The sequence below is a fragment of the Alteromonas sp. G4i35 genome (assembly GCF_054960375.1).
In genome coordinates, this window is the sequence record NZ_JBHNZD010000001.1 from 57672 (window position 1) to 115342 (window position 57671).

At 45.8% G+C, this 57671-nt stretch carries 48 protein-coding genes (2 of these 48 cut by a window edge); 29 read left to right on the top strand and 19 right to left on the bottom strand.

From position 1 onward, the window contains the following. The 5 genes from ACFI6L_RS00260 to rapA all read right to left on the bottom strand — a co-directional run. A protein-coding gene (locus ACFI6L_RS00260) for an AmpG family muropeptide MFS transporter (RefSeq protein ID WP_202285531.1) crosses the window boundary here: on the bottom strand, positions 1-744 show its 5' portion. Its footprint begins 603 nt before the window's first position; 744 of the gene's 1347 nt are visible here — the first part of the coding sequence; its start codon is at positions 742-744; its stop codon lies beyond the left edge, outside the window. 43 nt (positions 745-787) lie between these two features. Then, positions 788-1111 (bottom strand): hypothetical protein, encoded by a 324-nt coding sequence (locus ACFI6L_RS00265; protein ID WP_014948188.1) that lies wholly within the window; start codon positions 1109-1111, stop codon positions 788-790. Positions 1112-1253: 142 nt separating this feature from the next. Next, positions 1254-2141 (bottom strand): DUF3530 family protein, encoded by an 888-nt coding sequence (locus ACFI6L_RS00270; protein ID WP_462573192.1) that lies wholly within the window; start codon positions 2139-2141, stop codon positions 1254-1256. Positions 2142-2290: 149 nt separating this feature from the next. After that, a complete protein-coding gene (gene rluA / locus ACFI6L_RS00275; protein ID WP_014948190.1) occupies positions 2291-3007 on the bottom strand; it encodes a bifunctional tRNA pseudouridine(32) synthase/23S rRNA pseudouridine(746) synthase RluA in 717 nt (238 codons plus the stop codon). 49 nt (positions 3008-3056) lie between these two features. Further along, positions 3057-5918, bottom strand: a complete 2862-nt coding sequence (rapA, locus tag ACFI6L_RS00280; RefSeq protein ID WP_462573193.1) for an RNA polymerase-associated protein RapA — start codon at positions 5916-5918, stop codon at positions 3057-3059. Positions 5919-6247: 329 nt separating this feature from the next. Between rapA and ACFI6L_RS00285 the strand changes: the two genes are divergently transcribed. Further along, positions 6248-7039: a DUF4019 domain-containing protein gene (locus tag ACFI6L_RS00285; protein WP_283617422.1), complete on the top strand. Its 792-nt coding sequence runs from the start codon at positions 6248-6250 to the stop codon at positions 7037-7039. Between the two features lies 1 nt (position 7040). Here ACFI6L_RS00285 and ACFI6L_RS00290 read toward each other — a convergent pair whose 3' ends face one another. Further along, positions 7041-8438, bottom strand: coding sequence for a gluzincin family metallopeptidase (locus ACFI6L_RS00290; protein ID WP_462573194.1), 1398 nt, complete (start codon positions 8436-8438; stop codon positions 7041-7043). Between the two features lie 521 nt (positions 8439-8959). Here ACFI6L_RS00290 and ACFI6L_RS00295 point away from each other — a divergent pair. From ACFI6L_RS00295 to ccoG, 3 genes are all read left to right on the top strand, one after another. Beyond that, entirely contained in the window at positions 8960-10357 is a 1398-nt protein-coding gene (locus ACFI6L_RS00295) for a PhoH family protein (RefSeq protein WP_462573195.1), read from the top strand. A gap of 93 nt (positions 10358-10450) precedes the next feature. Beyond that, positions 10451-11848, top strand: coding sequence for an aminotransferase-like domain-containing protein (locus ACFI6L_RS00300; protein ID WP_014948195.1), 1398 nt, complete (start codon positions 10451-10453; stop codon positions 11846-11848). Between the two features lie 234 nt (positions 11849-12082). Then, the gene (ccoG, locus tag ACFI6L_RS00305; protein ID WP_462573196.1) at positions 12083-13456 is read left to right on the top strand and encodes a cytochrome c oxidase accessory protein CcoG; all 1374 of its coding nucleotides are present in this window, start codon (positions 12083-12085) and stop codon (positions 13454-13456) included. Positions 13457-13463: 7 nt separating this feature from the next. Here the strand turns inward: ccoG and ACFI6L_RS00310 are convergent, their stop codons facing one another. The 4 genes from ACFI6L_RS00310 to ACFI6L_RS00325 all read right to left on the bottom strand — a co-directional run bounded on the left by ACFI6L_RS00310 (position 13464) and on the right by ACFI6L_RS00325 (position 19814). Next, complete coding sequence (locus tag ACFI6L_RS00310; RefSeq protein ID WP_462573197.1) at positions 13464-14468, bottom strand: hypothetical protein; 1005 nt, start codon at positions 14466-14468, stop codon at positions 13464-13466. Positions 14469-14615: 147 nt separating this feature from the next. Further along, positions 14616-16184: a tryptophan halogenase family protein gene (locus ACFI6L_RS00315; protein WP_462573198.1), complete on the bottom strand. Its 1569-nt coding sequence runs from the start codon at positions 16182-16184 to the stop codon at positions 14616-14618. 318 nt (positions 16185-16502) lie between these two features. Continuing rightward, on the bottom strand, positions 16503-17885 hold the full coding sequence (gene cysG, locus ACFI6L_RS00320) for a siroheme synthase CysG (protein ID WP_014975628.1): 1383 nt from the start codon (positions 17883-17885) through the stop codon (positions 16503-16505). A gap of 129 nt (positions 17886-18014) precedes the next feature. Further along, positions 18015-19814, bottom strand: a complete 1800-nt coding sequence (locus ACFI6L_RS00325; RefSeq protein WP_462573199.1) for a DEAD/DEAH box helicase — start codon at positions 19812-19814, stop codon at positions 18015-18017. Between the two features lie 305 nt (positions 19815-20119). Between ACFI6L_RS00325 and prsT the strand changes: the two genes are divergently transcribed. Continuing rightward, positions 20120-22894 carry an XrtA/PEP-CTERM system TPR-repeat protein PrsT gene (gene prsT / locus ACFI6L_RS00330; RefSeq protein WP_462573200.1) on the top strand — a complete coding sequence of 925 codons (2775 nt, stop codon included), beginning with the start codon at positions 20120-20122 and terminating at the stop codon, positions 22892-22894. Between the two features lie 116 nt (positions 22895-23010). On the opposite strand, the gene ACFI6L_RS00335 is transcribed toward prsT, so the two are convergent. Further along, positions 23011-23865 carry an ion transporter gene (locus tag ACFI6L_RS00335; RefSeq protein ID WP_187447279.1) on the bottom strand — a complete coding sequence of 285 codons (855 nt, stop codon included), beginning with the start codon at positions 23863-23865 and terminating at the stop codon, positions 23011-23013. A gap of 209 nt (positions 23866-24074) precedes the next feature. On the opposite strand from ACFI6L_RS00335, the gene ACFI6L_RS00340 reads away from it, so the two are divergent. Then, a complete protein-coding gene (locus ACFI6L_RS00340; protein WP_014997260.1) occupies positions 24075-24233 on the top strand; it encodes a hypothetical protein in 159 nt (52 codons plus the stop codon). A gap of 139 nt (positions 24234-24372) precedes the next feature. Here ACFI6L_RS00340 and tolC read toward each other — a convergent pair whose 3' ends face one another. Beyond that, complete coding sequence (gene tolC, locus ACFI6L_RS00345) at positions 24373-25746, bottom strand: outer membrane channel protein TolC (protein ID WP_049587315.1); 1374 nt, start codon at positions 25744-25746, stop codon at positions 24373-24375. A 295-nt stretch (positions 25747-26041) separates the two neighbouring features. Here tolC and nudF point away from each other — a divergent pair, with 295 nt between their 5' ends. From nudF to parE, 5 genes are all read left to right on the top strand, one after another. Then, a complete protein-coding gene (gene nudF / locus ACFI6L_RS00350) occupies positions 26042-26668 on the top strand; it encodes an ADP-ribose diphosphatase (RefSeq protein WP_049587314.1) in 627 nt (208 codons plus the stop codon). After that, positions 26665-27105 (top strand): DUF1249 domain-containing protein, encoded by a 441-nt coding sequence (locus ACFI6L_RS00355; RefSeq protein WP_014975631.1) that lies wholly within the window; start codon positions 26665-26667, stop codon positions 27103-27105. The genes nudF and ACFI6L_RS00355 overlap by 4 nt, the downstream gene beginning before the upstream one ends. Beyond that, the gene (locus tag ACFI6L_RS00360) at positions 27102-27905 is read left to right on the top strand and encodes a metallophosphoesterase (protein WP_462573201.1); all 804 of its coding nucleotides are present in this window, start codon (positions 27102-27104) and stop codon (positions 27903-27905) included. Before ACFI6L_RS00355 ends, ACFI6L_RS00360 begins: the two co-directional genes overlap by 4 nt. Positions 27906-28024: 119 nt before the next feature. Further along, positions 28025-28606: a YqiA/YcfP family alpha/beta fold hydrolase gene (locus ACFI6L_RS00365; RefSeq protein ID WP_168477079.1), complete on the top strand. Its 582-nt coding sequence runs from the start codon at positions 28025-28027 to the stop codon at positions 28604-28606. Positions 28607-28732: 126 nt separating this feature from the next. Beyond that, entirely contained in the window at positions 28733-30628 is a 1896-nt protein-coding gene (gene parE, locus ACFI6L_RS00370; RefSeq protein WP_014975634.1) for a DNA topoisomerase IV subunit B, read from the top strand. Between the two features lie 124 nt (positions 30629-30752). Here the strand turns inward: parE and ACFI6L_RS00375 are convergent, their stop codons facing one another. Beyond that, the gene (locus ACFI6L_RS00375; RefSeq protein ID WP_039231969.1) at positions 30753-31427 is read right to left on the bottom strand and encodes a hypothetical protein; all 675 of its coding nucleotides are present in this window, start codon (positions 31425-31427) and stop codon (positions 30753-30755) included. 212 nt (positions 31428-31639) lie between these two features. Here ACFI6L_RS00375 and ACFI6L_RS00380 point away from each other — a divergent pair, with 212 nt between their 5' ends. Both ACFI6L_RS00380 and ACFI6L_RS00385 read left to right on the top strand, forming a co-directional pair. After that, on the top strand, positions 31640-32341 hold the full coding sequence (locus ACFI6L_RS00380) for an HAD family hydrolase (protein WP_462573202.1): 702 nt from the start codon (positions 31640-31642) through the stop codon (positions 32339-32341). Positions 32342-32519: 178 nt separating this feature from the next. Then, positions 32520-33842 carry a hypothetical protein gene (locus ACFI6L_RS00385; RefSeq protein WP_462573203.1) on the top strand — a complete coding sequence of 441 codons (1323 nt, stop codon included), beginning with the start codon at positions 32520-32522 and terminating at the stop codon, positions 33840-33842. A 65-nt stretch (positions 33843-33907) separates the two neighbouring features. On the opposite strand, the gene ACFI6L_RS00390 is transcribed toward ACFI6L_RS00385, so the two are convergent. After that, positions 33908-34240: a hypothetical protein gene (locus ACFI6L_RS00390; RefSeq protein ID WP_083648647.1), complete on the bottom strand. Its 333-nt coding sequence runs from the start codon at positions 34238-34240 to the stop codon at positions 33908-33910. A gap of 260 nt (positions 34241-34500) precedes the next feature. Between ACFI6L_RS00390 and ACFI6L_RS00395 the strand changes: the two genes are divergently transcribed. Continuing rightward, positions 34501-34692 carry a hypothetical protein gene (locus tag ACFI6L_RS00395; RefSeq protein ID WP_044556911.1) on the top strand — a complete coding sequence of 64 codons (192 nt, stop codon included), beginning with the start codon at positions 34501-34503 and terminating at the stop codon, positions 34690-34692. 1 nt (position 34693) lies between these two features. Here the strand turns inward: ACFI6L_RS00395 and epmB are convergent, their stop codons facing one another. Further along, positions 34694-35719, bottom strand: a complete 1026-nt coding sequence (gene epmB, locus ACFI6L_RS00400) for an EF-P beta-lysylation protein EpmB (RefSeq protein ID WP_462573204.1) — start codon at positions 35717-35719, stop codon at positions 34694-34696. A 36-nt stretch (positions 35720-35755) separates the two neighbouring features. Here epmB and efp point away from each other — a divergent pair, with 36 nt between their 5' ends. From efp to ACFI6L_RS00425, 5 genes are all read left to right on the top strand, one after another. Further along, the gene (efp, locus tag ACFI6L_RS00405) at positions 35756-36325 is read left to right on the top strand and encodes an elongation factor P (RefSeq protein WP_014975647.1); all 570 of its coding nucleotides are present in this window, start codon (positions 35756-35758) and stop codon (positions 36323-36325) included. Between the two features lie 85 nt (positions 36326-36410). Next, on the top strand, positions 36411-37379 hold the full coding sequence (epmA, locus tag ACFI6L_RS00410) for an elongation factor P--(R)-beta-lysine ligase (protein ID WP_462573205.1): 969 nt from the start codon (positions 36411-36413) through the stop codon (positions 37377-37379). A gap of 172 nt (positions 37380-37551) precedes the next feature. Next, on the top strand, positions 37552-40062 hold the full coding sequence (locus ACFI6L_RS00415; RefSeq protein ID WP_462573206.1) for a TonB-dependent receptor: 2511 nt from the start codon (positions 37552-37554) through the stop codon (positions 40060-40062). 168 nt (positions 40063-40230) lie between these two features. Beyond that, positions 40231-40848, top strand: coding sequence for a gamma-glutamylcyclotransferase (locus tag ACFI6L_RS00420; RefSeq protein ID WP_075175953.1), 618 nt, complete (start codon positions 40231-40233; stop codon positions 40846-40848). Between the two features lie 99 nt (positions 40849-40947). Next, the gene (locus tag ACFI6L_RS00425; RefSeq protein ID WP_462573207.1) at positions 40948-41466 is read left to right on the top strand and encodes a GNAT family N-acetyltransferase; all 519 of its coding nucleotides are present in this window, start codon (positions 40948-40950) and stop codon (positions 41464-41466) included. A 37-nt stretch (positions 41467-41503) separates the two neighbouring features. Here ACFI6L_RS00425 and ACFI6L_RS00430 read toward each other — a convergent pair whose 3' ends face one another. Both ACFI6L_RS00430 and ACFI6L_RS00435 read right to left on the bottom strand, forming a co-directional pair. Continuing rightward, complete coding sequence (locus tag ACFI6L_RS00430) at positions 41504-42112, bottom strand: peptidylprolyl isomerase (RefSeq protein WP_014975652.1); 609 nt, start codon at positions 42110-42112, stop codon at positions 41504-41506. A gap of 49 nt (positions 42113-42161) precedes the next feature. Next, positions 42162-43394 (bottom strand): methyltransferase, encoded by a 1233-nt coding sequence (locus ACFI6L_RS00435; RefSeq protein ID WP_239260626.1) that lies wholly within the window; start codon positions 43392-43394, stop codon positions 42162-42164. Positions 43395-43711: 317 nt separating this feature from the next. Between ACFI6L_RS00435 and ACFI6L_RS00440 the strand changes: the two genes are divergently transcribed. Genes ACFI6L_RS00440 through ACFI6L_RS00455 form a run of 4 tightly spaced genes read left to right on the top strand, consistent with a single transcriptional unit; the run spans position 43712 to position 46050 of the window. Beyond that, entirely contained in the window at positions 43712-44353 is a 642-nt protein-coding gene (locus tag ACFI6L_RS00440) for an alpha-ketoglutarate-dependent dioxygenase AlkB family protein (RefSeq protein WP_039224473.1), read from the top strand. A 5-nt stretch (positions 44354-44358) separates the two neighbouring features. Beyond that, on the top strand, positions 44359-44679 hold the full coding sequence (locus ACFI6L_RS00445) for a BolA family protein (protein ID WP_462573208.1): 321 nt from the start codon (positions 44359-44361) through the stop codon (positions 44677-44679). A 31-nt stretch (positions 44680-44710) separates the two neighbouring features. Beyond that, positions 44711-45403, top strand: a complete 693-nt coding sequence (locus ACFI6L_RS00450) for a phosphatase PAP2 family protein (RefSeq protein WP_462573209.1) — start codon at positions 44711-44713, stop codon at positions 45401-45403. Between the two features lie 2 nt (positions 45404-45405). After that, a complete protein-coding gene (locus ACFI6L_RS00455; protein ID WP_014978292.1) occupies positions 45406-46050 on the top strand; it encodes a nucleotidyltransferase family protein in 645 nt (214 codons plus the stop codon). Positions 46051-46098: 48 nt separating this feature from the next. Here the strand turns inward: ACFI6L_RS00455 and ACFI6L_RS00460 are convergent, their stop codons facing one another. Then, positions 46099-47439: a nitrate regulatory protein gene (locus tag ACFI6L_RS00460; RefSeq protein ID WP_014975658.1), complete on the bottom strand. Its 1341-nt coding sequence runs from the start codon at positions 47437-47439 to the stop codon at positions 46099-46101. A gap of 344 nt (positions 47440-47783) precedes the next feature. After that, positions 47784-48071 carry a hypothetical protein gene (locus tag ACFI6L_RS00465; RefSeq protein WP_014948232.1) on the bottom strand — a complete coding sequence of 96 codons (288 nt, stop codon included), beginning with the start codon at positions 48069-48071 and terminating at the stop codon, positions 47784-47786. 434 nt (positions 48072-48505) lie between these two features. On the opposite strand from ACFI6L_RS00465, the gene ACFI6L_RS00470 reads away from it, so the two are divergent. The 6 genes from ACFI6L_RS00470 to ACFI6L_RS00495 all read left to right on the top strand — a co-directional run. Next, positions 48506-50071 carry a SulP family inorganic anion transporter gene (locus ACFI6L_RS00470; RefSeq protein ID WP_014978293.1) on the top strand — a complete coding sequence of 522 codons (1566 nt, stop codon included), beginning with the start codon at positions 48506-48508 and terminating at the stop codon, positions 50069-50071. Between the two features lie 311 nt (positions 50072-50382). Further along, positions 50383-52932, top strand: coding sequence for a nitrite reductase large subunit NirB (gene nirB, locus ACFI6L_RS00475; protein WP_462573210.1), 2550 nt, complete (start codon positions 50383-50385; stop codon positions 52930-52932). A 36-nt stretch (positions 52933-52968) separates the two neighbouring features. Next, positions 52969-53340, top strand: a complete 372-nt coding sequence (nirD, locus tag ACFI6L_RS00480; protein WP_462573211.1) for a nitrite reductase small subunit NirD — start codon at positions 52969-52971, stop codon at positions 53338-53340. Positions 53341-53426: 86 nt separating this feature from the next. Next, a complete protein-coding gene (locus tag ACFI6L_RS00485) occupies positions 53427-56300 on the top strand; it encodes a nitrate reductase (RefSeq protein WP_462573212.1) in 2874 nt (957 codons plus the stop codon). A 12-nt stretch (positions 56301-56312) separates the two neighbouring features. Then, on the top strand, positions 56313-57296 hold the full coding sequence (gene cobA / locus ACFI6L_RS00490) for a uroporphyrinogen-III C-methyltransferase (RefSeq protein ID WP_462573213.1): 984 nt from the start codon (positions 56313-56315) through the stop codon (positions 57294-57296). Next, a protein-coding gene (locus ACFI6L_RS00495; RefSeq protein ID WP_462573214.1) for a glycosyl transferase family protein crosses the window boundary here: on the top strand, positions 57280-57671 show its 5' end (the start). It continues 595 nt past the right edge of the window; 392 of the gene's 987 nt are visible here — the first part of the coding sequence; its start codon is at positions 57280-57282; the stop codon falls past the right edge of the window. The genes cobA and ACFI6L_RS00495 overlap by 17 nt, the downstream gene beginning before the upstream one ends.

Here is a 57671-nt window from a genome sequence, read left to right on the forward strand (position 1 = left end):
GGCGAATGGCGTGACCAGAGTAGTTTGTATCCAGTGAAAAACGGGAGACTGCTTTGTATCTTTGGCTGTTATCTTTTCAAGCAAGGCTTCGCGGTCAATTTGTGGCTCGTTCGCTAAACACGTGGCGCACATTAATAAAGCCATGAGAGCACCGAGTAAAAGATAAATGTTTGGCCAAGTCCAAGATGTCATGTCAGCCAAGAAGAACGGGATAGCACCAAGCCCGCCATAACCTGTCCACCAGCCAGCGGTGGCTACTGAAGACGCAGCTGACATGCCGTCTTTGTCGTCTTGGGCAATACAGTCAATGCGAAAACCATCGATGGCGATATCTTGCGTGGCTGAGGCAATAGCAATAAGCAAACCGATTAATGCAACATAAAACAAATCTTGGTCTGCAGTGAGTTGAGACATCACTAAACACAGCAAAACTACACAGCCTTGCATAGCGAAAATCCAACCTCGTCGTTGACCTAATAGTGGGGGCTTGATTTTGTCGACAAGCGGAGACCAGAGAAAATTAAAAGAGTATGTCGCGAAAATAATGCCGAATAAGCCGATGGCCGAGCGAGACAAACCTTCATCTTTGAGCCAAGCAGATAGCACTGAACCAATCATGATCCAAGGGAAGCCACTGGAAATGCCGAAAAGAAATATACTGAGGTATCGTTTGTCGTTAAACGTTTTTAAAGCGTTGAGCAAAACTGCGGCCTTAGGCAAGAATACAAAAGCATATTGAGCCATGAACCACAGTGAGAAGCAATAACGCGTTGAAGTGAAAGTTTTACTATGGACGAATGCCTACGCAGTCGAGTGGGCAATGACCCAAACCTTCAAGGAAATTCACGCAGTTATTTAGTTCATCTACAAGAAACTGGTCGTTAATTAGCTTGTCTTCATTCCAATAATGCACTTGATGAAGTAAATGCCAAAAAACCCGTTCTTTTTGTGTATAGGGCTGCGTTAAGGTGTAATCAATTTGCCCCCATTCTTCCATACTATCCCAAAAGAATAGCTCGATCTCCTCGATAGGAAGCTCTCCTTGCCAAAATGCTCTCAAATAGAAACACAGCTGCTTTGCTTTGTTATCTACGAAATCTTGAACACTCACAAGTAACTCAACCGTTTATGTTTGCTAAAAGTATTATAGTTCATAACAATCTTACTGCTTAGGACAGAGGCTTGCTATTTACACCATTAAATTTAGGTAATTGTTTTGGATACTAATTTAGCGTAATCGGTTAATTATCGAATTACCACCCTAGGTGGCGAGTCCAACCAATAGTGCTATTTGCAACTATCTGAATATGAGGGGATTTCTGAAACTCCTTTATACTAAAGGCTAATAAATTGCTGGGAATAATTATTTGTCGATAGTGCATCTTTAGTGCGTTTTTTGCGCTAATCTTTCGCTTTTGCGTGGTACTGTTCGCCCAGTCGTTAAATCCACTTAGTGACAGATCCAATATTGGAAAGCTGGACTGCGCTATATTATCTATAACTAATGTGTTCGTTGATTCTTCTGGCCAAAAAGGTGAAATGGCTACGAAAGTGTCTGGATGAAGTTGAGGCTGTTGCTCTACGACGGACAAGTAAGTTGTGGCCAGCATGCCTTGTGCAATGACCATACGGTAGCCTGAATTGTCTTGTAAATAATTATTCAATGCATTGAGTTGTAAACTCAGCGCTGAAGTTGCTGATTCAAAATTGAGATACTGCGTAAGTTGATTACTTCTGGGGTGGATATTTTGGGCTGACATAGACGTAGTTTCAGAGTCTGATATGTCGGTGTTCGTAGATTCAGCAGGTAGGTTCTGCTGGGAAGTGACATTGACCGGCACATTAAACGGACTTATCACTACATTCCAGCCTTTTTCAGCAAGCATGTTGGCAAGGCTATTTCCCTGCGCGAGCGTAAGGCTAGAGGGAAAAGGCTCGGTGAGTATGATAGCCACACCCAAAGGTAATGGTGTTTGCGCTTCAATTTCAATAATTGGGGATTCAACTTCTCCAATCATCAAAGGTTTCACTTCTCCAGGCAGATAGGCGTGACTAACATCTGTGAAAAAGTCACAGTGAGCTGTCATAGGCAATAGCGAAACAATAACAGCAAATGTTAAAAGGAGAGCGTGCCTTTTCATAAAATGTGGTTTGCCTTTACCTTAATCTGGATCTATTCAGCTTGGACAGCATCAAATTAATTCGTACATCAAGCGTATACGAAGGTTATCGGCAGGGTGCGTTAAAACTAAAATGGAGTCTATTGATAAAGTTGAATAGCGTTAAAACGCTACTCAAAACTTTCTGAGAGCGGCTTTGGGCAAAACGGACTAAAAGGGATGGCGACATTAAAGTGCAGCCAATGCCCAAGTGTCGGGTGTGAAAGACTCAAGCTTTCAGCATGAAGCTGTAAACGAGGCGCCATGGATAACGCTTCTTCATGCGCATAGAGTCTATCTCCCAAAATAGGGTGACCCAAAGCAAGCATATGTACTCGCAGTTGGTGAGAGCGACCGGTAATGGGGTAAAGGGCAACGAGAGAATAGGGTCGCTCTTTTTCATCCAGTGTGCGCTCAATGACGTCAAAATGCGTTACGGCTTTTTTACCGCGCTCGAAGTCTACCATTTGCTTTGGCCTGTTTGGCCAGTCGCAAATAAGGGGAAGGTTAACCTCTCCGCTGTCTTGTTCTACATGTCCATGAACCCGGGCGAAGTAGCGCTTTTTAGTTTGACGTAACTCAAATTGTTTCGAGATATGGCGGTGGCTATCTTTATTAAGCGCCAGCACCAAAATACCCGAGGTCGCCATGTCTAAGCGATGCACTACTGTGGCGGTGGGATACACTCGGTTAACCCGGCTAATTAGCGAGTCGCGGTGCTCCAATGCTTTGCCCGGAACGCTCAATAGCCCGCTAGGTTTATGCGCAACCACCATGTCCTCATCTTGATACAAAATATCAAGATAAGGTGTCATCGGTGGGTTATAAACAAAACTTGGGTTCGCCATTATGTACTCGTTACTTCACAGTCGCTTTTGAATGTTTAACCTTTCGAGGTTACGGGTTATTTACCACAATACGAATGGCGTCCAGCTGAACATCTGCATCCTGAATAACTTTATCAAGGGCGTTCATTTGCGTTTCAATAAACTCAATTTCGCTGTCACGTACTGCTGGGTTACGCTTTTGAAGATCGCGCAAGCGCTGTATTTCTTCGTTAAGCGTGCTGTGCATGCTGTTAAGTGCGTCGTGTTGCTTTTGGTTAGCTTGCTGATGGGCAAGCTTACGCGCCTTTTCAATGGCAAGCTCTAGCGGCTGTTGCAAGGCTTTTAGAAGCTGAGCCGAGATCTTACGTCCAATTTTACGCTTAACGTCGAAGCTCAATTCAGACGGGTTTCCTTGCGCATCTAAACACACTCGCACGGGCGTTTGAGGTAAGAAGCGACCCAACTGAAGCGCTTTAGGCGCTTGCGCTTGCAGCACAAACAACGCCTCAACCCAATAAGCGCCTTTTGGCAAAGACGGCTCGGCAATGAAGCCCATGCTGCTCTTTCCGTGTACGTCGGTGAGTACTACGTCCATGGCGGTATGCACAAGTGGATGATCCCAACTTAAAAACTGTACGTTTTCTAGCGTTGTGGCTACACGGCGCTTGTAAGTAACCGTCATGCCTTCTGGGTCAAGACCTGGAAGCTGGCTCACCATCGATTCAGTTGGCATAAGAATAAAGCAGTCATTGCCTTTTTCGTCCTGCTGAACACCAATAGCATCGAATACGCGACCCATAAAGCGCGACAAATCTTGTTCGCTATCAAGGGTAATAATGTCTTCAAGCAGTTGTTCTACGCGGCCTTCACCCGAGGCATTAAGCTCAAGAAGACGATCGCGACCGGCTTCAAGCTGCGCTACGAGCTGGCTATTAAGCGTAACACTCATGTTCACTAGCTCGTCACGCGCGCTCATATCGTCAGGGTGTAAGCAGGCACCAATAAGCAAAGGCTTAACGTCGTCGAACACGCCAGAACCTGTAGGGCAGGTCTTTTCGAAGGCATTCAGCCCTTCGTGATACCAATCTAGTAATACGTGCTGCGCGGTTTTCGCTAAATACGGCACGTGAATTTGTACGGTTTGGGTTTGGCCAATACGGTCAAGACGACCAATACGTTGTTCAAGCAGATCTGGCGTGATAGGCAAATCGAACAGCACCAAATGGTGAGCGAACTGGAAGTTACGGCCTTCGCTACCAATTTCACTACACAGTAGAATTTGTGCGCCGTCTTCCTCATCGGCAAAATAATGGGCCGCTTTGTCGCGCTCCACAATGCTCATGCCTTCGTGGAATACACTGTGGCGAATACCGGTTTGCGTGCGAATAACCTCACCTAACTCTTGCGCTGTACGGGCGCTTGCGCAAATAAGCAGAATCTTTTCTGGCTTAACGCTTTGCATGAAATCAAGCAGCCATTCAACGCGCGGGTCTTGCTTGGTCCAGCTGTTAACCACGCTTGCCATACGTTCAGGATACAGTGAATAGGTTAAGTCGCCGCCACTCACGGCATCTGAATAAACCTCAGGCAAAGCCAGTTCGTAAGCGCTTAATTTACGCATCGGAAAGCCTTCGATATTGGCGCGGCGGTTTCTAAACAGCATACGGCCTGTGCCGTGACAATCGATAAGTTGGTGCAGCAGCGCATGGCGATTTTCCGGCGAGCTTAAATCACCCGCATGTTTCATTACGTCAGGCGCGAATTCTGCGAGTTTGCTGCGTTGTTTGTCGTTAGGCTCGGCGTCTGAAAGTAATGGTGCTACCGCATCGGCCAGTTGGCTGTATTTCGATTCTTCATCTAAGAATGCATCATAGCTATGGAAGCGAGCCGGGTCGAGCAGGCGCAAGCGGGCAAAGTGGCTTTCGTGACCAAGTTGATCAGGCGTTGCGGTAAGCAGTAATACGCCTGGCGTTTGGTTTGCCAGCGCTTCCACACACAAGTATTCTGCAGAGGGAGCCTCACTTGACCACGCAAGGTGATGGGCTTCATCGACAACCATTAAATCCCATCCTGCAGCTTGAATTTGCTGCTGGCGTTTTTCGCTCTTGCTTAGGAAGTCGATACTACAAAGTACCAGCTGGTCGTTTTCAAATGGATTCACAGCGCTCGCGTCAGATGTTTCGTCATCTTGTAAGCCTTCGCTCTTCTCTATAGCCTCGCAACGACTTTCATCGTAAATGGCAAAAGGAAGGTTAACGCGACGAAGCATTTCAACTAACCATTGGTGCATGAGCGAGTCTGGAACCAAAATAAGCACGCGCTCTGCGCGGCCTGTTTTAAGCTGCTGGTGAATAATTAACGCGGCTTCAATGGTTTTACCAAGACCTACTTCATCGGCAAGTAATACGCGAGGTGCGTGTCTGCCGCCTACCTCTGACGCAATGTGGAGTTGGTGCGGAATAAGCGATATGCGCGCACCTGCAAGACCAATGGTGTTTGAACGTAAGTAATCGTATTGATGATCTAAAGCACGCTCGCGCAAATCGAACCATTTAGGGTTGTCTAATTGCTGACTGAACAGGCGCTTTTCAGGTTGGTTCAAGCGAATGTGGCTGTCTAGCATGGTTTCAGGTAATCGCGCTTGCGCTTTGGTGTCTTCGCGAAGCCCGTGATAGATGAAAAGATCTTGGCTTTCTTCTTTTTCAGTAATGGTCATTTCCCAGCCGTCTTGGCTTTTGACCGTTTCGCCAATTTCAAAAATTAGTCGCGTAAGCGGCGCATCTTGCTTAGTATACTTTCGCGCTTCGCCTGTTGCTGGATACAACACTTCGACAGAACGGAAGTCGCTACCAATAACGACACCTAACCCCAGCTCTATTTCTGTGTTGCTTAACCAACGCTGACCAACTGAAAATTGACTATCTGAACTCATAAATCACCAACCTATTTTTCGGGGGGCGGTATTGTACGCATTGCGTTGTGATAAGTCATTAATACTAGCTCATTTGATTTGCGGTTGCAGGTGGGGGGATTGAGTACCTATGCCTTGCGTTAACAAGACGATTAGCACTAGTAGGCCTTCTTTGCTTCACAACGAGAATGCTGGTAGCAAAAGAATAAGAACGTTGACGTGCCCATCAGGCTTGCTTTGTCACAGGGTTGGCGTAAAACTGTCGTATCACTGACCATGGATATTTCTTACTGTTAACCGCGTTACGTTTTTAACGTATGTGAATCGCAGCTAACAGGAGGAAGCGCGAGATGGATATGAAAGTAGACAGTCAAAAGCTTATACAACTTCGCAATGCTAGGGCATGGAGTCAGCAGCATCTGGCAGATGTGTCTGGATTGAGTTTGCGTACTATTCAGCGAATTGAAAAAACACAATCTGCTTCACACGATTCAATAGGCGCACTTGCTTCAGTTTTCGAAACGACGCCCGATGCGCTTTTAATGGGTGAAACCCACGCCACCACAAGTCATCCTCAAGGGCTGCCAACCTCGCAAACTTCTACTGCGGGCGAGAATGCCGCAGCTCATCATTCAATTAAGCTGCAGGGTGACCGGCCAACGTCGTTGAATCCCCAACATGTTCTTTGGATCACGCTAGCGCTCGCCATCAGTTTGTTCGTTGCTATTTATTATGCGCAAACGGTCAATGCAAACAATGGTAGCAACCAAGTAATTGAAGCTGGCAAGCCAGTTAATGTCAGTAGCGAAGTCCTTGAAGATGCAACAAGTTGGCTGGAACTTATCGACAGCGGTGAATATGAACAAAGCTGGAAAGAGAGTGGGGCTATTTTTAGAAGCGGTATTTCAGTAGCTAAATGGACCGAGGCGATGCAGCTAGTCAGGGAGCCATTGGGGGCGGCCAAGTCGAGGGAAATCGCGTTAGCACAAGCGCCAACTTCACTGCCTGGATTGCCTAAAGGAAACTACCTAATTTTGTCGTTCACCACTGACTTTGATTCCCAGACCACAATGAAAGTAGAGACCCTTTCTATGGTGGAAGTTGATGGCGAATATAAAGCAATAGGCTACTTCATTAAGTAGCCTACTCAGGTAACTGGTACAAAGTTTCAATTCCTTGAATGGCTTTGAAAGCATGATCGCTCGTTGCATTGTTGATGGCTTTGATAAGTTCAGGTGCATTGTAGGGCTCTAACAAGGTTAGGAACGTCGCTGTGCCAGGTGGCATGCCACTATTCACTGCTTTTTGAAGTCGCTTCCATACGGTGAACAGCGACTCCTCACCTAACGTTTTTTGTTGCACCACGCTATCGATGGCGCGGTGCATTATCATCCCGCATGAATAATAAAGATTGAAGTGTCCGTTTTTATAAGCACGAGCCAGCGTTGTCTGCGCCAGCCCTTCAGTACAGCTCTCGAAAGCGCGGGTCATTCGGCTTTCAACATAGCTATTGGCGTCTTCGTAGAGGAAGTTCATGGCGATTGCCGCAAAGTAGTCGGCGTTGCCCTCGTGCAGCCAAGACTGATCCTCGTTCTCTGATACACCTTCGGTACTGCCAGGCTGATATAAATGGGCGACTTCGTGAGCAAAGAACCAAAGTGTTTGGTTAACAAAGCTGCTGTTATTGGCCTGCTCATTTAAGTCTTGTCTGTTCCAATGCATAAATATCTGGTTAGGTAGTGTTCCACCTTGTGTAGAGTGATCATCTACGTTTGCATAAGAGGCAAATAACATGGACTTTTCGCCCTTAAGCGGATTAAGAGAATGGGAGAAAAACGCCATCATGTTGGGTATATCTTCTTCTAGCGAAGCTTTAATGCTTTCAGGAAGCCCGGGATCAATTAGGGCAACCACATCATCGGTAATAATTGGCTGTTGCTTACCCACATACACGACTCTTCCATCATTGTTATCTGTCCACGACACGCTGCTTTTCATTACTTTGCCATTCAACACTATGTGTTCATCACTGGGAACATTGAGTGTCAGGTGCCATTTATTATCTTCTTCAGTACAGGTATTAGCACAAGCAAACAGTCGCCCAGAGTGAAAGGCATTTCCACCATCAGAAAAAGGAGAAAATGGTGCGTAATCTTTACCCAAGTGTTTATAGGTGGGCGTCAGTAAAAATGACACGGTAGAGAGGGGCTTGCCTGACTTCGAACGTACAAGTTCTTGGTGTTTGACGTTATCAAAGACGATTTCTATGTCGTTGTCTTGCGCGAACCAACGTGCTGTTCTTGATGTATCTGGGTTTCTAACAAAAGCCAGCGTTTTGGCTGGCGTAGTCAATGTGTAGGTGACTACCCATTTTTCAGACGTGTCAGTCGTGCTTTTCTCAACCTTGATTAGAATGTTAGCAGGGGAAGAATCATTGTGCGTTTGGCTATTCGCCCATGCAATTTCGGCGTTAAAGTACGCTAGTAGCGCTAACGTCATGCTTATGGCCGTTTTTATTTTTGTGATGTTAAGCCAATTCATAGCTGATCTTTCCCTGAGTGTTATTAATTTAAACGCATCCACTTTATTGAGGTGTTGTGGCAATGGGTTAGCACCCGTGTTTAATTCACCGCTTCAACAAATACACCTTAGCCTATTTGGGTATTAAAAACGCAACTAAAGCTGCGCTAACTGTAGTTAAAGTGTGAGCATTTGTTACGAACCAAGTATGCCAGTTTCTTGTTAATGCAGAATGGGAGCGCTGTGCTATCTCATATAACGTGAATGGACGGTTCTTCGCTTATCACTTGCTCTAACGAAAAATAAAAAAGAAAAAACAGTGCTAAATCTCAAAAACTGGATTATGGTGGAATTAAGGGTTCGCTAATTTAACAAACGAACCTTTGAGGCAGAAAGAGTAGTACTGCTTCTCAGTCGACGCGAGTAGGGGAAGAAGTCCTGTTTCGAGCGGCATTCTCCTACAACCGTAACTGTAGCTTGTTAGCGCGTGCGTTCATAAATGAACAATACGTCTAACCTGGCTTTATTTACCGGAGTGAAGGATGCCAAGAAAAAATTCTACCGATACTAAGATTTACGTCCTCGATACCAATATTCTGCTGCACGAACCTCACGCTTTTCTCTCCTTTAAAGAACATGACGTTGTTATTCCAATGACCGTATTGGAAGAGCTCGACTACATCAAAGACAGCAAAAAAGACGTGGCGCGTGATGCACGGGTATCCATTCGGGCTATGGAGGATTTGCTCCACGACGCAACGCCAGAAGATATGCTAGCGGGTGTATCGATGGAAGGGTTGGGCGCGGGTCAAACGGCACCTACAGGGAGTCTATCTATATTCGCCGACCTCAACATGGTTGAGGCTCAGCAAGTGTTTACCAGCAACGAGAATGACAACCGCATTATTAACGTAGCGCTGCACTTGCAAAAGACGTTCGCGCCGCAAAAAGTGGTGTTGGTTACCAAAGACTTAAACATGCGCCTTAAAGCGAAAGGGGCAGGCCTCGCTCATGTTGAAGACTACCGCACCGACCAGCTAATTACTGACATCAAATATCTATCTCGCGGGTTTCATACCTTTGAAGGTAATTTTTGGGACAGCGTAAAAAGCGTGGATAGCCGCAGCGAAGGGCGCGACACCATTCACACTATTCCCAAGTCTATGTTGCCAGAAGCGTATGTAAACGAGTTTTTGCTCGACGAAACTAAACAGTTTGCAGGTTTAGTAGAAGAGATCACCGACGATCATTTAGAGGTGCTGGATTTAGGCTATGAACGCTTGATGGGTCGTCATGCCTGGGGCATCACACCCAAAAATATAGGGCAGTCCATGGCGCTTCATGCGCTGCTAGACCCACACATTGATATGGTTATTCTCACAGGCCCTGCCGGTAGTGGTAAAACGCTCCTTGCGTTAGCGGCAGCCCTTGAAATGGTGGTAGAGCGTAACATGTATGACAAAATCATTGTCACGCGAAGCACGCCGGAAATTGCTGAGTCCATTGGTTTTTTACCGGGGACGGAAGAAGAAAAAATGTTGCCTTGGTTGGCAGCAATTACCGATTCTTTGGAAGTACTCCACAAGCACGACGAAAATACCAAGGGTTCTATGAATTACATCATGGAAAAAGCCAACATTCAGTATAAGTCGGTAAACTTTATGCGAGGCCGAAGTATTCAAAATGCGATTGTGATTTTGGATGAGTCGCAGAACTTAACCGCGTCACAGCTTAAAACGATCATCACACGTTGTGGTGAAGGAACGAAGCTGATAGTGGGCGGTAACTTGGCGCAGATAGACAGTAACTATCTGAGCGCAGTGACCTCGGGGCTTACTTACTTGGTTGAGAAGTTTAAAGACTTTTCGGGCAGTGCCACCATTAACCTAGACGGCGTGGTAAGAAGTCGTCTTGCGAGTTTTGCTGAAGAAAATCTATAACCTAAGATAATGCGTAAATTGGTAGTATTGTTTTTATAACAGAATACTGTCCTCACTGTTATACTCCGCTGGTGGGAACTATCGGAGTGTAACGTGGCTAAATACGAAGTTTTAGCTCACCAACTTAAAGAGCAGATTGAGCGCGGCGTGTGGGTAGAAAATGAAAAGCTCCCATCGCTTCGCAAACAGGCAGCACAAACAGGCTTCAGCCTAATGACAGTGCTGCACGCCTATCAGATGTTAGAAAGCCAAGGCATAGTAAGCTCCCAAGAACGTTCGGGCTTTCTGGTAACAGCTAAAGCGAGCAATGCCTCAAAAGAACGTGTACAGGCCACAGAAGCCGTCAGCATTAACGACTTTGTGTATGAAGTGCTGCAGGCCTCTCGCGACCCCCACATGTTCAGTTTAGGATTTGCTTACCCCGACCCAAGCCTTTATCCAAGGCAACATTTAAATAAGTCTATTGCAGCTGCCGCCCAGCAAATTTCCTTGACCAGCGCCATGGATAATTTGCCTCCAGGTAACCTGGACCTCAGAAAAATCATCGCTAAGCGCTATGCCGCCAAAGGCGTGAATATATCGCCTGATGAAATCATTATTACCGCTGGTGCGCTAGAGGCGCTGAACTTGAGTTTGCAGGCATGCACCACACCAGGAGACTGGGTGGTTGTTGAGTCGCCGGTGTTCTATGGAACGCTTCAGGCGCTTCAACGTTTAGGTCTAAAAGCGATTACTGTAACGGTATCACCCAACACTGGCCTGGACGTAGCTGCACTTGAGCGCGCATTTAAAAATCATAATGTGAAAGCCTGCTGGCTTATGAGCAACTTTCAAAATCCAGTTGGATACTCATTGAGTGACGGTCAAAAACAGCAGGTGGCCGCGTTACTCGATAAGTATAATGTTGCCCTTATTGAAGATGATGTGTATGCCGAGCTTTATGCTGATAAGCGTCCACCTCTGCCAATTAAGCATTTTATGAAAGAGGGAGATAGCATGTTGTGTTCATCGTTCTCCAAGTCTTTAGTGGCAGGGTACAGAATAGGGTGGGTCGCCGCAGGTAAGCGTGCCCTTGAAATACAAAAACAGCAGCTTATGAGTACATTGGCAACCAGTGCGCCGATACAGCTTGCGCTTGTAGACTATTTATCCACAAAAAATTACGAGTCTCATTTAAAGCAGCTGCGAAAAAAACTCATCGCTCGTAAGAAGACGATAACGGCGCTGCTTACCGACCTTCTATCAGACGTTGCGACTATTCATACACATAGCGGCGGCTATTTTTTGTGGGTGGAATGCCGGGGGCATGTTGATGCAATGGCTATTTATAAAGAAGCGTTGCGTTTACACATCACCATTGCGCCAGGAAAACTGTTTAGCTTAACCAATGAGTTTAACCATTGTTTTCGTTTAAACGCGTCGTTTGCTCTGAATGAAGCGAAGCGCAATCAACTGCTTAAGCTCTCGTTATTTATAAAAAGTCTCTCATAAATAACGTTTTATCACTCTGCGTAACGCAAACCGTAGTTTTTGCACATTCTGTATAGGGCGCAGGTTTGAAACAAGAAAAACATACACCTTAAAAATCTGCGACTTCGAAGCCTACGCCTTAAATATCTACGCCTTAAAAACTATAGCAACTGATCTATAAAGAAACCCCTAATCTGTTTCTATTTTAACGGCCTTAAATCCCTACCATTAGCGCAAAATTTTCGGAGAAAGCTAATGACGGCAGTTAAAATTCGGCAAGAAGACATCATTGCTTGTACACCCGTAGAAAGCAAAAAAATCTATATCCGTGAGGAAACCGGGCACTTTCAAAAAATACGTCGATACTTGAATGTAGTATTAGTGACGCTGTTTGTTGCGCTCCCCTTTATTCAATACCAAGGACAGCAGGCGATTTTGTTTGACGTGGGGCGTCAAACCCTCACGCTTTTTACATGGGTGTTGTATCCACAAGACCTCATGATTTTTGCCTTTCTGTTTATTCTTGCGGCTTTTGTTTTGTTTTTAGTAACCCGTCATTACGGGCGAGTATGGTGTGGCTTTACTTGCCCTCAAACCGTATGGACTCTCGCTTTCAATTGGGTAGAGCGCCGTATTGAAGGTACGCACAATCAGAGCAAGGCTTTAGATAAGCAGCCTAGCTCACTAACAAAAGTAGTCGTAAAGGGGGCAAAACACAGTGCATGGTTGGCATTAAGCCTTATTACTGCGCTGGTTTTTATGTCTTACTTCTATCCGGCATCTCGTCTATATACGGAGTTTTTCACTTTCTCTGCGCCTGCGTTAATTTCAGGCTGGACAATGTTCTTTGCCGTTTGCACTTATGCCAATGCCGGTTGGCTTCGAGAGAAAATGTGCACGCATATGTGCCCCTATTCTCGCTTTCAAGCTGCGATGTTTGATAACAGTACGTCATTGGTTACTTACAACGAAACCAGAGGAGAAAGCCGCGGACCAAGGAAGCGTTTTTCACAGCACAAAGACTTGGGCGATTGTGTGGATTGTAATTTATGCGTTCAAGTCTGCCCAGCAGGCATCGATATTCGTGAAGGAATTCAGTACGAGTGCATTAACTGTGGCCTGTGTATTGACGCATGCGACAAGGTCATGGCCAAATTTGGCTATCCACTCAAACTTATCAATTTTTCGCGAGCCGGCAGGAATTCTGGGCGTAAATTCACTAACTATCTTTACGGCGCCGCAATCATTGCCATACTGCTCGCAATGGGCGAGTGGGCTATCGACAGGCAGGACTTCGAAGCTTCAATTAGCCGTGACCGCAACGCGCTTTACAGAGAGAACAACGCGGGACACATTGAAAACACTTATACGTTAACCGTTTTAAATAAATCCCGCGTGGCCAAAACCTATGAAATTGCTATAGAAACGCCATCAGATATGCAGCTTATTAACGTACCGACTATAAACGTAGCACCAGGCGAAAAGCGAAATGTGCCGTTTTCAGTTGAAGCATTGTCGCCAATGGCTAATACCATGCAACCTGTTAGCTTTGTTATTATCGATAAATCTACCAACAGTGTGATTGGCAATGAAGTGATGTTCTATTCAGGGAATAACAGGCAAATGTAGATGAAACTTACTCTACTACTTCCACTTGGTAGCGCCCGGTCACAATGTTGCGCTCTGTATCTTCGGATACTTGCCCGAAAGGGATGAGTGCCGGACCCGTAGGATCATAGAGCACGTAAACGTCGCCATCGTACTCTATGGTTCGGTCATCTGCCATGGGGGTTAATGCAATTCCAAGCAAGGCGTGGTTGGGCAGGTAAAGCACAATCATCTTTGTAGTAGGTAAAAAAGCTCTTACCATTGAAGACGCTAACACTGCTTTACTGTCACAGTCCCCTAGGTTCTGCATAAGCACACTTATGGGCGGCGCATACCCAGAGCCATTACTCACTACTCTATCTTCTAACGTGTCGTAAGGGATGCTTTGCAGCCAACTGAGAATTAAAGAAAAATAGGCTCTAGAATCTGACTCAGACGCGACTTTCTCGTAAAACGCTTGAGAAACGGACACCAAAGGTTTTACTGACTCAGAGATGTAACGCAGGTGATCTGGCTTTATGGCACTTTGGTTAAATAAAGTCGTAAAGCGCGTGAAGTAATGTTCATGCAAGTAGCTATCGTAAGCGTTTTGCTGTACGTCACGTAAATGCGCTTGAACGTCTTCTATTTTCTCTTCGTCAGTCCCCGACACTTTAATATTAATGGCTTCTCTCAAGGGCTTGATTGTTACTTTTGCGTCCTTGGGGTCGATAGCCTTTGCTGCTTTGGTCAACGCAACAGTCACGTATCGCTGTGCTATTTTGGGCTTGTAATTAGTTTGCCTTAGCGGCAAGTCTTCAATTGACTCAAAGGGAATTTCAAACTTGAGGTTATGTCGCTGCTTCGCACCGTCAATCCATTCGTAATAGAACTGCATGCCGGTATCAGTCTTCTTTCTTTTGAACTCGAGTTGTTCAGAGAGCGCATGCTGAACATGGAAAACCACAAGGGTCGTTGCGAGGCCAAGGTATCTCGTTACCTTGCTAATAAAGCGCCAAATGTTCTTTTTTTTCGAGGAAGTATGAAGCTTCATTGTTATCGTGGGGTTAACTCAATAATTGATCACTCATTTTGTGAGTATGCGCGTGAAAATGAAAAAAACAAGGCAAAGGCTATTTTGAAGCCTTTGCTAGGGTAATGGGTCGTGCCGGCCCATTACCCTAGCAAAGGGCAGTGAGCGTTAATAATGCATTGAGAGACCTTGGGATTGTGCTACTTGATTCAAAAACTGTCGATTAGTGGGTAAACCACTGAGTTGTTGCTGAATACTTTGTACATGTTTTGCGTAGGCCTGCCGCTGTTCAGGAGTGTGCAAATTGGCTTGATAGACATCATTGTACTGCGACCTGAATCCCATGCCGTATAGAACAAACAAATAGCTGGCCGCGGGGAACAATTCCTCACGAAGTTCAAAATCAGATGAAATAGGGCTGCGGCTTTTCCACAGGGTTAGCCAATCTTGTAACTGGGTGGAGCAGCTCTCTTGGTTCCGCATATCACGCCAGTACGCAGAAGCTTCACGTTCACTCAACACATAATGAAGCTTTAGGAAGTCGACTATTCTTTCCCACTTTTTTTCGAAAGCCTGATTAAACTGTCGACCAGCCGCTTGGCATTCTTTATATGTTCTAGGCAGTTGTTTTGCTATGTGGGTGGCAGATAATTCAATCATGACAAGCGCCGACGCTTCCAAAGGTTCTAGGAAGCCAGCAGATGTGCCGATGGCGACACAATTCTCTACCCAAAGCGTTTTACGGTAGCCCGGTGAGAATGTGATCTTTCTCGCTTTGCTAACATCCACATCAGCGGTTTTCTTGTCGGGCTTTAAGTAGGTCTCCAGTGTTGCTCTTGCTTCATCTTCACTGCAATGCGCCGAGCTATACACGTATCCCACACCTTTTCTCGAAGGCAAACCAATATCCCAAATCCAGCCACTGTCTTGAGCTGTTGAGTGTGTGGTAGAGGCAATATCAACTGAGCTGTCAACGTAGGGAGCTTGGATTGCGATAGCACTGTCGTTGGCCAGTACGTTGGAGCAAGATGTTAAGGGGACACCATAGTGCTGACCAATTAACCTTGCCGCAAAGCCTGTACAATCTATGAATAGATCACCAGTAATATTACCGTGTTCACGACCCACTATTGCAGCAATAGGTTCTGAAGATGAGCCAACCACATCATCCACATGATCCACAATATGTTGAACACCTAAAACCGTTGTCGCGTGCTTTTGAAGTAAGGCTGCAAACTTGTTTGCGTCAAGGTGATAACCATAGTTTGCAATGCCAGCATACGCAGGCGTTTGACGCTGCTTGGGGGCGAGGTGGTGGTCGCATAACGCGGCCTGGGAACATACAGCATGTGCAAAATCTTGCTCTGCTGCGTAGCTTTGCCACCATGCCGCAACGTCGCTTTCAAAGTACCTAAATGGTAGGCTGAAAGGGTGGTAGTACTGATGTTCAACGTTGTCTGAGCGCCAATTGTGAAAACTGGTACCTTGCTTAAAAGACGCATTGCACTGGGCTAAAAAGGTTTCTTCACTGATACCAATTTTAAGAAGCGTACTGCGCATAGTAGGCCACGTCCCTTCGCCTACACCCAATATACTGACATCTGGTGACTCAACTAAGGTGACACTAATATTGTCATCGTGCTTGTGCGTTACAGCGATGATTGAAGCGGTTAACCAGCCAACGGCACCACCACCTACAACAACAATACGACGAAGGGGGCTATTCGCTTGATGCATATTTTTCCCAAAGCCTACTTTATGAAAACAAAATGTTAACGATTTGGTTTTTCTTAAATGTATATTAAATGAGGCTTAAATGTAAGTGGAAACGTTTACATAATTAGTCGGTAGTCAGGAAATAACGCAATTAACTACGAGTACAAGCAGCATTGTTTACTGCCAGTAATACACAGGGAAATTATTGGGGCAGATGTTGGTAGTCGGTTGGGAAATTGCGGCAGAGCAATGTTGAAGAGGAGGTAAGTAGAAGCCGACGTTCATAAACGGAAAGGCTGGTACAGAGCCCCTTTATTTACACAAAGGGGCAGGAAGGGATTATTGGTACCAGTTTAGTTCGTCACGTAAACTAACAACTGAACCGACGATAATAAGTGTAGGAGGCTGTAATTGCGCCTCTTCTTGCTTAGCCACAATATTACTCAGCGTGCCTGTTAGTACCGCCTGCTTTTCGGTAGTTGCCGATTGAACTAAAGCGATAGGCGTATTGGCATCAAGACCGTGTTCAATGAGCTTTTCGCAGATAATCGGCAAGCCTGTCAAACCCATATAAAACACAGCGGTTTGATTTTTCTGTGCAAGGGCAGGCCAGTTGAGGTCGATAGTGCCATTTTTTAGGTGACCGGTGGCAAATACCACAGACTGTGCGTGATCGCGGTGAGTTAGGGGAATACCCGCATAGCTAGACGCCCCGCTTGCGGCGGTAATGCCGGGAACTACCTGAAAGTCGATGCCGTGCTGAATAAGTGTTTGAATTTCTTCTCCACCGCGTCCAAATATGAATGGGTCGCCGCCTTTTAGACGCACTACGCGATTGCCTTTTTTGGCCTCATCAACCATTAGTTGGTTAATGTCGTCTTGAGGAAGCGTGTGATTGCTTTTGGCCTTACCCACGTAGATTTTCTCAGCGTCACGGCGTACAAGCTCAAGAATTTGCGGCGATACTAAGCGATCATAGACTACCACGTCGGCCTTTTGCATTAAGCGCAAGGCGCGAAAGGTAAGAAGATCGGGGTCGCCAGGACCTGCTCCCACCAAATACACTTGCCCTTCTACTTTTTTGTCCTGAGCCGCGGCTTGCAGTGCTAATTCGAATGCATCATCGGCTTTGCTGTCTTGGCCCTTTTCTACCATTTCAGCAATGTCACCATCGAGCACGTCTTCCCAAAAGTATCGGCGAGCGGTAACGCCATTAAGCGTTTGTTTTACTTTTTCGCGGAATTTTTCAGAAAATGCGCCAAGTCGACTTAAGTTAGCAGGCAGTACAGTCTCTAACTTTTGACGTAAATAACGAAGCAAAACAGGCGCTACACCACCACTACTCATAGCAATAACGATAGGAGAGCGGTCAACAATAGAGGGGGTGATGAATTGGCAAAGCGGCGTATTGTCCACCACGTTCACCAACACTTTGTTAGCGCGTGCTAAGTCGTGAATATGTTGATTAACATCGCCTTTATCTGTGGCAATGAAGACCATATCTTTATGGGTGAGATCACTATTTTCAAACTCGCGTTCAATAAGTGTCACTTTCTCATTTTGCGCCAATTGCTTCACCGTATCGCAAACCCAAGGCGCCACCACGGTGATGGTCGCAGGTGTCTTCATAATAAGCTCTAGCTTACGGGCAGCTACTTCACCAGCCCCAACAATAAGGACATTGAGTTTTCTAGCGTCTAGGAATAGCGGAAAGTAATCCATAAAGGTTTTCTTAGCATTAAATACAAAAAAAGAACTGACACTATTTTGCGCCAATTCTTTTTAATTAGAAAACAACGAAAACAGCCTTTATATTGCTATTAGTTATATAAAGGCTGAATGTATTGCTATTTAGTTCTTACGCTTACGGTTTTCGCGGTCTCCACGATTGCCTCGGTCTTCACGGTTGCCGCGAGGCGCTCTGTCGCCACGATTACCACGATCGCCACGACCTTCTCGTTTAGCCGGCGGCGTGTCTGACCATTCGCGAATATTCAAACGCTGACCAGCAACACGGGTACCCTGTAGCGTATCGCGCGTTTCCTTCGGCATGCCGTCAGGAAGATCTACTGTGCTGAAGTTGTCATAAATTTCGATAGCACCAATGTGCTTCGAGTTTATGTTTGCTTCATTAGCAATAGCGCCAACGATGTTGCCAGGCTTCGCACCATGTACGTGACCTACTTCAATACGGAAGCGCTGCATGCCTTCTTCAGGCTTGCGGTTTCCACGAGGTACTCTTGGCTTTCTTTCGCGGCCGTCACGACCATCGCGAGAGTTTCTATCACGGTTATCGCGCGGGGGCTTGCTATTGATATCTGGTCGATCTGACTCTTTAAGAATTAACGGCTCATCGCCTTGCGCAATTTTAAGTAGCGCAGCCATGATGGTTTCAGGCGATGCTTCGTTTTCTTCTTTAATCATCTCAACAATAGGCATTAATGATTCAATGCTATCGTCTTGAGTAGCTTCGGCAACCGATTGTTTAAAACGGCTTAAACGTGTCTCATTGATTTCGCTGATTGAAGGAATAGGCATCGCTTCAATAGGCTGCTTAGTGGTTTTCTCTATAGAGAACAACAAGCGTTTTTCGCGGTGAGAGATAAATAGTATTGCATCACCTTGACGACCAGCACGACCCGTACGACCAATTCGGTGTACGTAAGATTCGCTGTCGTACGGGATATCGTAGTTAATAACGTGGCTTACACGCTCAACGTCAAGACCACGGGCTACAACGTCGGTAGCGACAAGGATATCAATTTTACCCTGTTTGAGTTTTTCAACAGTGCGCTCACGAGCTGCCTGAGGAATATCACCGTTTAGTGGTTCTACGTCGTAACCACGCGCAGAGAGTTTGTCTGCTAGTTCAACCGTAGCGGTTTTCGTACGTACGAAAATGATCATACCGTCAAACACTTCCACTTCCATGATACGCGTTAGAGCTTCAAGCTTGTGGTGTGGTGCAATTTGGCAATAACGCTGGCGAATGGTGCTAGCTGTACTTACCTTAGACGCAATTTTAACGTGCTTAGGGTCTTTCAAGTATCGCTGAGTAATCTTCTTAATTGGGCCAGGCATAGTTGCCGAGAACAGTGCGGTTTGGCGCTCTTCTGGTGCGTGGCTAAGAATAAGTTCAACGTCATCGATAAAGCCCATACGAAGCATTTCGTCAGCTTCGTCTAGCACTAAGAACTTAAGTTCGCTTAAGTCTAGCGTTTTGCGCTTAATGTGGTCGATGATACGGCCTGGTGTACCTACAACAACCTGAACGCCGCGCTTAAGCTGGCGAATTTGGTTGTCGTACGACTGACCGCCGTATACTGGAAGTACTTTAATTTTTTGACTAAAGCTCGCATAAACCTGAAACGCCTCTGCAACCTGAATAGCTAGTTCACGGGTTGGGGCCAATACCAGTAATTGCGGCTTACGTTCTTCAGGATCGATATTTGCCAACATGGGCAGGGCAAACGCAGCGGTTTTTCCTGTCCCTGTCTGTGCCTGACCGAGTAAATCGTGCCCTTCAAGTAAAAGAGGGATACTCTCAGCTTGAATAGGGGACGGTTTCTCGTAGCCAACTTTTTCAAGGGCTTGTAAGATAGGTTCTGGTAAATTGAGGTCTTTAAATGTCATGTCGACAGTTGTGGTCATTAAGGATCCTGGTGCATTAAGTAAGGAGGGTGCGGCATACGATTAAACCGTACTTTTTCGGTTTATTATCGCAAGACGCTATACAGCGATGAACTGGCCTTTCGGGCGAGTTTATGAAGCGTATTCGTAGCGTATTTCGCGATATGCTTGCCAGCAGTGTTGCAAAAAAACATATTATATTCGAATAATGGCAAGGTTGCCACGAAATTGCACAGTTTAGATGAAATAATAGACAGTACACCATGCGCTATTTTCAATGTGTAGCGATGTGACAATAAAAAGTTGAGGTAGGGCAAGGAATTACAATGACAAAAATGAAACCCAATACATTACTTAAAAGCACAACGTTAGCGGTGATGCTGACCAGCGCGCTTTTATCTGGATGTAGTGAAAAATCAATGGAAAGCCATTTAGCAGATGCAAGGAACTACGCCTCTTCTCAACAAATCGACGCCGCCATTGTTGAATATAAAAATGCCATTCAAAAAGCGCCCGATGCCGCAGCACCGCGCTTCGAACTTGGCAAGCTGTACTTGCAGGAAAGTAATTTTTCAGCTGCTGAAAAAGAACTCAACAAGGCAATGGAACTTGGGCATCCTGTTAGCCAAGTCATTCCTCTATTGTCGGTCGCTTACCAACAGTCAGGCGCAGAAAATGCGCTGGCCGAAGTAGATTATCGCGCAGAAGGGATGTCAGCAGTTGAATCAGCCGAGGTGGGTTTTTATAAGCTACAGGCTTTAATGCAGCTAGGTAAAAACGAAGAAGCGCAAACGCTACTGGCTGATTTATCAACCCTAGATACGAGCTCAGTCTACAAAGGCCTTATTGACAGTTATGCCTTTGTTTTAGACAACGACATGGATGGAGCGCTAGCCGCCACCGAGAAGCTGCGAGAACAAGCCCCCACCAATAAAGACGTGCTACAACAGCTAGCAAAAATTTATCTTCAAAAAGGTGAGCCGAGTAAAGCTGCCGAGGTCTACGGCGTGTATGTGAGTCAGTATCCAGACGACGTAACCAGCAAATTTGCCTATGCAGCACTACTGATTGAGATAAGAGAACTCGATAAAGCAGAGCCTATTGTTGATGACTTGTTAGCTCTTAATGAAAATCATCCGCTGCTTAACACCTTTAAAGGCATCATTGAGTCGGCCAACGAAAATTATGCTAAGGCCCTCGAACACTTGGAAATTGCCGTTCAAAATGGAAGAAGTGATCAGGTCGTGCGTTTGGTTGCGGGCTTCAGTGCATATCAAATTCAAGACTTTGAAGCGGCACAGCGTCACCTGACAATGGTGGCTTCTAGTCTTCCTGATAATCACCCTGGTCTTCGTATGCTAGCAGACAGCATGCTGCAGCTCGGTGAAAATGATGAAGCGCTTGAAGTATTAGCGAGGGTAGAAGGCGAGCAAGGTATTGATGCCGCACTATTCTCTAAGGCAAGTTATCAGCTTTTAAAAGACGGTAACGTAGTCGGTGCACAGCAAATGGTGGCAAAGTCTGAAGCGGTGAGTACCACGGCAGAAGATTTATCTCGCTTAGGTGTTTTGCAGTTATCATTAAATGATATTGATGGCTTAGTTAATCTTGAACAAGCCGTAGAGCAGTCGCCAGAGTCTGTGACGTCACAAGCCACATTACTTCGCGCCTACATTGCTACTAGTCAGCTTGAAAAAGCAAAAAGCGCGGCGAAAGAGTGGCATGAAAAGTCACCTGAAACTGCAGCTCCGCTTATTTACCTAGGGAATATTGCGACGGCAGAGGGAGCCTACCAAGAGGCCGCCCAATATCTAGATAAAGCCAGTGAGCTAGAAGGTGCAAAGAATGAGGTGTTTTACTCTCGCGCTAAATTACTGGTAGCCGAAGGTAAAAACGATAACGCGATTTCCTTTGTTCGCGCCTTTATTGATAAGAACCCCGCCGATGTACAGGCGCTAGCGCTATGGTTTGCCCTCGCAACGGAAAAGGGGAACGCACAGGACGTTATCAAGCATACTCAAACACAGTTCAACACCAATAAAACAAATCTGAACTTAAGACTTCTTCTTGCAAGAATGTACTCGTTAAACAGTCAGCTTGATAAAACGGTTTCGCTTTTGTCAGATGTAGAAGGGAATGAAGCGTCGCCACAAGCGTTTTGGAACTTAAAGGGTCAAGCGCTTATCGCCACCAACAACGTAGAAGACGCGACAGTGTTTTTTGATCGTTGGCTATCGTTTTACCCGCAAGATAAAAATGCGGTATTGGGTAAGTTGTTGATTGTCGACTCTCAAAAGCAATTTGATCAGGGGCTGACGTTAACCAATAAGGTGTTGGCTAAACGCCCAGATGCACAGTTAACCTTATTGAAAGCTTACTTTCACAGCCGACTTGGGCAGGCAAAACCTGCATGGGAAATCATTAATAGCACGGCCGATGATGTTAAGGCTCTGCCTTTCGTTAGAGGCGTAATAGCGCGCTTACATCTTATTGATAAAGCGCCTGAGCAAGCGGTAGAGCATGCAAAAGCTGCTTATGACGCCACGCCAAACTCTGACAATGCTTTGTTATTAACGGCAGCGTTGGAGATGTCGGATAAAAAAGCTCAGGCCCATACGTTCCTTGAAAAACACGTTCAGATGCACAGCAACGACATCCCAAGTGCAATGCTGTTAGCCGAGCGTCAAATTGGCAAAGACCGAGCAGCAGCCATTAAAACTTATGAACAGGTGCTAGCTAAAACGCCAGATAATTTTGTCGTATTAAATAACCTGGCGTTTTTGGCGCTGGAAGATAAAAAACTTACCCGAGCAGAAGAGCTCGCTAAAAAGGCCGTATCACTGCAGCGTGAGAACGCAGACGCCGCGGACACGCTAGCGCAAATATACATTGCTAAAGGCGACAAAGCCGCAGCGCTTAAACTGTACGAGGAAGTCGCTGCACGTCCTATTGCGAACGACGACGTATATTTAAATTATGTGAGTGTATTACTTGAACTCGATAAAAAGGCGCTCGCCTCGCGCAAGCTGGCAAGCCGAGAGTTTAAGTCAGAGGCAGCCAAGCAAAGAGCGGAGTCACTTAAGCAGCAATACGGGCTTTAGACTCGCACGGGCGTATCTTGCTTTAGCCTAAATCTAGGCATCACCATTTTTGAGAAACTAAAAAGGCCACATCACACTGTGGCCTTTTTCAATTGCGCTATTCGGATAGAACGCACTTAGCTGGTTTTGTTTACCGTGCTATTTTGATTATTAGCGGCAAGCTGTGCCTTCAGCTCTCGCAATTCTTGCATCACATCTTGAAGGGTTGGCTCTATGTTCCCTTGAGCAATTTGCTCTTCAAGTAAGGCGGCTTCTTTTTCTGCTCGTGCTTTTTCGTTTTCTCTTTCCATCACATTCACCACGATACCAATCACCATGTTTAAAAACGCGAAGGCGGTGAAGAAAATAAAGGTAAGGTAGAAAATCCAGCTTAGCGAATAAACCTCCTGGGTCTCGTACATTACGTCAGTCCAATCTTCGAACGTCATAATTCTAAAGAGCGTTAGCATCGAGATAGTGATATCGCCCCACAGTACAGGGTTGATGGTTTCAAATAAGGTACTGCCTACTGCGGCATATATGTAGAAGATGATAAACATTAACAGCATTACGTAAGCTAATTGAGGCAATGCTTTAACCAAAGAAACTAACAGGATCCTAAGCTCGGGGATGATCGAGATCATACGCAGGACGCGGAACACACGCACCAAACGGGCGATAAGTGCCAGTTCGGTATCGTCTGCCGGAATGAGACTAATAACCACAATCAGTGTGTCAAACCAGTTCCAAAAGCTCTTGAAAAAGTAGCGTTTACGTTTTTCAGCCAAAAAACGAATGGTGATTTCTGTTAGAAAGAAGGCACTGATAAACCAATCTAAAAATAGTGTTACTGACGACATGCCAGCTGGCAGTTCATAGGTCTTGGCACCTACGAGTAGCGCTGAAATAACAATAACGCTTATTACAAAGGCTTCGAACCATTTATTGGCTCGAATGCGCTCAAATTTATTTTGAAGTTCAGAGGCTTGCATTTCTATTTATCACTCAAAGAAAAACCGAATAGCCAAAGGGCTTGTGGTAAGCGCCATTGGCTGTATACTAAATAATCAGAAGTGCAGCGTACGCGCACTTATTGCATACAAATGTAGGGGCACAACGGGCGTTTTAAACCTGTCTCGTCGCACGTTACCTAAACGTTTATCAAGCCGAATACACAGGCTTAAAAATAAAGGGCATAATCATGGATGATGAATTACGGTTGTTGCAAGAGAAATTGCATCGTGTAGCGGAACGCTTGTCTAACTTCGCGCCCACAAAGCAAAATGCAGAAGCCTTGCGTATGGAATATCGCCAACTGCTAAGCGCACTTAAGAAATATACACCTACATCGCCAACTTAATCATCATTAACATAGCCCTTTTTCGCGACTCAGCATCGCATTTCTTCAGGTGTCATATTATCTCAGGCATAAAAAAGGGCAGCACTGGCTACCCTTTCTTTCACTATTGAGCATGTACTAAACGCTCAACTATCCAATGCTAATCATTGGTGTTGGTTTCTGCTGGCTTAAGACCACGGTTGATCATAGCCACATCTTCACCTGTCAATGTACCTGCCGCTTGCTTAAGCGTAACCACTGACTGAATAAAGTCATAGCGTGCGCCCGCAAGGTTACGACGTGCATCGAACAGGTTACGTGTGCTGTCTAGCACGTCAACAATGGTACGTGTACCTACATCAAAACCTGCTTCTGTTGCTTTAAGGGCGCTGTCTGCTGAGACCACTGACTGCTCTAAAGCACGAATCGTTGAGATTGACGCTTTTACATTGTTAAACGAGCTGCGAATAGACTGCACAGTTTGACGATAAGTCTGTTCAGCTGCTTGGCTTGCTGCAACATAGTTAAACTTAGCTTGGTCGGTTTGCGATGAAACGCGAGAGCCTTGATAGATAGGCACATTCAATTGAACCGCAACTGACTGACTATCAAGATAAGGTGTTTCAAACTGTAAGAACGGGTTTGAAATATCGTCTTTGCTTCGCGATGCGTTAGCTGTTAAACCAAGGGTAGGTAAGTGACCCGAGCGCGCAATTGAAATATCTTCTTTCGCGATATCCATAGCAAGTCTGTCAACCAGAAGTGCTAAGTTTTTATCCTGCGCAGTTTCTAGCCACTCATCGACAGCCGCTGGCACAGGCATAGTTGCGGCAAAATTCTCTGTGTTTAGCCCAAACAAACGATCGTGATATTTACCTGTAATTACGCGAAGCGCTTCAAGAGCAAATTCAAGCTGATTCTTTGCTTGGATTTCCTGCGCCACCGTGCTGTCGTAATTGGCCTGAGCTTCGTGTACGTCAGTAATAGCCGTTAAACCCACTTCAAAACGCTGGCGAGTTTGTTCTAACTGGCGCTCAATGGCACGTTTTTCAGCGCCCACAAATTCAACATTGTCACGTGCACGTAATACGTCAAAATAAGCAGTAACCGTACGCACAATAACGTCTTGCATGCTAGCGGCAAGCTGGGCGTCGCTTTGCTCGGCCACTTTTTCAGCGCGATCCAGCCCTAGCCAGTTTGCGTGGTCGTAAAGTGACATTTGTACCTGCAAACCATAATCGATAGTGTCTACGTCTGTTTCAAATACCACAATTTGAAGGTCATCAGCATTAGCACCTAACGTTTGTGCACGTTCAGCTGTAGAAGTTGTATAGCCTACCGAGCCAGATATCTGTGGTAGAAGGTTTGCGCGGCTAATACTAATCCCTTCAAACGCTGCATCACGTTGCGCTTTCGCTTGGTTTACCAATGGGTCGTTCGCCAGTGCTTGTTGATATACCTGCATAAGGTCATCGGCCAGCGCACCCGTTGTCATCGAAACTCCGATAACCAGCGACAGAAGTGTTCGTTTCATGCTTACGTCTTCCTGTTGTGTTCAAGTTGCGTCGTCATTCGCTCTAAGGGACGACTTAATAAAACCAAGTGTATGAAAATTCAACCACAAACCGAAAGTCCAAACTCGTAACAGTATTTGATTAACTGTAACAGAATATGTGATCTACCCACGCAATTATTATAGTAATAGACGACTTGTAATATGATTTTCTGTTATTCGCTCACACCCCGTTATGCATTTTTAACGCATATACATGGTTGGTGTGTAAATGTACTATGTATGATAAATCTATTTGAACCATAAGTGTCAGCAAATGAGCAAGGAATTCCTTTCATTTACCTCAAATGACGTCGAAATCACTGACATTAAGCCAGTGTATCGTGGTTTCTTTACCATGAATCAGTATCAATTTAAGCACAAGTGTTTTAATGGAGAGTGGAGTGATACCGTCACGCGAGAAATATTTGAACGCGGTCATGCAGTAGGCGTTTTGCCTTACGATCCAGTTCTTCAAGAGTTTGTGCTAATCGAGCAAGTAAGAATTGGGGCATTAGCCACATCTTCAAGCCCTTGGTTGATAGAAATTATTGCTGGCATGATTGATGAAGGTGAAACACCTGAAGCGGTATGCCATAGAGAGTCTATGGAAGAGGCGGGTATCACGTTAGATAAATTAACGAAAGCATTGAGCTATTTGTCTAGTCCGGGCGGGACCACAGAAAGATTACATATTTTTATTGCAAAGACCGACGCTAGCCAAGCGCATGGTGTGCACGGCCTGGAAAGTGAGTCTGAAGATATTAAAGTGCATCGCATTAAAGAGAACACAGCCCTTGAATGGTTGGAGAATGGCCATATTGACAACGCCGCAGCGGTAATTGCGCTACAATGGTTCTTTATGCACAAAACACAACTTCTGGAGCAGTGGCAGACATCGTGACACAACGCAATCAACGAAAATACGTACCTCATCTTCCTTCAATGCAGGCGCTTTGCGAACTGAACTACTCCCATGTTCTGAGAATTTTGCCTGATTGCGATACGGAAGATTTGAGCTATGAATTTTCGGTTGGTGTCGGCCTGTCTTATGAAATACGTATTGTAGAGTCTGCTCGCTACACCAGTACGTTAAGCATTAAGCAAACCACTAAAGATATGCCCTCATATTTAACGCCCAGCATGACGGTGCGCCTATATCACGATGCGCGTATGGCAGAGGTTATTAATAGCCAAAATACGGGAGCGCTTGAACCGTCGTACGAGTATCCGAATTTAAAAATGCGCCAGCGTAACGAAAAGCACATGGTGAATATCTTTTTAGCTGAATGGCTAAACTTCTGTTTGCAACACTCCTCAAATGTTACATCTGAAGCGTGATTACACTTATACAACTCAGTGATTGCCACTTACTGAAAGATAATAATAAAACGGGATATGCGGGCATCGCGCCCTATGATTCACTAGCACGCGTCCTTTCTGATATCCAGAATTACATTGTTCAAGAAGTCGCCAGCGAGCTCCAGCAGAGAGCAAAGCACCAAGTAATTGTGCTAGTGACTGGGGATATTAGTGGCGATAATTCACCTGAGAGCTACGAGCATTTTATCGCATTGATGGAGCAATATATTGAGCCAGCAAATATAGAATGGTTTGTGCTGGCGGGTAACCACGATAATAATCCGTACTTTGAAAAATATCTTAGCAGCCGTCATTTAAAGAGCAATGACCCGATAAGCTTTCCCAATTGGCAAATACACGGCCTGGATACCCGCGCTATAACCAATAAGCAAACGGCAGCCGGGGAAGTAAAAGAAAGCGATATACAGGCGCTAGAACAAGCGCTAATTAGGTCACCACAGGCCAATCATCTCGTTGCACTTCATCACCACATATTGCCTTCAAACAGTTGGATGGATAAGCACTCGTTAGCTAACGGGCAACAGATAGCCGCGTTAATAGACGAACATCCACAAGTGAAAGCTGTCATTCACGGCCATGTGCATTCGCCATTGCGCCAGCAAATAGGAGTGAACAAAACGCTTTCTTACGCAAGCCCATCTACCTGTTGGCAATGGGAAATGCGTCCCGAATTCGGTGTTAGCAATGAAGCGCCAGGGTATCAGGTGATGAGCTTAATGGATGGTGGCTCGGTGGGCGTTAAGGTTGTTCGGGTTTAGCTTTCGCGCTCTTTGCTTAAGCGTGGCTGTTTTGGAAGTATTTGGCGTTAAGAACAGTTTTGAACTCTCATCGAGTCCATATTAAATATAGAAACAGAGAACACAGAATAGAGAAAAACATGCAGCACATTTTATATCTTCACGGCTTTTTAAGTTCGCCGAAATCCATTAAGGCGCAAGCCACAAAAGCGTATTTTGAGCAGCATCACGCAAACGTTACCCTACATATTCCAGAGCTGTCTAATTTCCCCAGTAAAGTAGAAGGCCAGCTAATTTCACTTATTGAGAACACTCCAGCTCTGCTTGAAAACGGGCTGAAGCTTATAGGTAGTTCAATGGGGGGCTATCTCTCTACGTTTTTGCTTGAAAAATTTGGAGGCAAAGCGGTGTTAATTAACCCTGCAGTTCGCCCCTACGAGCTGTTGCAAGGCTTTATCGGCACTCATGAAAATCCTTACAGCAAGGAAAAGTTTGAAATAGTTGAAAGCGATATAGGGGTAATTCAAGCGTTAGAGGCAGCGTCAATCAAAGAACCAAACAGTTACAAAGTGTTGCTTCAGACAGAAGATGAAACGTTGGATTACCGTTTGGCTGAAGAAAAGTACGCGCAAAGTCACCTGGTTATTGAAGAGGGTGGCGATCACAGCTTTGTAGGCTACGAAAATCACTTGCCTGCTATTGCCGAGTTTTTGCTGAAATAAGCGCATTGCCAGTCTTTACTAGCCCTGCTAACATCAAACATATTGCTGTGCGGCGCTATACTATATAGCTAACCTTAGTGCTGCGTATCTCTTTCTTTGTCGCTGGCTTAAATAACAACCATAACTATGTCAAATCAATACAATTCAGATGCTATCGAGGTTTTAAACGGCCTCGACCCCGTAAAACGCCGCCCTGGTATGTATACCGACACTACCCGCCCGAATCATTTGGGTCAGGAAGTCATCGATAACAGTGTGGATGAAGCGCTTGCTGGGCACGCCTCTAACATCAAAGTAATTTTGCATGAAGACCAATCGTTAGAAGTTATCGACGATGGTCGTGGTATGCCGGTAGATATCCACCCTGAAGAAGGGATATCAGGCGTAGAGCTTATTCTATGTAAGCTTCACGCGGGTGGTAAATTTTCAAATAAAAACTATGCTTTCTCTGGTGGTCTTCACGGGGTGGGGATCTCGGTAGTTAACGCGCTTTCAACCCGCGTAGAAGTAACTATTCGACGAGACAGTAACGTATACCAAATTGCCTTTGAAAACGGCGACAAAGTCGAAGACTTACAAGTAATCGATACCTGCGGTAAACGCAATACAGGAACTCGTGTTCACTTCTGGCCTGACCCGCAATATTTCGACTCGGCAAAATTCTCAGCCAGCCGACTTGTGCACAACTTGCGCGCTAAAGCGGTATTAAGCCCGGGTCTGCGCATTCGCTTCGACAACAAGATTACCAAAGAAAGCCAAGAGTGGTATTACGAAGACGGCCTTAAAGACTACCTCTACCAAGCGGTAGAAGAGTTTGAAACCTTACCGTCTGACACGCCTTTTGTGGGTACATTCAGCGGCAATACAGAAGCCGCCGATTGGGCTGTAATGTGGTTGCCTGAAGGTGGAGATTTGGTAACGGAAAGCTACGTTAACCTTATTCCTACAGCGCAAGGCGGTACACACGTTAACGGGTTGCGCCAAGGCTTACTGGAGTCAATGCGCGAATTCTGCGAATTTAGAAACTTAATGCCCCGTGGCGTTAAGTTATCGCCTGATGATATTTGGGACCGCTGTGCCTATATTCTATCGACTAAAATGCAGGACCCACAGTTTGCCGGGCAGACTAAAGAGCGCCTGTCTTCACGTCAGGCCAGCGCGTTTGTATCAGGTGTAGTGAAAGACGCATTCAGCCTTTGGTTAAACCAACACACTGAAATTGCTGAAGCGCTTGCTGAAATGTGTATCAACAATGCACAGCGTCGTCTTCGTCAAACCAAAAAGGTTGCGCGTAAAAAGGTCACTCAAGGGCCGGCACTACCCGGTAAACTGACCGACTGCTCATCACAAGATATTTCTTATTCTGAACTGTTTTTAGTAGAGGGTGACTCGGCAGGTGGCTCGGCTAAGCAAGCGCGAGACCGAGAGTTTCAGGCAATTATGCCGCTGCGCGGTAAAATCTTAAATAGCTGGGAAGTCGACTCTTCTCAGGTACTGGCTTCACAGGAAATTCACGATATTTCAGTTGCGCTGGGTATCGACCCAGACTCGACGGACCTGTCTGGTTTGCGCTACGGTAAAATATGTATTCTTGCCGATGCTGACTCCGATGGGCTACACATTGCAACGTTGCTATGTGCGCTCTTTGTACGTCATTTCAGAACCTTGGTTGAACAAGGTCATGTGTATGTCGCTATGCCGCCGCTATTTAGAATAGATGTAGGCAAAGAGGTGTATTACGCGCTAGATGAAGGCGAGAAGCAGGGCATTCTTGACCGAATTGAAGCGGAAAAGAAACGCGGTAAAGTCAACGTACAGCGCTTTAAAGGCTTGGGTGAAATGAACCCGCTACAGCTTCGCGAAACAACCATGGACCCGAATACCCGTCGCCTTGTTCAGCTGACCATTGAAGACGCGGAAGAAATGATGGAGTTGATGGACATGCTACTTGCTAAGAAGCGTTCTGGCGACCGTAAAACATGGCTTGAAAGCAAAGGTAATATGGCCGAAGTGGCGTTGTAGATTGCAGAAACGCGCCGCTTTTGTGCTTATTTATAGAAGCTTGTATCGATAACGCTGTTCAAACAAGCGACCGCTAGACAAGCAACCTTAACGCTAGATGAAGCAAATCGAAAACGCCGAGATACTATCCTGATACGGAAATTTCTCGGCGTTTTAGTTTGTGCATCTGCAATAAAATACTGCCACGCATAATTACGCTGGTGCCGTTTAGGATAAGTAGCGGCCAGCTTTGGCTTAATGGCATTGTTAGGCCAAACAATAAAGTGCTAACGTCTTTTATCAATATATTGCGAAACAGCGCAAATGACAGCGACCCCACTTTTTGTCTGCGCTGCAGTACAAACCACTGGTGCAGTGAACCTTGAAATAAGATAACGGTAACGACCAGCATTAAGGTATTTGCGCCAAGCTGTGCAAGCGTTGGGAAAGGGCGAAAAGCAATGGAAAGTGTGCCACCAATGAGAGCTAGCAGAGCAACAGCGGCAACATAGCCTGAAATTGTAGTGCGCCTGTGTTGCCATATTTTCCAAATGATAATGAGCGTAAGTATGAGCGCGCCAAATCGTGTCCACACCAAGTAATGGTTGAAAGGCTCTACCGAAATGCCAAATAGGAAAATTGAGAAAAAGGCAAAATAGCTAGAGCCAAACTGGTTAAGTGACAGACTGTGGTTAGCATCGTCACTTTCGCTAGAAACGGGCACGTGAAAGCGCGTCATGGCCTTAATTTGTGACCATAATCCTAACCATGTCAGTAAAAACAGCGCGGCACTGGCAAAGCCTAGTATGTGGTAAAGCACCCAATTTGCTCCACGTTGAAAATGTTCTAGCTCGTGAATGCCCCAGTGTATCACAGGACTGGCACTGTTCTGGCATGTTCTGACATATGGCATGCAAACAATCACTATTAACAAAGCAGTGCAGCAGGGGCTAAAGGTGTTATCGTTTTTTCGGTATCGATGACACCCAATATGTTTTCAAAACCGGTATTGAACTAGCACGGAGGTTTATTTTGGCATTGCACTCAGTTTCTTCATCAACCCGCCAGTTAGCGGTAAGCGACAAAACCACAACGCTATTATTTGATCACGACGGTACCCTTATTGACTCAGAATCCGTACATTTTGACCTGTGGAAAGACATTTTGCTGGGGTACGATGTTGAATTAAGCGAGGATTTTTATTGTGAAGTGATGGCGGGTATTCCAGTAAAGCAAAATGCTGTCGATCTCGTCGAACATTTTAATATTGATGTAGCGCCGCAGGTGCTAGCAGAGCAAAAGCACAAAAGCATTAGCGACTACTTAGACAAGCAAGCTTTCCCCTTAATGCCGTTTGCTAAAGAAACCATTGAACATTGTGCAAACAAAGGCTATACCATTGGCATTGTGACTGGGGGAAGTAAAAAGTCGGTGGAAAAAACCTTATCTCAGTATGATTTGAGTGCTTATATATCTTGCGTGGTTGCCGTTGAAGACGTCGAAAACAGCAAACCAGCACCTGACTGTTACGCGCTTGCAATGGACAAGCTAGGAAAAATTCCAGATGAATGTGTAGCAATTGAAGACACGCAAACCGGCATGACAGCGGCACTTGCGGCAAACCTAGCCTGCGTTGTGATACCCACGGATTTGTCGAAACATCATGACTTGTCTGGCGCTACAGTGCGGTATACAAGCTTGAAGGACTGGGTGAATGGCGAACTCGTTTTTTAGCGAATGCGGTGGTGGTTAATTGCCGACTTGTCGTGCCACTTGTCACTGGTGGCGCGAAAATAGATAACGTAGTATAACCAGCACGTTAGGGCGTAACTTTCTTTGTTTTACAGCAAAGAATGCCAGAGGCGCTAACTTATTTTTAATTCATTGTTATGACAGGTACAGCTGATTTCTCATGATTTTGCGTAGCGTAAAATGGCTTTTGATTACTCTTGCCATCATTGTTGTTCTGCTTGTAGTAAGCGTTGCTACGATTACGGTTATGGCTGTGCAAAAAGCGCCATTAGTCGCATCGACAGCGCCCACACAGCTAGATGGTGCTGATAGCGTTAATGAACTCCTCGGTCAGCTGCAACAGGCGTTTTCTCGCCGAGAAGAAGGCCATCAAGTTACGCTCACCGAAACCCAAGTCGAAAGCTTAGTGGGTGTGTTACAGCGTGCATTACCTGACTTTAAGGGCGTAGTGAATATCACGCCGTTGGCGGGAACCATTAACGTCACTTACGCTATCAACAATACGGGGTATTATGTAAATGCGTCAGCACTAGTACTGCCTGGAGATAGCTTGCGTATAGAGCAAGTCCAAGTTGGCGACTTAACCATTCCGGGTCGTTTTTTACTTGGGTTTTTAGAGCGTACGGTGAACTCTTATACGCAATCAGAAATAGCCACCATTGCGTTATCGCGGGTTGAACGTGTGACCATGAGAAGCGGTGAACTTACCCTTGATGTTGGGCGTTTAGATGAGCTGCTAAGCGAGTTAAACGTGGTGGCGTCGAACATGTCGGTAAGCGAACAGACCGAGCTTCAGCAGTTATCTGCGTACTATTTACGGTATTTGTCTGGTAGAGAAATAGCCTTATCAAATAAACCGGTATCCCTTATTGAATACTTGCGCGAAGGGATGGCGCGGGCGAGAGAGCAAAGCCAAACCCCTCAAGATGCAGTACTGCATAATAATGCGGTAATCCTCGCTTTAGCGGTTTACGTTGGGCATCATCGTGTTGGGACTCTGGTGGGCGACATACAGCCAGATTCCGAAAAAGCGTTAAAGCCTCGCAGAGGTGCTGTGCTGCACAAGCGCAACGATTTGGCTCGTCACTTTATTATTTCTGCTGCATTGGAATTGTTGGCGGAACAAGGCATGTCCCTAGCAATTGGCGAGTTTAAAGAACTCATGGACCGCGGTAATGGTGGCTCTGGCTATAGTTTTGTCGACCTGGCAGCTGATATGTCGGGTACTGAGTTTGCAAAAGTTGCGACCCATCCAAATACTGCAATGGAAGTGCAAAACGCGATTGCGCGCATTCAAAGTGAGCTTGAAATCATCCCGCCTATCGATGGGCTGCCTGAAGGCTTAAGTAAGCAAGCGTTTACCGAACAATATCAACGGGTAGACAGTGAAGCGTACTTAAAAGAAGTCGAGGAAATTAAAGGCCGAATTCGCTTACTGCCGCTTTATCAAAAAGAAGCAGTAAGGCGTGAGAGTGCGCCGTAAGTGAGAAGCTAGTTCAAAAAAGCCCGCAAATAAAGCGGGCTTTTCGTTATTAAATTTAGTACGAACTAGCTTTTAGATAGAGATTGCTGAAATTGCGCAATGGTCACCAACGCTAATTCTATCTTTTTAACCAGTGGCGCCAGAGCTTGTTTAGCCGCATCGTCATCCAGTTCTTTTAGCGCTTGCCAGTCGCTGGCAATTTCTTGTACATACGGACCGAATCGTTTGGCTGATGTGGTAAACCCGCTGTCATCAGCAAACACTGCTGCAAACTTACCTTTTTGATCGCGCTGTAAATTATCTAATATCTGGTCAGCATCAACAGCTTTGCGGTGTAACGTTTGAATGGTTTCCTGAAGTTGTTGATGAACAGCTTGCATCTCTTGGCTTTGTTGCATGATCGCGCCTTTTGTTTCTGAGTGTTAAGTGTACGCATTACCCGCACACTTTATGTTTACGTATAAATCCCGTGGCTATCATTGTTGCCACAATAAATGCCACTCGGTAAATAATGATTAAAGTTTCGTCTTTCAAGGCCGATAACCTAAAGACTGTTGTAAATTACGAAGCTTGTTGGTTACGTAATGCACAACACGCCGTAAAGGTGGGCAATTCTGCCCATTTTTTTACTTTGCTACAAGCAACAAAGGAAAATGGTATGGATCTACAAGGTACTAGTGCCTCTGGAACGTCCGGTGCGTCACTTGAGTTGGCCTCTCTTAAGTTGGCTAAAAGCCAACAAGAGCAAGAGGGACAAGCGTCGCTTCAGTTGCTGGAATCAGCTTCTGACGTACCAAAATCGTCATCTTCAAACCCCGCGTTAGGCGCCAACGTCGATACCTTCGCGTAAGTTAGGGATGCAACTTTAAGTCGATAGGCGTTTTGCCGGGTTGACCGCCAATTTCTCTCACCAGTTTTGGCACCAAAAAGCCCGGCAGGCGCTTTATCGCTTCTTCCATAATTGCTCGGCCTTTATCGTCACTCACATAAAAGTGGCTCGCACCCTGTACTTTATCTAAAACGTGCAAATAATAGGGTAACACTCCGGCTTCAAACAGCGTTTCGCTTAAATCACTAATTGCATCGGCAGAGTCATTTATTCCTTTTAGCAATACCGATTGATTGAGCAAGGTGACGCCTTTTTCTCGCAATATATTTAAACGCACTTTCAACGTTTCTGACATCTCATTGGCGTGGTTTGCATGCAGCACTAATACTTTTTGAAGCGGCAATGCGCTAAACCATTCAACAAAGTCATGGCTAATTCGTTCTGGTAGCACTACCGGCAGACGGCTATGAATACGCAGGCGCTTTATGTGGTCAATAGCGGCAATTTCTTTGGCTAGCCACGACAGATGATCGTCTTTCGCCATCAGTGGGTCGCCGCCTGAAAAAATCACCTCATTTATTTGGTTGTTATTACGAAGGTAATCAAGCACATCAAGCCATTGGTGTTTGCTTACCGCATTATCGGCGTAAGGAAAATGGCGGCGAAAACAGTAACGGCAGTTTACTGCACAGCCGGTGCGAACCATCAACAACACGCGAGAATCGTATTTGTGCAATATGCCTTTGCCTGCTGTATCGTGTTCGTCTAACGGATCTTCGCTGTAGCCTGGTGATGTTAGAAATTCGTCGCTGAGCGGCATAACTTGTAAAAAAAGCGGGTCGTGTGGATTGCCTTTCTCCATCAGTTCCACAAAATGTCGTGGAACACGCATAGGAAAAAGTCGGCGCGCTTTAATGTGTTGGGCGTATTTTTCTTGGTCTAAACCTAAGTGTTGCAACAGCTTTGCAGGATCGGTAAAGCTACTTGCTAATTCTTTTTGCCAGTTATGCTCTACAGAAATCGGTTTTTTAGGTATTATTTGTTCCACGAAACTTTTTGTACCTTATGTTTAGACAGAGGAATTATGGCTAATTACAGCACTAACGAGTTCAAAGGCGGCCTGAAAATCATGCTGGACGGCGAACCTTGCAACATTCTAGAAAACGAATACGTAAAGCCGGGTAAGGGCCAAGCGTTTAACCGCGTAAAAATCCGCAAGCTTATTTCAGGTAAAGTTTTAGAGAAAACTTTCCGCTCAGGTGAATCAGTAGAAGGCGCTGACGTAATGGATACGGAGCTTGCCTACTTGTACACCGACGGCGAATTCTACCACTTTATGAACAACGATACATTCGAACAAATCGCTGCAGACGAAAAAGCAGTGGGTGAGAATAAAAAGTGGTTGGTAGAAAACGACGTTTGTACCATTACATTGTGGAACGGTTCACCTATCACGGTTACGCCACCAAACTTTGTTGAGCTAGAGATCACTGAAACTGATCCTGGTCTTAAAGGTGATACAGCGGGTACAGGCGGTAAGCCAGCAACGCTGAGCACTGGTGCAGTTGTTCGCGTACCTCTATTCGTTCAAACCGGCGAAGTTATCCGTGTAGATACGCGCTCTGGCGAATACGTGTCTCGCGCACAAAAATAGTATCTGAGACATTCTGTTTACGTGTAAAGCCGGTGCCTTTGTGTACCGGTTTTTTGTTTTAGCTATTCTTCTTAGGTTTGGACACATGCAATCTTGGCAGCCTACTACCACTCATGAAGCGCGTGTTGCGCGAGCAGAATTACTCAGAACAATACGTGATTTTTTTTACGCACGAAACGTTCTAGAGGTAGATACGCCTTTACTTTCAAACGGTACGGTTACCGATGAGCATTTAGACGCGTTCGATACACAGTTCAATTTTGCATCGTCGGGGAAACCAGCTAAGCTGTATCTTCAAACGTCACCTGAATATGCCATGAAGCGGTTACTATGCGCTGACAGCGGTAGTATTTATCAAGTGTGTAAAGCGTTTCGCCATGAAGGGGAGGGCCGCTGGCACAACCCTGAGTTTACCATGCTAGAGTGGTACCGCTTAGATTTTGACCATTTTGCGCTAATGGACGAGGTTGACGCCTTGCTGCAAGAAACCTTAAACACAGCTTCGGCTGATAAGATGACGTATCAGCAAGCTTTTCAAACCTATTTAAATATTGACCCGTTAAGTTCTGATAACGACGTTTTGTTAAAGGCAATGGAAGAGCAGAACATAGATATTCATGCGCCGCAAAATCTAAGTTATGACAGCAAGTTACAACTGTTATTCAGCTATGTAATCGAACCTAAAATCGGTAACGAAAAACCGTGCTTCATCTACGATTTCCCTGCTTCTCAGGCGGCGCTTGCCAAACTAAGCCCAGTTGATGAACGGGTTGCCGAACGCTTTGAGGTGTATTACCAAGGCGCTGAACTTGCTAACGGTTTTCATGAGTTAAGTGCAGCAAAAGAGCAGCGGCTGCGCTTTGAAACGGATAACAGAAAGCGCGAAGAACATGGCCTTCCCACTAAGCCCATTGATGAAAACTTTCTAAGTGCGCTTGACGCAGGTTTGCCACCGTGTGCGGGTGTGGCGCTGGGCATCGATCGTTTGCTTATGCTTAAAACCAATGCAAAACACATTCAAGAAGTGATCAACTTCACGGTAAGCAGAGCTTAGAGACTTTTAATGAGCAGAAAAGCGAAGGCTTTGCACCTAAATAGTTACAAAACATTAAATTAGTTTAGATAAGGGGTAACTTACATTGGCCTGCGGTTGACATGAGCACGGCAATGCTGAAAAATGTTATAACATCACTAGATAATGTTATAACATCCTCAGAGGAATACCCATGAAAATGCGTTCGCTGCTAAGTTTGTCCATAGCAGGGCTGTTAAGTGCGCCTGTGTATGCCACCACAGTAACGGGAAAAGTCACCGACACGGCAGGGCAACCTGTTGCAGGGGCTGAAGTAAAGATTGAAGGCAGCCGCCGTGTAGCATACACCGATGCAAATGGTATTTACCGTTTTGACGATGTAAAGCAGCCACATATTCATTTACATGTTTATTCTTCAAACTACATTCATGGTGATAACGACTTAGGCGACGTAAATACGGATCAAAATGTAGATTTCGTTTTAAAGCCTGCATCCGTCGAAAATATCGTGGTTACCGCCAATGCGCTTCAATCATCAGTACTGGAATCTGTTACGCCAGTGACCGTAATTGGTGCTGAAAAATTACGTAAAATAGAAGCACCAACCTTAGGGGAAACCCTAAAAAACGCGCCTGGTGTGCACAGCACTTATTTTGGCCCGGTTTCAAGCAGCCCAGTTATTCGCGGTAACGATGGCCCGCGTGTCAAGATTGTTCAAAACGGTTTGGATGTATCTGATGTATCTCGAGTAGGTCCAGATCACAATGTCGCCACCACACTCTCAAGTGCAACGCAGGTGGAAGTACTTCGCGGTCCTGCGACGCTTCAATACGGCAGTGGCGCTATTGGTGGTGTGGTTAACGTGGTTGACAAACGTATTCCTCAGTATCAGATAGACGGCGTAGAAGGCGAAGCTGAAACTAGCTACAGCACAGTGAATAACGGCTCGTATACCCGTGCAGATGTAACGGGTGGCAGTGGCAATATTGTATGGCATGTCGACGGGTTTTATCGCGATACAGACAACGCGGATATTCCGGGCTTTGCGTCTATCGAACCCGATGAAGATGAACCAAACGGTGTCCTAGAAAGCAGCGCAATGGAGACGCGTAACGTCGTTGCAGGTTTATCTTACGTGGCTGAAGAAGGCTACTTCGGTTTTGCTGTTGAACAACTCGACAATAAATATGGCGTACCTGGCCATAGTCATGCTCATGGTGAGGAAGAGCACGATGAAGAGCATGAGGGCGAAGACCACGACCTTGAAGAACATGATCATGAAGAACACGCTGAAGAAGGCGTGTTACTTGATATAGATATGACCCGTTATCAAGCAGCCGGTGAGTGGCACTCTCCAGTACGTGGACTTACAAACCTTAAGTTTGCCGCAGCCTACACCGATTACGAACATGCTGAAATTGAAGACGGTGAACCAGGTACTGTATTTACTAATGAGTCGAGCGATATCCGTCTTTCTGCTTACCACGAAGAAGTGAACGGCTGGCACGGCGTATTCGGGCTACAGTTTAATCATAGTGACTACAATGCCGTGGGCGAAGAAGCCTTTACCCCCGCTAATACCACATCGAGCTACGCACTTTATGTTATAGAACAAAAGAAAGTAGGTGATGTAACCTTTGAGCTTGGTGGCCGACTAGAGCGAACGACTTTGGATGCTGACGCAAGCGAAGTAGAACTTGACGTTTTACATGAAGAACATGATGAGCATGAAGGTGAGGAGCACGAAGGCGAAGAGCACGATGAAGAGCATGAGGGTGAAGAACATGAAGAGCACGCTGTTGCTTTCAACTTCCCTGATTATGACTTCACCAGCCTGTCGCTTTCAGCGGGCGCTAACTGGGAATACCAGGAAGGTCACTCTATTGCAGTGACTTTATCACGCAGCGAACGCGCGCCTAGCCAGCAAGAACTCTTTTCTGCAGGCCAGCATTTAGCAACCCAAAGCTACGAAGTGGGTTTAGTATTTGATATGGATGAAGAAGGCCATATCGAAGAAACACTTAAAGGCGTAAAAGAAGAAGTTAGTACCAACCTAGATATTACTTTCCGTAAATTTACCGGTAGCTGGGGCTATAGTGCGTCTTTCTTCTACAATCAGGCAGATGACTATATCTTCCAAACAAGCACAGGCTTAATTGCGCTCAGCGAGCACGAAGAACACGATGAGCACGAAGAGGAAGGATTAGAAAGTGAGCACGAAGAACTTGGACATGATGAACACGGCGATGAAGAAGGCTTGCCAATTTATTATTTCCAACAGGCTGACGCAGACATCTGGGGCTTCGAAGCAGAAACTTACGTTGATTTATCAGACACGCTACGCTTAACCGTATTTGGTGACTATATCCGCGCAGAAATAGAAGACGACAACCTTCCGCGCACGCCGCCTATGCGCTTTGGTAGTGAATTAAGCTACGTGAACGATGGTTTAAGTGCTGACGTGGGCTTTACGTGGTACGACGACCAAAATGAAGTTGCGTCATTTGAGACTGCAACCGACGGCTACACCTTGGTTAATGCAAGCGTGCAATATGAGTTTGGCACGCAGGGCATTGACTGGGTAGTGTTTGCGCGCGGTGAAAACCTAACTGACGAGGAAGCCCGTGTTCATACATCTTTCTTAAAAGACCAAGCACCGCTTCCAGGTAGAAACTTTACTATGGGTGTGAGAGCGTTGTTTTAATTAAACAACTCCACTGCGGTATACAAGGCGATGTATTGGGGCTCTCAGTACATCGCCTTTTTTATACTAGGGGAAAGTGGTCAGTACGATTTTTTCCAGTTGAATAAACTGCAAAGATAAACATGCTTAAGATGGTAAACGTCGAGCGGTTGTGAAGTAGAGGTGAAAATGAATGACATAGCGAATTGGTTAAGTACGCAAACCGAAAAACACATGGTGTTAGGTTATGGAAGCTTACTTAGCAAAGACAGCCGAGAGCGCTACTCCAACATTTTTACACCAGGGATCCCTGTGACGGTTTCTGGCTTCGAAAGGGCATGGGTGACGCGAAGTCTTCATGAAAAGCAGACTTACGTTGGCGCCGTGGCTAATGCGCATAGCAAATTAAACGCCCAGCTTATCCCAACACAAATTAACCCTGCCTTACAGGAGAGAGAAAAAGACTATCGGTTTGTCGAAGTAAGCGCTAAAGCACTCAACTTTCATCAACACAAGGGTTCTGCGTCTCTAGACGATGTGCTTGCACAATTTACCTTTTGGATTTGCGAAACACTCGACTGTACACAGGCAAATGACGCCTATCCCGTACATCAAACGTACGTAGATACATGCTTGAGTGGATGCTTAGAGCACGGTGGTATAGAGGAAGCCGAGCGATTTATCGTCCATACATCGTTGTGGGAGCACCCAAGAGTAAACGACAGAGCGAACCCGAAGTACCCCCGCGCGGCAGTGGTCAACCCAGACCACTTTGAGCACATAGACAGGCTTCTATCAAAGAGATAGTGTTTGCCTTAGGTCTTACTTCTAGTTATACGTTCAAATGTAGAGGTACAAAAGCGAGTACTACATGCGCGTCATAAAAACTTTGCTAAAAGGATTAGTGTGAACACAAACACCGCTATTTTTACAAACGATAAAATAACGCTACGGCCGCTTACTTTTGATGATAAACACTGGGTACTTGCGCTGCAGCAGGACCCGCTATGGCTTAGATACATTGGAAGTAAAAATGTCGATACAGTAGACGATGCGTGTGACTACATTGGCAAAACAAATGCGCAGCGCGAAGAGTGGGGGTATGGCCTGCTGGCTGTCGAATTAACCGAAACCAAACAACCGTTAGGGATTTGTGGTCTCTTCAATCGCTTTGCATTTGAATGTCCAGATTTAGGCTTTGCCATGCTGCCTGAAGCAAGAGGCAAGGGTATATGTTATGAGGCATGTCAGTGTGTTATAGCGTGGTCTGCCTCTAAGGGCTATCGTTTTTTAACAGCCATGACGCACCCAGAAAATATGGCGTCGCAGAAGCTTTTACAGCGCTTAGGATTTAACAAGCAGGGCTTTTACTTCGACAAAACGTTCCCAAAACAGCATTTGTTCAGGTTGGAATTACAGCCATAAAGCATTGCTCTTTATGACTGTTTGTATCTGTTAATCGCTATAAGGGCGGTAACACGGTCATCTTTTTAATAATGATCGGCTCAATGGGTACGTTATTCGCGTTAAGGCGAATCGAATATTCAGTTTCTACTTCCGACATGGCATCAACAATATCTTCGCCTTCAACAATTACGCCAAAAACCGCGTAGCCCCAGTCTCTTCCGGGGTTTAAGCTGCTGTTGTCATTCACGTTGAAGAAAAATTGTCGGTTTGCGGTATGCGGGTCACCTTGTCTTGCCATTGCAATAGTGTGCAGGTCGTTAGTCAAACCGTTACCAGACTCATTGAAGATATCTGGAAAGTTCGACTTGCCGTTGAAGTCTGCCGTATAACCACCACCTTGCACAACAAAACCAGGCACGATGCGGTGAAAAATGGTGTCTTCGTAGGCGCGCTTATCAACATAACGAAGAAAGTTATTTACGGTAATTGGCGCACGTCTTCTGTCCAGTTCAACCACAATATCGCCCATGGTGGTTTCTATTTTCACCCGAGGGTAATAGTTATCTGGCTGAACCTGAGACCCATCGTCTTTCTTGGCCATAACGGGTGAACTGCTGCCTATTAGCATGATGGCGGTCAGCAGTGATAAAAGTATTTTCTTCATAAAAATGCCTTTAAATGTTTTCCTTAATTCGCGCATGTTTTTTGATCGCTTATCGTTTTGCAGTGCCTAAGATAACGAACTTTTTGTCACTCGCAAGTACCTTAGCGCCACCAAACAACTTTTTAAGTTTAATGTGATAGTCGAGGTGTCGGTTACCAACCACCACTAAGTGACCGCTTTTAATAAGTACGTCCCGGGAATCAGTGAACATTTGCCATGCAATATGGTCAGTGATTGCGTTTTGTTGATGAAACGGTGGGTTACACAGAATTTTGGTAACAGCAGGTTTATTCTCTCTATTGATTAATGTTTCAAGGCAATTACTTGCAACAAACTCACATTGATCAATTTTATCCGGGAAGTTGTTGAGCACATTGAGTCTGGCACTTTCTAATGCCATATAGGACTCATCCACAAATATTACTTTGGCATCAGGGGCAAGAGAAAGGGCATTAACCCCCAGTACTCCGTTGCCGCAGCCTAAATCTACCACCACATCATTAGCGCTCACCGTCATATGTTCAAGCATAATGCGAGCGCCTATATCTAATGACTGTCGGGAAAACGTATTCGCCAGATTGTCTATAGTTAACGCCGTTCCCATCGTACTTTTACACTGCCAGCGCGTCGGATAGGGCGAGTCAGATAGTTTTATTGACTCACGAGGCGAAGCGAACACAAGCCGCGATTTCTTCTTGGCAAGGGACGTGGTGGTGGGGCCAATATATCGTTCAAATAGGTTGAGTACGGATTTTGTGATGGTCTTCACTTTACCGGTTGCGATAACACGCGTGTCAGGTGTTATATATTTTTGTAAATCAATAAGCTGCTGTTCAAGAAGTGCAAGGGCGCGGGGGACCTTCAGCACAACAAGACTCGGCGCCTTTTCTGGCTTAAACGTTAAGCTTTGCACGCTAGTCAAGGTTTTCAGCGGCGCGGTTAGCAGGCCGTTTTTATTGCTCGTTTCTGCGTTACCCAGTAAATGATTGGCTTTTAAATTCTCAGAGAGTGATCGCAAAGATATGTAGGAGTCAGATACCCAGTAAGGTGCTAAGTGCGAAAACCAACAACCTAACGCGCCGAAATCGTCGTTAAAAATCATCATTGAGCCATCATTGTCACCACTGCCAATTGAAAGCGACGCTTCACTTAATAAGTTCTCAATGTGCTCAATAACGAGTTCATCAGCGCTATCCCATGCTTGAAGGCTTATGTGCTGGTGCTTTTCAGGGTAGCGAATAAGCGAAAATTGTCGGTCGGCAAAAATAAATTCTGTATTCATTGGAGTCTGTTTTCAGAGATGGCTCAAAGCACTCACATACTTTTGGGAATGCCTATTTGGTTTATGTACGCGCTGCCTATCTTATCATATCAGCCACGCGGCTCTAACCAATAACGTGTCATTCTTATGCCGTGCAATGTTGATGGTGACAATGTAATGGTGAAAGAATCACTTTTATAGCTCGCAGAAAAATCCACATTAGCAATGCATGCGTAATTAAGGTGTAATTAGGGGAACTTCAAAGGTGTGTTTAAGCACTTTTGAGATCAAGTGCCCATAGCCAAAATTAAAAATCACCGGAAATATCATAGTTACGCATGCAGTTTTCTCTTTTCGAGACCCCAGAAAATAATAGCTCATCTCATAAGCTCCCGCTGTCAGAGGGCGATGTCACTTATTTTCCTCACGCGCTATCAAAAAATGATGCAGATACTTTTTTTGAGTTACTGAAGGCCGAGTTACCCTGGCGTCAGGACTCGATCAGATTGTTTGGCAAGCCGGTAAAAATTCCCCGCCTTCAGAGCTGGCACGGCGATGACGATTGCACCTATACCTATTCGAATTTAACCATGTCGCCAAATCCGTGGACGAACAGCCTTTTAAGCATTAAGGATTGTTGTGAAGCGTTATGTGCTGCAACCCAAAATACAAAGTTCAACAGTGTGTTAGCGAATTGGTATCGTGACGGACAAGATAGCATGAGCTTTCATTCAGATGATGAGCCTGAGTTGGGTATAAACCCGGTTATTGCATCCGTCACCTTAGGTGAAGCAAGGCCCTTTGTTTTTAAGCACAAAGAAACAAAGGAAAAGTATACACAGGTGCTTGAGCACGGCAGTGTATTAATTATGGCAGGAACAACACAAAGTCATTATGTGCACGGTATTGCGAAGACGGCTAAGCCTATCGGTGGTAGAATTAATCTAACATTCCGACATCTTATTCACAGAACAAGGTAAGCCAAATGCAAGTAAAAGCGTTTCTGGAAACTACGATTGAAGCTGCACTTAATCCGAGTTTTCTCGAGGTTGTAGATGAGAGTTTTATGCACAATGTTCCAGAAGGGGCTCAAAGTCATTTCAAAGTAACGGTAGTGAGTGATGCCTTCGAGGGCAAGCGCTTAATAGCGAGACACAGAGAGATTAACGGTCTTGCGGCTGAAGCGCTGCAGGGGCCTGTTCATGCGTTGGCACTTCACACGTATACGCCGACAGAGTGGGAAACTCGAGGTGGGCAATCTATGGTATCGCCAAACTGCCTAGGTGGTAGCAAGCACGACCAATAACGCTCTTTTTGTACTAAATGGAAGTAGATTTATGACAAGCAGTGAAACGAAAAACAGCGGCGCGCAAGCCTCTTACTTAGACATCTTTAAAACACCCTCTATTCAGGTGTTACTACTTGGCACCGGTTTTTTGCTTATGATGTTGTTTGTCTACATGGGCGTGCTGACTACGTTTGACGATGCGTTATTCAATGTAATTAGTGAAGCAGGCAATGTATCGGGTTGGAAAGAAGACGCGCTTCGCGATATCACCGCGTTAGGCAGTAATACGGCACTTATCTTTGTCACGATTTCAGTTGCCGGAGCCTTGGCGATGGCCGGTGAAAAGAAAAAGGCTCTGACTTTTTTGATTGCTGTTGCCGTGGGGATCGCAACGACTTTCTTACTCAAAGCTGGCATCGACAGGCCTCGTCCTCCGCTGCCCATGCAGGATGTAAGTGTGTATACACAAAGCTTCCCCTCTGCACATGCTACCTTATCTACGCTTGTTTATTTCTATATCGCCTATTTGTTAACGTACTTCACGCAAAACGCTTCAGTAAAAGTGTGGATCTACATGGCAGCCACCTTTCTTGTATTTTGTATTGGCTTAAGCCGCATTTTATTGGGCGTGCATTGGCCTAGCGACATTATTGCAGGGTGGTTTGCTGGTGGCAGTATGGCTGCCTTTTGCTTTTATATCATCAAGTGGAAACGCAAACTGCGTATAAAAGGCGAAGGTTAAACGTGCAAGATCTCAAACGGCTAGGCGACATTATTAAGCGGGATCCTTTTCGCATGCGTTGCCTTCGCGCTTTGAGAGCGCTCGATTTACCGCAAGGGTACATTGGTGCTGGATTTGTTCGAAATGCCATTTGGGATGAGTTACACGCAAGAGCGACACCAACTCCGCTTAACGATATTGATGTGATTTACTTTAGTGGTGAAATTAATCCGCCGCAAAGTGTTGCGAGTGCCGATAATACATTGGAATCAGTACCTCAACCGCAAGCTTACTCACCAAATTCTGCAGCTGCTAAACCAGGGCTGAAAGCACAAGAACAAGCCATAGAACGCGAGCTAGCGCGTATGGTTCCTCAAGCTAATTGGCAAGTTAAAAACCAAGCGCGTATGCACGTAGCTCACGAGCACGCTCCCTATCAAAATTGCCACGACGCTATTTCTTATTGGATAGAACGAGAAACCTGTGTTGCGGTTCGTCTTTTAGCCAATGATGATTTAGACATACTCGCGCCATTTGGCTTGGAAGCAAACTTCGCCGGCACCATAAGTATTAACCCAAAATATCCAAGGCCCGAAGTTTTTAAACAGCGACTAGCTTCTAAGAATTGGCTTACTGTTTGGCCTTTGTTGACTTTAGTTTCTCCTTAAGAGCTAGAACGCGCTTAATTAAACTAGAAGTGACTCAATTGAGAGTAGCTACCTTTGAGCAGTAGTCTTTGTTGTAATATTTACTATCTTAGCGGCAATAGCCGCTATGGTCGTATTTTCGCTCATAGCTTGTTTTTGCAGTCGACGATACGCGTTATTTTCGCTTAATCCGAATTGCTCCATTACTACCAGTTTTGCTCGCCCAATCAGTTTTTGTTCCTGTATTGCACGCTTGGCCTCTTCGAGCTCCCGACCCATATCTTCTATGTGTTGGGCCTGTGAACGCAGTAAATCATAAAAAGAGCGGTGAGCAGATAAAGTCTTCGTTTGCTCGTTAAGTGATAGCGTTTTGATTTCGTCTTCTTTGGTGTCTTCCGCGAGTCCAGGCATACTTGGATCGAACAATAAGGTGAGCGGTGAGCCATCAGTGGCGTGTTCATCATTGAAGCGCGTAAGCAACTGCTGATGATTGGCCATCTCATTTTTTGCATCGGCCACTTTACTGTTAGCTTGCTGAGTAAGGGCCTCAGTGAGCGCCACTTCGATAGTCTGCATTGCATCCATTCGACGTGTTGCTACATCAAACCAAACTTCCGATATTTCTCCGGCAATCGGACTGCCGTCACCAAGCTGTGCAATCATATTTCTAAGCTGTGTAATATCGATTGCAGCAGGGCTTTTGTTCAACGCGTCTAATGCATCTTTATGCGGCTTACAGCTAAACTCACAGAATATACTGAAGTGATGTTCTTGGGCATGCTGAAGCGCGGCCAGCTTTTCACAAAGGCGAACATCGAAATGAGTTTCTGCGAAACCAATAGCGCCCCACGCCCGCTCCTGCCCAGCGTATTCTTTTGCCTGCATAAAGTTGAACAGTGCAACCAATAAGCGAGTGATTGTTGGGTCGCTTGCAATATCTGCCGCTTCAAAAATAACCGTAAGTAAACTGGCAACTAGACGACTATATGCTCGTGTAGATTCCAGTGGTGTCAGAAGCTGCTTGCTTACTTGTTCTCTCAGTCTGGGCAGGTAGTCCGTCGCCTGCATAGCAAGTGTAATACTGCTCAACAACCGCGGGTTACCCGTGGTGATCTCATCTGTCAGGTAGAGAGATTTCAAGTGGCTTTTCAACATTGACTCCGCTTGCTCGCTAGCACTGACGTACTGCATTCGCTCAGCGGCATAACGCTCGCCTTTTGAAGCAAGAAAGATATTGCTGGCCCCACGCTCTTTTTGCAGTTCATGAATAAGTTCTCGAACGGCAATTACAATTCGACAATTACTAGATAGTTGCTCAAGCACGGTTATTTCGGCGTGCTTGGCCGCTAGCAAAAAGCGCTTAGTGGCGTCGCTACAAAGCGCAATGGTCTGTTCTGGTTCATGAAGCATGTTAAGGCCTGCTAATCTTCGGTACACACGTTTCGAATTTTCTATTGATGAGTGCATCTATTGGCGAAACGTTTTTTGAAACTCTTTGCTCTTAGCCCCCTGCACTCAGCAGAGCAATACGTGTACCAAGCAACACTTATGCCCTGTTTATTAGAATTAATGAAGATAAGCGTTAGAGTGAACAAAAACGCCCGGAGTGCTGACATTTCGCGGCATGTGGTTCAGCTGGAACTTTTATTTAAGGTGACTTTATAAGGGGGACGGGAAGGTTAGCGGCGTTAAGAGGGAAGAAAGCTGCGCCAAAATGGTGCAGCTTCGCAAAAGGTGTGGTTTTGCTATCCAGATTAGTTTCTGACTACGCGAAGAAACCAACCTACAAACAGTGAAATTAAGAAACCGAAGAAGGCAATCATTGTGGTGATAGTTAACATTTGCCCAGAAAAGTCAGCATTCTCGCCAGTGTGCTCGCTAACCAGCATTCCTGATGCTTTAAAGATGAACAATGCTGCTACAGAAAATAGTAAAATAACGGCGGTCGACATGATAGTGGCTTTCCAATAAGCCTTCGGCGACATCCAATGAATAGCGCCTGCCACTAGCACGCACAAAATAGTCAGAATATAAGGTACCACTTTAACTCCTCGTTGAATAAGACTTGTGCCTTATTGCGACGTCTTACCGTAGCCCCGTATTAGAAATCGAAGCGCATTGAACGACGCGGTTAATAAAAACCATTATACGATGCCATGTACGATGCAATTTGTCAGCATTCGCTATTAAATTAAGCCCTGAGACCGAACATGAAAAATTGACAAGCTCACAGCATTAGGAAAGGGGCAAAGAGCCCTGCGCTTATCACGTAAGTGCCAAGTAGTTCGGACTGGGGCCTGTTGATCTTTGCTGCACATCAACGTTCAACAGGCCCTAGTAACAATCTATTAAAAGATTTTGCGCTACAATGGTGATAGAATCGCCGAAAAAATCTCCTACCTACTTGGTGTTCTGCTTTAACGCGGTGTACGCCATGGTGGGTTGTTGTGTTTAACATCTTAGCTTCTGAGAGAACATGTTCGATTTAATTACCAGTAAAGACAGCAACGTTAAAAACGACGTGCTATCAGGTATTACCGTGGCGCTTGCCTTGGTCCCTGAAGCCGTTGCATTCGCATTTGTGGCCGGCGTAGAACCAATGATTGGTCTTTATGCGGCTTTCATGATGGGCTTAATCACTTCCGCTATTGGTGGCCGACCAGGAATGATTTCTGGTGCTACCGGCGCCATGGCCGTTGTAATGGTGGCACTGGTTGCCCAACACGGCGTGCAGTATTTATTTGCCGCGGTTATTTTGGCTGGTTTACTGCAAATAATGTGCGGTATTTTCAAGCTCGGAAAGTTTATACGTCTGGTCCCATATCCGGTAATGCTAGGCTTCGTAAATGGTTTGGCAATTGTTATTTTCTTGGCGCAATTAGGCCAGTTCAAAGTGACCAACGCAGCGGGTGAATTACAGTGGATGGAAGGTACGCTGTTATATTGGATGCTAGGGCTTGTGGCGCTAACCATGGCCATTATCTATTTATTGCCAAAGCTAACCAAAGCTGTACCGGCGTCGCTGGTTGCGATTGTTACGGTAACCTTGTTAGTACACGGTCTTGACCTTGAAGCGCGCACTGTAATCGACTTTGTTCGCGATTTGCTACCAGCTGACCAGCGCGATACCGCGACGCTAGCGGGTGAACTTCCTAGCTTCGCTATTCCTATGGTGCCGTTTACCTGGGAAACCTTCATGATCATTTTGCCTACCTCAGTCATTCTTTGTTTGGTTGGCTTAATTGAGTCGCTTCTTACCCTTTCATTAATTGATGAAATGACGGACACCCGCGGACGCGGCAACAAAGAGTGCGTTGGCCAAGGCGTTGCAAATACAGTTAACGGTTTCTTTGGCGGTATGGGCGGTTGTGCCATGATTGGTCAAAGTATGATTAACATAAACTCTGGTGGCCGTGGCCGCTTGTCTGGTATCACCGCGGCGGTTGTATTATTAGGCTTTATTCTATTTGCTGCTCCGCTAATTGAAATGATTCCTCTTGCTGCCCTTGTTGGCGTTATGTTCGTGGTGGTTATTGCTACATTTGAGTGGGCGTCATTCAGAATTATTCGCGGCGTAAACAAAGAAGATGCGTTCGTACTTTTCCTAGTAACAGGCGTTACCGTTATCGCTGACCTGGCTATTGCGGTTGTGGTGGGTGTTATCGTTTCAGCACTGGTGTTTGCATGGAAACACGCTCGTCATATTGAAGCGAGATCCCATATCGATAACGACGGTTGGAAAGTCTATGAGCTAGACGGCCCGCTGTTCTTTGGCTCGGTATCACATTTCAAAGACCTGTTTGATATCGCCAACGACCCTAACGATGTAGTTATTGACTTTAAAGACTCTCGCATTTGGGATTCATCAGGTATCGATGCGCTAGATACCCTTGCTGACAAATACGAAGAGCAGGGTAAAAAGCTACACATTCGTCATATCAGTGATGAATGTCGCTCACTGCTTCGCAAGGCCGATAAGTTTGTTGAAATTAACGTGGTTGAAGACCCTCGCTACCGCGTAGCGACAGATAAGCTGGCCTAAGTTATTTGATAGCCTCAATGCACCAAGTGAACACAGTTTTGCGTTTGTTTGGTGCAGTCATGAAGTCTGAATAATGCTTATTTTGAAGTAAATTGAATAAAAACAATGAATTACGTTTTTGGCACTGAACTTGGATAACTATAAACGTAAAGTGTGTTTTGGTGATTTGTGTCAATCGCTGAAAATTGTGTGATTTATAACACTCCGTAAAATGTGTTAGCCGACCTAAACCGTTGGCAAAATAGGCAACGAAGCCCGCATCAACGAAAGTTGAAGCGGGCTTTTTTTTGTCCCGAAAAAAGGGGAATACCATGACTTCATTGGACTCAAAAACGCAAATTGTCGTCGTAGGCAACGGCATGGTGGGGCATCATTTTGTTGAGCAGCTTCACCAAAGCGATGCCAATGTAGAAATAACCGTTTTATGCGGCGAGTCACGCCTTGCGTACGACCGCGTTTATCTGTCGTCTTTTTTTAGCGGCGCGAGTGCTGATGACTTAGCGCTTACTACACCCGCTCAGTACGCCGAGTGGGGCGTAAACGTAGTTACCAATGCCTTGGTTACCGATATAGACCGTGACAATAATAAAGTGACGACTTCTGAAGGGCAGGTGTTTAGCTACGATAAGCTTGTGCTAGCTACGGGCTCATACCCATTTGTGCCACCCATTCCTGGCAACGATCAAGAGCATTGCTTGGTGTACCGCACTATAGACGATCTACTCGCTATTGAAGCATCAGCAGCGGTGAGCAAAGTAGGGGTTGTTGTTGGTGGTGGGCTGTTGGGTTTAGAAGCCGCTAACGCATTAAAACAAGCCGGTCTCGACACCCACGTGGTTGAGTTTGCCCCGCAGCTTATGGCGGTACAGCTAGACCAAGCAGGTGGTAACGTTCTTAAGGACAAAATTGAAGCATTGGGTGTTACGGTTCACACCCAAAAGGCAACGCAAACTATTGAGGCCGGTGATACCTGCCGCTATAAAATGGTGTTTGCTGACGGCACTGCACTAGAAACTGACATGATTTTATTTTCTGCTGGTATTCGACCTTCCGACCAGCTCGGCAGAAAGTCAGCGCTAACACTGGGTGAGCGCGGCGGTATTGTTATTGATAACCACTGCGTGACGTCTGACCCGAACATTTACGCTGTGGGTGAATGTGCGCTGTGGGATAACAAAATCTTTGGTCTTGTTGCACCTGGCTACACCATGGCACGCACGGCCGTAAGTCATATTACAGGTGGCGATGCCGAGTTCGCTGGCGCAGATATGAGCACTAAACTCAAGCTAATGGGCGTAGAAGTGGGCTCAATTGGCGATGCCCATGAACGCACAGACGGAGCGCTTAGCTACACGTACTTAAATCAGCCCGAGGGCGTGTATAAAAAGCTGGTGGTAGATAGCGAGCAAAAGTACGTGCTTGGTGCTGTACTCGTTGGCGATACCAGCGACTACGACACGCTCCTGCAGTATGCACTTAATAATATTGAATTACCTGAACACCCAGAAAGCCTAATTCTGCCGTCATCCGATGCCGCACCGGCGTTAGGTGCCGATGCACTACCAGACACCGCGTCTATTTGTTCATGCTTAAATGTGACTAAGGGCGACATTGTTTCAGCCATTGAAGGCGGCTGTTGTAGCGTTGGCGATGTAAAAGGTGAAACTAAGGCCAGTACAGGTTGTGGAGGCTGTGCCGCTCTACTTAAAAATGTGGTAGACAGCGAGCTTGAAAAGCGCGGTGTGGAAGTATCGAAAGCCATTTGTGAGCACTTCAATTACACCCGACAAGAACTGTTTCACATTGTTAAGGTAAACGGCATTCGCACCTTTGACGAGCTACTGGAGCAGCATGGTGAAGGTCTAGGGTGTGAAATTTGTAAGCCCGCTGTCGGCTCAATTTTAGCCTCGGTGTATAACGACTATATTCTTAAGGCTTCACATCTTCCTCTGCAAGACACCAACGATATCTACCTTGGCAACATGCAAAAAGATGGCACGTATTCCGTTGTACCGCGTGTACCTGGTGGCGAAATAACGCCTGAGAAGTTGATTCTGCTCGGCGAAGTGGCAAAAGAATACAACCTGTACACCAAGATCACAGGTGGTCAGCGCATTGATTTATTTGGTGCGCGCGTAGAGCACTTACCTGATATCTGGGAAAAACTGGTCGCTGGTGGTTTTGAAACCGGCCATGCTTACGCGAAGGCACTGCGTACTGTTAAATCCTGTGTGGGCAGCACTTGGTGCCGCTACGGTGTTCAGGATTCTGTTGGCACAGCCATTGACTTAGAGAACCGTTACAAAGGCTTACGTGCGCCGCATAAAATTAAATTTGCTGTCTCGGGGTGTACCCGTGAGTGCGCAGAAGCTCAAAGCAAAGACATCGGCGTTATTGCCACCGAGCAAGGTTGGAACCTGTATGTTTGCGGTAATGGCGGTATGAAGCCGCGACATGCAGACCTGTTTGCCACCGACCTAGATACCAAAACCCTTATTAAGTATATCGACCGCGTGCTGATGTTTTATGTGAAAACGGCTGACCGCTTACAGCGCACATCGGTGTGGATGGACAATATGGAAGGAGGCTTAGCTTACCTGCAAGACGTTGTGATAAACGATGCACTTGGCATTAATGGTGAGCTTGAAGCACAGATGGATGCTGTGGTTGATGCTTATCAGTGCGAATGGAAAACCACCATTGAAAACCCTGAGTCGCGCAAGCGTTTCCGTCAATTTGTAAACAGCGATGCTAGCGACACCAATATTCAGTTTGTTTCAGAGCGAGGCCAGGTTCGCCCAGCTACTGAAGCTGAAAAAGTAGCAGGTAAAGATCAGTTCATTCCTGTCTCTATGGTGTAGCCATTGGCTTATCAACCTTGTTAGGAGAATCAAATTATGTCAGCAGCGCAAAATGTAATGGCGTCAGAACCTCAGCAAGTGCAATGGCACTATGTTTGTGAGACGAACGACTTAGTGACAAACAGTGGGGTTTGCGCCCTTGTCGACTTACAGCAAGTGGCAATTTTCAGTTTGAAGATAAACGGCGAAACCCAGGTTTTCGCCATTAGTAACTACGACCCTATTGGTAAAGCAAACGTACTCTATCGCGGGCTTCTAGGGTCGATAGGCGGCGCGCCTGTTGTTGCTTCGCCTTTGTACAAAGAGCATTACTTTTTAGAAACTGGGCTGTGTAAAGAGCACGATGATGTATCCGTTTCGGCTTATGCCGTGAAGATAGAGGATAACAAGGTTTTCGTGGGTGTTTAGCTAGGCCCTACTGTTTGGGAGCCGGGAACAATTTAAGTATCCGGCAATACCCTTTTAACAAACTGCGGAATCGAAAAGGTAATGAAATGAATATGGCTACACGACAACCCGACATGATGTCTGAACAATTAAGACAAACAACATGCCCATACTGCGGCGTTGGGTGTGGTGTAGATATTAGTTGCAACGTAAGCAAGCGTGCCACAACCCTGGACACTGTTAAAGGCACGCCAGAGCATCCCGCCAATTTTGGAAGATTGTGTGTTAAAGGAACAAACCTGCTTGAAACAAACGACTTAAACGGACGTTTGCTTCACCCAACCATGGCAGGTCAATCGGTGGATTGGGACACGGCCACCGATCTAATTGCGGATAAGATCACCTCTACCATTGCGCAGTATGGCGCGGATGCCGTTGCTTTTTATGTATCAGGTCAGCTTCTCACCGAAGACTATTACATTGCCAATAAGCTTATGAAAGGTTATATCGGCAGTGCCAATATTGATACGAATTCACGCCTGTGTATGTCATCAGCCGTTGCCGCCTACAAGCGCGCGTTCGGGGAAGACGTGGTGCCATGCGATTATTCCGATCTGGAATGTACAGATTTATTGGTAATTACGGGAAGTAATACGGCCTGGGCACACCCAGTGCTTTTTCAGCGCATTCAGCGAGCAAAGCTGAAAAATCCCGATATGAAGGTCATTGTTGTTGACCCGCGCAAAACCGAAACCTGTACCATTGCCGATTTACACCTTCCATTAAAGCCAGGTAGCGACGTGGCGCTATTTAATGGTTTACTAAGCTATGCAAACGCACAAGGTCGTATAGACAAATCCGTTGTTGAGAGCTACGCCGAGGGACTTGAAGAAACACTTAAAAGTGCAAATGCCTTAACATTAGATGAAGTTGCTGAAGTATGCGACCTGGACATTAACAGCATTAAGGCCTTTTTTGATGCCTTCTGCAAAGCCTCTAGCGCAATTACTTTTTATTCTATGGGCGTAAACCAGTCTTCTGCTGGTGTGGACAAAGCCCAGGCTATTATCAACTGTCACTTAGCTATGGATTTAATTGCCAAAGACGGTTGTGGCCCGTTTTCTATTACTGGCCAACCCAATGCAATGGGGGGCCGCGAAGTGGGTGGTTTAGCTAATATGCTGGCTGCACATATGGACCTTGAAAACCCTGAGCATATCAGCACGGTTAAAACCTATTGGAACGCCCCTGTTATGCCTAAAGGGCAGGGGCTTAAAGCGGTAGACCTATTTAATGCCATTGAAGAAGGTAAGGTAAAATTTGTTTGGATAATGGGGACTAACCCTGTTGTCAGTATGCCGAATCGCGGTCAAGTTGAGCGCGCACTTTCAAAATGTGACATGGTTGTAGTGTCTGATATTGTTGAGTCCAACGATACACTTAACTACGCGCACATTGCCCTTCCTGCCACGGGGTGGTCGGAAAAAGACGGCACAGTGACTAACTCAGAGCGCCGTATTTCACGTCAGCGCGGTATATTGCCTCCACCAGGTAGTGCAAAACACGACTGGCAAATACTTTGCGAAGTGGCGGGTAAAATGGGCTTTGGCGAGGCATTTAGCTTTACCCATCCGTCACAAATATTCGTTGAATACGCTGGGCTAACCGGCTATCAAAATGACGGTAAGCGTCAGTTAGACCTGTCACCTTTACAAGCGTTAAGTGAAGCTCAGTACAATGGGCTATCGCCTTTGCAGTGGCCTTTTCAAACTGTTTTAAAAGCTGAGAATACGGCCAATGCTAATTCTAAATCTAACCCTAGCCTTACCAGTAAACGTCCTTTCGAAGACAAACGGTTTTCAACCCCTAGCGGCAAAGCTAAACTTATTCCTGTAGCTTACAAAGCGCCAATGCAGATTACGTCGAACGCTTACCCTTTTGTTGCGAACAGCGGGCGAGCGCGAGATCAGTGGCATACCATGACACGCACGGGTAAAGCGGCAAAGTTACTGGCTCATATGCCAAGTGCTAACGTGCATATCAACCCTAAAGACGCTGCTGCAATGGGCGTTGAAAACGGAGATCTTGTTTCTCTTTCAAGTGCAGTATGTAAAGACGCCCCTGTTATCTACCCGGTAAAAATGGATACGGATATGCGTAAAGGGGAAGTTTTCATTCCCATTCACTGGTCAGCGCAATGGGGGTCGCACAGTAAGCTAGGCGCACTTTACGCCAGCGCGGTAGACCCTATTTCAGGGCAACCTGAGTTAAAACACGCGGCGGTTGCTATCGCGCCTGTTACTTTTACTACCTACGGTAAGCTCTTTGTTTCATCATTAAACCAATCAACACTTAATTCAGAATTTAGCCCAAGTTATAAAGACGCGCTAAAGCATGCGTGTGATTACTGGAATACGACACCGCTTGAAAGCACAGAGGCGACTTCATCTGTAAATAACTCGGATGCAGCATTATCAGTATTGAATGTTGCTTCGAACAAAGGTCGTCGAGATTTTACACAAGCGTTGATACCTCTGCTGCCGCAAAACGCGGTGCTATTGCAGTTTCATCATCATACATACTCAGTATGCCTTGCGCTTGTCGATGACGTACTCTGTTTCGCTGCGTTTTTAGGCGATAAGCCGGAAAATACGACAAAAGCCTTGGCAGCACCACACCCAGAAAGTACATGGTCAGTACCTAACGCATGGCTTGCCAGCCTCTTAAATACATCTATTTCGGTAGAGACTCAGCGCAACTTATTGCGAGGCCAAGTCGACGACGTATTTTTAACTGGTGATGTAGTTTGTAGCTGCTTTGAAGTACGAGAAAAGACGATTACAGATGCCATCAACGGCGGTTGTTCTACAGTAGCTAGCCTAGGAGAGCAGTTAAAGTGCGGTACCAACTGCGGCTCGTGCAAGCCCGCCTTGTCTCAGCTGATAGACAAGCATTTAGTCATTGAAACCCAATCTGTATAGGAGCGTTAAATTATGTCAATTGCATCTAGTTGGTCGTTACCGTTTTTGCGCACCTTATTTAAACCGCAGAAACCTTTGTTAAACCTCTTTTATCGCGATGCTATTTCTACCACGGTCACGACCGTGACGACGCGCCAGTGCTCCGATAATCCAAAAGCTCCAGCTAAGCATTCATACTTTGGAAAGTGGTTGAAGTTAGCAAACAAGCAAAATGAAGGTCATAAACAAGGGCAGGTGTTCATCGTCGGTGCTGGCCCTGGCGATGCCGAGTTACTTACGTTAAAAGCGCTTCGTCTGCTGCAGCAAGCCGATGTCGTGCTTTTCGATGCTTTAGTTAGTGAAGATATTCTTGCGCTAATTCCCTCTAAAGTGGTGAAAGAGTATGTAGGGAAGCGCTGCAAAAAGCACAGCTTTACTCAGGATGCTATTTGCAAACGCGTCGTTGAATTGGCAAGTGAAGGGCATACTGTCGTGCGGTTAAAAGGTGGTGATCCAGCCCTATTTGCAAGAACTTGCGAAGAAACCGATGCGCTAACAAAAGCCCACATCCCTTTTGCTATTGTTCCTGGTATTACGGCGGCATCGGGCGTGTCTGCCTATACGGGGATCCCTTTAACCGACAGGCGTTGTGCTCAGTCGGTGAGTTTTATGACCGCACATTTTAAGGACGTGGATCAATGGCCAGAAATGGCACCCATGGCGCAAAATGTATTGAAGCAAACCATGGTGGTTTATATGGGGCTAAGCCGGCTTGAAGGTCTATGCAAAGGCTTGGTTCATCACAACGTGCCAAGCACATGGCCAGTAGCGGCAATTGAAAATGCCACTTCGCCTGAACAGCGCGTGATTACTGGCGTGCTTGCCGATATTCATAGCAAGGTAGAAGCAGCAAATTTAACGGGGCCCACGTTACTTATATTTGGAAAGGTGGTAGAGTCTCGTCAACAGGTAAATACTCTTCTACTACATTCATCCAAGTATGCAGCAACCATTTAGTGAATACATAAAAATTATTGGCAAGGGCCAGAAAGGGGGGCGTAGCCTTACCCGTGATGAGGCCTACCATGCCATGAAAATGGTATTGGCCAATGAAGTGACAGGCGATCAACGCGGCGCATTTCTTATGTTACTGCGTACCCGTGAAGAAACACCAGAAGAAGTTATTGGCTTTGTCGATGCATGCAGAGAGCTGATAGAGCCAGAAGTTAAAACTCTCACCCCCACGTTAGATATTGGCTGCTACGCGGGAAAGCGTCGCCAGTTACCGTGGTACTTATTGGCCGTAGCGGTACTAGCCAACAATGGTTACTCGGTCATGCTTCACGGTGCTCATGAACCGGGTTCGGGGCGCCTTTATGCAAGTATAGCGTT

Coding starts and splice junctions, on each gene's coding strand:
- ACFI6L_RS00270 (WP_462573192.1), bottom strand. CDS start 2,141: ATGAAAAGGCACGCTCTCCTTTTAACATTTGCTGTTATTGTTTCGCTA.
- rluA (WP_014948190.1), bottom strand. CDS start 3,007: ATGGCGAACCCAAGTTTTGTTTATAACCCACCGATGACACCTTATCTT.
- rapA (WP_462573193.1), bottom strand. CDS start 5,918: ATGAGTTCAGATAGTCAATTTTCAGTTGGTCAGCGTTGGTTAAGCAAC.
- ACFI6L_RS00285 (WP_283617422.1), top strand. CDS start 6,248: ATGGATATGAAAGTAGACAGTCAAAAGCTTATACAACTTCGCAATGCT.
- ACFI6L_RS00290 (WP_462573194.1), bottom strand. CDS start 8,438: ATGAATTGGCTTAACATCACAAAAATAAAAACGGCCATAAGCATGACG.
- ACFI6L_RS00295 (WP_462573195.1), top strand. CDS start 8,960: ATGCCAAGAAAAAATTCTACCGATACTAAGATTTACGTCCTCGATACC.
- ccoG (WP_462573196.1), top strand. CDS start 12,083: ATGACGGCAGTTAAAATTCGGCAAGAAGACATCATTGCTTGTACACCC.
- ACFI6L_RS00310 (WP_462573197.1), bottom strand. CDS start 14,468: ATGAAGCTTCATACTTCCTCGAAAAAAAAGAACATTTGGCGCTTTATT.
- ACFI6L_RS00315 (WP_462573198.1), bottom strand. CDS start 16,184: ATGCATCAAGCGAATAGCCCCCTTCGTCGTATTGTTGTTGTAGGTGGT.
- cysG (WP_014975628.1), bottom strand. CDS start 17,885: ATGGATTACTTTCCGCTATTCCTAGACGCTAGAAAACTCAATGTCCTT.
- ACFI6L_RS00325 (WP_462573199.1), bottom strand. CDS start 19,814: ATGACCACAACTGTCGACATGACATTTAAAGACCTCAATTTACCAGAA.
- prsT (WP_462573200.1), top strand. CDS start 20,120: ATGACAAAAATGAAACCCAATACATTACTTAAAAGCACAACGTTAGCG.
- ACFI6L_RS00335 (WP_187447279.1), bottom strand. CDS start 23,865: ATGCAAGCCTCTGAACTTCAAAATAAATTTGAGCGCATTCGAGCCAAT.
- ACFI6L_RS00340 (WP_014997260.1), top strand. CDS start 24,075: ATGGATGATGAATTACGGTTGTTGCAAGAGAAATTGCATCGTGTAGCG.
- tolC (WP_049587315.1), bottom strand. CDS start 25,746: ATGAAACGAACACTTCTGTCGCTGGTTATCGGAGTTTCGATGACAACG.
- nudF (WP_049587314.1), top strand. CDS start 26,042: ATGAGCAAGGAATTCCTTTCATTTACCTCAAATGACGTCGAAATCACT.
- ACFI6L_RS00365 (WP_168477079.1), top strand. CDS start 28,025: ATGCAGCACATTTTATATCTTCACGGCTTTTTAAGTTCGCCGAAATCC.
- parE (WP_014975634.1), top strand. CDS start 28,733: ATGTCAAATCAATACAATTCAGATGCTATCGAGGTTTTAAACGGCCTC.
- ACFI6L_RS00385 (WP_462573203.1), top strand. CDS start 32,520: ATGATTTTGCGTAGCGTAAAATGGCTTTTGATTACTCTTGCCATCATT.
- ACFI6L_RS00390 (WP_083648647.1), bottom strand. CDS start 34,240: ATGCAACAAAGCCAAGAGATGCAAGCTGTTCATCAACAACTTCAGGAA.
- ACFI6L_RS00395 (WP_044556911.1), top strand. CDS start 34,501: ATGGATCTACAAGGTACTAGTGCCTCTGGAACGTCCGGTGCGTCACTT.
- efp (WP_014975647.1), top strand. CDS start 35,756: ATGGCTAATTACAGCACTAACGAGTTCAAAGGCGGCCTGAAAATCATG.
- epmA (WP_462573205.1), top strand. CDS start 36,411: ATGCAATCTTGGCAGCCTACTACCACTCATGAAGCGCGTGTTGCGCGA.
- ACFI6L_RS00415 (WP_462573206.1), top strand. CDS start 37,552: ATGAAAATGCGTTCGCTGCTAAGTTTGTCCATAGCAGGGCTGTTAAGT.
- ACFI6L_RS00420 (WP_075175953.1), top strand. CDS start 40,231: ATGAATGACATAGCGAATTGGTTAAGTACGCAAACCGAAAAACACATG.
- ACFI6L_RS00430 (WP_014975652.1), bottom strand. CDS start 42,112: ATGAAGAAAATACTTTTATCACTGCTGACCGCCATCATGCTAATAGGC.
- ACFI6L_RS00435 (WP_239260626.1), bottom strand. CDS start 43,394: ATGAATACAGAATTTATTTTTGCCGACCGACAATTTTCGCTTATTCGC.
- ACFI6L_RS00440 (WP_039224473.1), top strand. CDS start 43,712: ATGCAGTTTTCTCTTTTCGAGACCCCAGAAAATAATAGCTCATCTCAT.
- ACFI6L_RS00445 (WP_462573208.1), top strand. CDS start 44,359: ATGCAAGTAAAAGCGTTTCTGGAAACTACGATTGAAGCTGCACTTAAT.
- ACFI6L_RS00450 (WP_462573209.1), top strand. CDS start 44,711: ATGACAAGCAGTGAAACGAAAAACAGCGGCGCGCAAGCCTCTTACTTA.
- ACFI6L_RS00460 (WP_014975658.1), bottom strand. CDS start 47,439: ATGCTTCATGAACCAGAACAGACCATTGCGCTTTGTAGCGACGCCACT.
- ACFI6L_RS00470 (WP_014978293.1), top strand. CDS start 48,506: ATGTTCGATTTAATTACCAGTAAAGACAGCAACGTTAAAAACGACGTG.
- nirB (WP_462573210.1), top strand. CDS start 50,383: ATGACTTCATTGGACTCAAAAACGCAAATTGTCGTCGTAGGCAACGGC.
- nirD (WP_462573211.1), top strand. CDS start 52,969: ATGTCAGCAGCGCAAAATGTAATGGCGTCAGAACCTCAGCAAGTGCAA.
- ACFI6L_RS00485 (WP_462573212.1), top strand. CDS start 53,427: ATGAATATGGCTACACGACAACCCGACATGATGTCTGAACAATTAAGA.
- cobA (WP_462573213.1), top strand. CDS start 56,313: ATGTCAATTGCATCTAGTTGGTCGTTACCGTTTTTGCGCACCTTATTT.